At 59.1% G+C, this 57,671-nt stretch carries 53 protein-coding genes and 7 tRNA genes (1 of these 60 running past the window's edge); 47 read left to right on the plus strand and 13 right to left on the minus strand.

Annotation, left to right across the window (positions count from 1 at the left end; translation table 11 throughout):
• The first annotated feature begins 78 nt into the window (after positions 1–78).
• Positions 79–966, plus strand: coding sequence for an SLAC1 family transporter (locus tag HMPREF2785_RS08635; protein WP_070615174.1), 888 nt, complete (start codon positions 79–81; stop codon positions 964–966).
• A 50-nt stretch (positions 967–1,016) separates the two neighbouring features.
• Here the strand turns inward: HMPREF2785_RS08635 and HMPREF2785_RS08640 are convergent.
• The 6 genes from HMPREF2785_RS08640 to HMPREF2785_RS08665 form a co-directional block, all read right to left on the minus strand.
• Positions 1,017–1,092 (minus strand) — tRNA-Gly (locus HMPREF2785_RS08640).
• Positions 1,093–1,127: 35 nt separating this feature from the next.
• Positions 1,128–1,199: transfer RNA gene (locus HMPREF2785_RS08645), tRNA-Val, on the minus strand.
• A 16-nt stretch (positions 1,200–1,215) separates the two neighbouring features.
• Positions 1,216–1,289 (minus strand) — tRNA-Cys (locus HMPREF2785_RS08650).
• 40 nt (positions 1,290–1,329) lie between these two features.
• Positions 1,330–1,405: transfer RNA gene (locus HMPREF2785_RS08655), tRNA-Gly, on the minus strand.
• A 35-nt stretch (positions 1,406–1,440) separates the two neighbouring features.
• Positions 1,441–1,512, minus strand: a tRNA-Val gene (locus HMPREF2785_RS08660).
• A 19-nt stretch (positions 1,513–1,531) separates the two neighbouring features.
• Positions 1,532–1,607: transfer RNA gene (locus tag HMPREF2785_RS08665), tRNA-Gly, on the minus strand.
• Between the two features lie 247 nt (positions 1,608–1,854).
• Here HMPREF2785_RS08665 and HMPREF2785_RS08670 point away from each other — a divergent pair.
• From HMPREF2785_RS08670 to HMPREF2785_RS08770, 21 genes are all read left to right on the plus strand, one after another.
• Positions 1,855–1,926, plus strand: a tRNA-Val gene (locus HMPREF2785_RS08670).
• Between the two features lie 185 nt (positions 1,927–2,111).
• Entirely contained in the window at positions 2,112–2,711 is a 600-nt protein-coding gene (locus tag HMPREF2785_RS08675; protein ID WP_070614960.1) for a copper resistance CopC family protein, read from the plus strand.
• Between the two features lie 9 nt (positions 2,712–2,720).
• Positions 2,721–3,377 carry a copper chaperone PCu(A)C gene (locus tag HMPREF2785_RS08680; protein WP_070484859.1) on the plus strand — a complete coding sequence of 219 codons (657 nt, stop codon included), beginning with the start codon at positions 2,721–2,723 and terminating at the stop codon, positions 3,375–3,377.
• 98 nt (positions 3,378–3,475) lie between these two features.
• On the plus strand, positions 3,476–4,627 hold the full coding sequence (locus HMPREF2785_RS08685) for a Dyp-type peroxidase (protein WP_246821215.1): 1,152 nt from the start codon (positions 3,476–3,478) through the stop codon (positions 4,625–4,627).
• A gap of 110 nt (positions 4,628–4,737) precedes the next feature.
• Positions 4,738–6,795, plus strand: a complete 2,058-nt coding sequence (gene thrS, locus HMPREF2785_RS08690; RefSeq protein ID WP_070614965.1) for a threonine--tRNA ligase — start codon at positions 4,738–4,740, stop codon at positions 6,793–6,795.
• Positions 6,707–7,363, plus strand: coding sequence for an ATP adenylyltransferase (locus tag HMPREF2785_RS08695; protein ID WP_083308950.1), 657 nt, complete (start codon positions 6,707–6,709; stop codon positions 7,361–7,363). The genes thrS and HMPREF2785_RS08695 overlap by 89 nt, the downstream gene beginning before the upstream one ends.
• Positions 7,356–7,991 (plus strand): phosphatidylinositol phosphate synthase, encoded by a 636-nt coding sequence (pgsA, locus tag HMPREF2785_RS08700; protein ID WP_070570439.1) that lies wholly within the window; start codon positions 7,356–7,358, stop codon positions 7,989–7,991. Before HMPREF2785_RS08695 ends, pgsA begins: the two co-directional genes overlap by 8 nt.
• On the plus strand, positions 7,992–8,930 hold the full coding sequence (locus HMPREF2785_RS08705; protein WP_070614967.1) for a phosphatidylinositol mannoside acyltransferase: 939 nt from the start codon (positions 7,992–7,994) through the stop codon (positions 8,928–8,930). It abuts the gene before it with no gap.
• 3 nt (positions 8,931–8,933) lie between these two features.
• Entirely contained in the window at positions 8,934–10,013 is a 1,080-nt protein-coding gene (locus HMPREF2785_RS08710) for a glycosyltransferase family 4 protein (RefSeq protein ID WP_070614968.1), read from the plus strand.
• Positions 10,010–10,477 carry a LemA family protein gene (locus tag HMPREF2785_RS08715; RefSeq protein WP_070614970.1) on the plus strand — a complete coding sequence of 156 codons (468 nt, stop codon included), beginning with the start codon at positions 10,010–10,012 and terminating at the stop codon, positions 10,475–10,477. The genes HMPREF2785_RS08710 and HMPREF2785_RS08715 overlap by 4 nt, the downstream gene beginning before the upstream one ends.
• A 70-nt stretch (positions 10,478–10,547) precedes the next feature.
• On the plus strand, positions 10,548–11,300 hold the full coding sequence (locus HMPREF2785_RS08720; protein WP_070423069.1) for a YebC/PmpR family DNA-binding transcriptional regulator: 753 nt from the start codon (positions 10,548–10,550) through the stop codon (positions 11,298–11,300).
• 93 nt (positions 11,301–11,393) lie between these two features.
• Complete coding sequence (gene ruvC, locus HMPREF2785_RS08725; RefSeq protein ID WP_070820288.1) at positions 11,394–11,945, plus strand: crossover junction endodeoxyribonuclease RuvC; 552 nt, start codon at positions 11,394–11,396, stop codon at positions 11,943–11,945.
• Positions 11,942–12,556 (plus strand): Holliday junction branch migration protein RuvA, encoded by a 615-nt coding sequence (gene ruvA / locus HMPREF2785_RS08730; RefSeq protein ID WP_070614972.1) that lies wholly within the window; start codon positions 11,942–11,944, stop codon positions 12,554–12,556. Before ruvC ends, ruvA begins: the two co-directional genes overlap by 4 nt.
• Positions 12,557–12,567: 11 nt before the next feature.
• A complete protein-coding gene (gene ruvB, locus HMPREF2785_RS08735) occupies positions 12,568–13,644 on the plus strand; it encodes a Holliday junction branch migration DNA helicase RuvB (RefSeq protein WP_070423072.1) in 1,077 nt (358 codons plus the stop codon).
• A gap of 33 nt (positions 13,645–13,677) precedes the next feature.
• Positions 13,678–13,968: a preprotein translocase subunit YajC gene (gene yajC, locus HMPREF2785_RS08740; RefSeq protein ID WP_070451334.1), complete on the plus strand. Its 291-nt coding sequence runs from the start codon at positions 13,678–13,680 to the stop codon at positions 13,966–13,968.
• Between the two features lie 155 nt (positions 13,969–14,123).
• The gene (gene secD / locus HMPREF2785_RS08745; RefSeq protein WP_070570428.1) at positions 14,124–16,067 is read left to right on the plus strand and encodes a protein translocase subunit SecD; all 1,944 of its coding nucleotides are present in this window, start codon (positions 14,124–14,126) and stop codon (positions 16,065–16,067) included.
• Positions 16,067–17,230, plus strand: a complete 1,164-nt coding sequence (gene secF / locus HMPREF2785_RS08750) for a protein translocase subunit SecF (protein ID WP_371327150.1) — start codon at positions 16,067–16,069, stop codon at positions 17,228–17,230. The genes secD and secF overlap by 1 nt, the downstream gene beginning before the upstream one ends.
• A 33-nt stretch (positions 17,231–17,263) precedes the next feature.
• A complete protein-coding gene (locus HMPREF2785_RS08755) occupies positions 17,264–18,859 on the plus strand; it encodes an ABC transporter substrate-binding protein (protein ID WP_246821217.1) in 1,596 nt (531 codons plus the stop codon).
• Between the two features lie 60 nt (positions 18,860–18,919).
• Positions 18,920–19,498, plus strand: coding sequence for an adenine phosphoribosyltransferase (locus HMPREF2785_RS08760; RefSeq protein ID WP_070423077.1), 579 nt, complete (start codon positions 18,920–18,922; stop codon positions 19,496–19,498).
• Positions 19,499–19,548: 50 nt separating this feature from the next.
• Positions 19,549–21,825, plus strand: coding sequence for a RelA/SpoT family protein (locus HMPREF2785_RS08765; RefSeq protein WP_083279516.1), 2,277 nt, complete (start codon positions 19,549–19,551; stop codon positions 21,823–21,825).
• 128 nt (positions 21,826–21,953) lie between these two features.
• Complete coding sequence (locus HMPREF2785_RS08770; RefSeq protein ID WP_168164686.1) at positions 21,954–22,844, plus strand: serine hydrolase domain-containing protein; 891 nt, start codon at positions 21,954–21,956, stop codon at positions 22,842–22,844.
• Positions 22,845–22,904: 60 nt separating this feature from the next.
• Here the strand turns inward: HMPREF2785_RS08770 and HMPREF2785_RS08775 are convergent, their stop codons facing one another.
• Entirely contained in the window at positions 22,905–23,168 is a 264-nt protein-coding gene (locus tag HMPREF2785_RS08775; protein ID WP_070614977.1) for a hypothetical protein, read from the minus strand.
• A 113-nt stretch (positions 23,169–23,281) separates the two neighbouring features.
• Positions 23,282–24,232, minus strand: coding sequence for a peptidylprolyl isomerase (locus HMPREF2785_RS08780; RefSeq protein WP_070614980.1), 951 nt, complete (start codon positions 24,230–24,232; stop codon positions 23,282–23,284).
• 169 nt (positions 24,233–24,401) lie between these two features.
• Between HMPREF2785_RS08780 and hisS the strand changes: the two genes are divergently transcribed.
• Complete coding sequence (gene hisS / locus HMPREF2785_RS08785) at positions 24,402–25,688, plus strand: histidine--tRNA ligase (RefSeq protein WP_070423081.1); 1,287 nt, start codon at positions 24,402–24,404, stop codon at positions 25,686–25,688.
• On the opposite strand, the gene HMPREF2785_RS08790 is transcribed toward hisS, so the two are convergent.
• The 3 genes from HMPREF2785_RS08790 to HMPREF2785_RS08800 are packed head-to-tail and all read right to left on the minus strand — an operon-like array spanning position 25,675 to position 28,782.
• Positions 25,675–27,069: an L-serine ammonia-lyase gene (locus HMPREF2785_RS08790; protein ID WP_070614982.1), complete on the minus strand. Its 1,395-nt coding sequence runs from the start codon at positions 27,067–27,069 to the stop codon at positions 25,675–25,677. The two genes, hisS and HMPREF2785_RS08790, sit on opposite strands and share 14 nt — an antisense overlap.
• 53 nt (positions 27,070–27,122) lie before the next feature.
• The gene (locus tag HMPREF2785_RS08795) at positions 27,123–27,845 is read right to left on the minus strand and encodes a CBS domain-containing protein (RefSeq protein WP_070423083.1); all 723 of its coding nucleotides are present in this window, start codon (positions 27,843–27,845) and stop codon (positions 27,123–27,125) included.
• A gap of 16 nt (positions 27,846–27,861) precedes the next feature.
• Positions 27,862–28,782 (minus strand): KPN_02809 family neutral zinc metallopeptidase, encoded by a 921-nt coding sequence (locus HMPREF2785_RS08800; RefSeq protein ID WP_070614984.1) that lies wholly within the window; start codon positions 28,780–28,782, stop codon positions 27,862–27,864.
• 169 nt (positions 28,783–28,951) lie between these two features.
• Here HMPREF2785_RS08800 and aspS point away from each other — a divergent pair, with 169 nt between their 5' ends.
• The 16 genes from aspS to HMPREF2785_RS08880 all read left to right on the plus strand — a co-directional run bounded on the left by aspS (position 28,952) and on the right by HMPREF2785_RS08880 (position 48,502).
• Positions 28,952–30,763: an aspartate--tRNA ligase gene (gene aspS / locus HMPREF2785_RS08805; protein ID WP_070423235.1), complete on the plus strand. Its 1,812-nt coding sequence runs from the start codon at positions 28,952–28,954 to the stop codon at positions 30,761–30,763.
• 8 nt (positions 30,764–30,771) lie between these two features.
• On the plus strand, positions 30,772–32,112 hold the full coding sequence (locus HMPREF2785_RS08810) for a phosphotransferase (protein WP_070423085.1): 1,341 nt from the start codon (positions 30,772–30,774) through the stop codon (positions 32,110–32,112).
• Positions 32,113–32,116: 4 nt separating this feature from the next.
• Positions 32,117–33,481, plus strand: coding sequence for a replication-associated recombination protein A (locus tag HMPREF2785_RS08815; RefSeq protein WP_070484845.1), 1,365 nt, complete (start codon positions 32,117–32,119; stop codon positions 33,479–33,481).
• Positions 33,482–33,552: 71 nt separating this feature from the next.
• A complete protein-coding gene (gene alaS / locus HMPREF2785_RS08820; RefSeq protein ID WP_070614986.1) occupies positions 33,553–36,222 on the plus strand; it encodes an alanine--tRNA ligase in 2,670 nt (889 codons plus the stop codon).
• A gap of 111 nt (positions 36,223–36,333) precedes the next feature.
• On the plus strand, positions 36,334–36,822 hold the full coding sequence (gene ruvX, locus HMPREF2785_RS08825; RefSeq protein ID WP_070423088.1) for a Holliday junction resolvase RuvX: 489 nt from the start codon (positions 36,334–36,336) through the stop codon (positions 36,820–36,822).
• A 2-nt stretch (positions 36,823–36,824) separates the two neighbouring features.
• Positions 36,825–37,976, plus strand: coding sequence for an endolytic transglycosylase MltG (mltG, locus tag HMPREF2785_RS08830; RefSeq protein ID WP_070614987.1), 1,152 nt, complete (start codon positions 36,825–36,827; stop codon positions 37,974–37,976).
• 20 nt (positions 37,977–37,996) lie between these two features.
• Positions 37,997–38,836, plus strand: a complete 840-nt coding sequence (locus tag HMPREF2785_RS08835) for a shikimate dehydrogenase (protein WP_070484869.1) — start codon at positions 37,997–37,999, stop codon at positions 38,834–38,836.
• A gap of 56 nt (positions 38,837–38,892) precedes the next feature.
• Positions 38,893–39,312, plus strand: coding sequence for a prepilin peptidase (locus HMPREF2785_RS08840; protein ID WP_070451359.1), 420 nt, complete (start codon positions 38,893–38,895; stop codon positions 39,310–39,312).
• 37 nt (positions 39,313–39,349) lie between these two features.
• On the plus strand, positions 39,350–40,576 hold the full coding sequence (aroC, locus tag HMPREF2785_RS08845) for a chorismate synthase (protein ID WP_070614988.1): 1,227 nt from the start codon (positions 39,350–39,352) through the stop codon (positions 40,574–40,576).
• Complete coding sequence (locus HMPREF2785_RS08850; RefSeq protein WP_083308951.1) at positions 40,569–41,153, plus strand: shikimate kinase; 585 nt, start codon at positions 40,569–40,571, stop codon at positions 41,151–41,153. The genes aroC and HMPREF2785_RS08850 overlap by 8 nt, the downstream gene beginning before the upstream one ends.
• A 41-nt stretch (positions 41,154–41,194) precedes the next feature.
• Positions 41,195–42,247, plus strand: coding sequence for a 3-dehydroquinate synthase (aroB, locus tag HMPREF2785_RS08855; RefSeq protein ID WP_070614989.1), 1,053 nt, complete (start codon positions 41,195–41,197; stop codon positions 42,245–42,247).
• 3 nt (positions 42,248–42,250) lie between these two features.
• Positions 42,251–42,685, plus strand: a complete 435-nt coding sequence (gene aroQ, locus HMPREF2785_RS08860) for a type II 3-dehydroquinate dehydratase (RefSeq protein WP_070423092.1) — start codon at positions 42,251–42,253, stop codon at positions 42,683–42,685.
• Entirely contained in the window at positions 42,685–43,776 is a 1,092-nt protein-coding gene (locus tag HMPREF2785_RS08865; protein WP_070614990.1) for an aminopeptidase P family protein, read from the plus strand. Before aroQ ends, HMPREF2785_RS08865 begins: the two co-directional genes overlap by 1 nt.
• A 51-nt stretch (positions 43,777–43,827) precedes the next feature.
• Positions 43,828–44,391: an elongation factor P gene (efp, locus tag HMPREF2785_RS08870; RefSeq protein ID WP_070451369.1), complete on the plus strand. Its 564-nt coding sequence runs from the start codon at positions 43,828–43,830 to the stop codon at positions 44,389–44,391.
• Positions 44,391–44,948 carry a transcription antitermination factor NusB gene (gene nusB / locus HMPREF2785_RS08875; protein ID WP_070614991.1) on the plus strand — a complete coding sequence of 186 codons (558 nt, stop codon included), beginning with the start codon at positions 44,391–44,393 and terminating at the stop codon, positions 44,946–44,948. The genes efp and nusB overlap by 1 nt, the downstream gene beginning before the upstream one ends.
• Before the next feature lie 188 nt (positions 44,949–45,136).
• Positions 45,137–48,502: a choice-of-anchor M domain-containing protein gene (locus HMPREF2785_RS08880; RefSeq protein WP_168164687.1), complete on the plus strand. Its 3,366-nt coding sequence runs from the start codon at positions 45,137–45,139 to the stop codon at positions 48,500–48,502.
• A 34-nt stretch (positions 48,503–48,536) separates the two neighbouring features.
• Here HMPREF2785_RS08880 and HMPREF2785_RS08885 read toward each other — a convergent pair whose 3' ends face one another.
• Positions 48,537–49,004, minus strand: coding sequence for a YbjN domain-containing protein (locus tag HMPREF2785_RS08885; RefSeq protein WP_070614992.1), 468 nt, complete (start codon positions 49,002–49,004; stop codon positions 48,537–48,539).
• Complete coding sequence (locus tag HMPREF2785_RS08890; RefSeq protein ID WP_224212667.1) at positions 49,001–49,483, minus strand: YbjN domain-containing protein; 483 nt, start codon at positions 49,481–49,483, stop codon at positions 49,001–49,003. The genes HMPREF2785_RS08885 and HMPREF2785_RS08890 overlap by 4 nt, the downstream gene beginning before the upstream one ends.
• A gap of 157 nt (positions 49,484–49,640) precedes the next feature.
• Between HMPREF2785_RS08890 and pyrR the strand changes: the two genes are divergently transcribed.
• The 8 genes from pyrR to gmk all read left to right on the plus strand — a co-directional run.
• Positions 49,641–50,201 carry a bifunctional pyr operon transcriptional regulator/uracil phosphoribosyltransferase PyrR gene (gene pyrR / locus HMPREF2785_RS08895; protein WP_070423098.1) on the plus strand — a complete coding sequence of 187 codons (561 nt, stop codon included), beginning with the start codon at positions 49,641–49,643 and terminating at the stop codon, positions 50,199–50,201.
• Positions 50,202–51,140, plus strand: a complete 939-nt coding sequence (locus tag HMPREF2785_RS08900) for an aspartate carbamoyltransferase catalytic subunit (RefSeq protein WP_070423099.1) — start codon at positions 50,202–50,204, stop codon at positions 51,138–51,140.
• Positions 51,137–52,420: a dihydroorotase gene (locus HMPREF2785_RS08905; protein ID WP_070451380.1), complete on the plus strand. Its 1,284-nt coding sequence runs from the start codon at positions 51,137–51,139 to the stop codon at positions 52,418–52,420. Before HMPREF2785_RS08900 ends, HMPREF2785_RS08905 begins: the two co-directional genes overlap by 4 nt.
• A 4-nt stretch (positions 52,421–52,424) precedes the next feature.
• A complete protein-coding gene (locus tag HMPREF2785_RS08910) occupies positions 52,425–52,886 on the plus strand; it encodes a carbamoyl-phosphate synthase domain-containing protein (RefSeq protein WP_070451382.1) in 462 nt (153 codons plus the stop codon).
• Positions 52,887–52,908: 22 nt separating this feature from the next.
• Positions 52,909–56,283, plus strand: coding sequence for a carbamoyl-phosphate synthase large subunit (gene carB / locus HMPREF2785_RS08915; RefSeq protein WP_246815432.1), 3,375 nt, complete (start codon positions 52,909–52,911; stop codon positions 56,281–56,283).
• Complete coding sequence (gene pyrF / locus HMPREF2785_RS08920) at positions 56,283–57,101, plus strand: orotidine-5'-phosphate decarboxylase (RefSeq protein WP_070451385.1); 819 nt, start codon at positions 56,283–56,285, stop codon at positions 57,099–57,101. The genes carB and pyrF overlap by 1 nt, the downstream gene beginning before the upstream one ends.
• 231 nt (positions 57,102–57,332) lie before the next feature.
• Positions 57,333–57,656, plus strand: a complete 324-nt coding sequence (gene mihF / locus HMPREF2785_RS08925; RefSeq protein WP_070423240.1) for an integration host factor, actinobacterial type — start codon at positions 57,333–57,335, stop codon at positions 57,654–57,656.
• Between the two features lie 2 nt (positions 57,657–57,658).
• Positions 57,659–57,671: the start of a guanylate kinase gene (gmk, locus tag HMPREF2785_RS08930; protein WP_070423104.1), read on the plus strand. 575 nt of this gene lie beyond the right edge of the window; the window shows 13 of its 588 coding nt (coding positions 1–13); it begins with the start codon at positions 57,659–57,661; the stop codon falls past the right edge of the window.

Here is a 57,671-nt window from a genome sequence, read left to right on the forward strand (position 1 = left end):
ACGGGTTTACCCGTCCACAAAATTTGACACAGGCCACAGATTCGCTAATAGGTTGGGAACAGGCATAGCGTGGCTATCATGCAGTTGCCAAAGTACGGTCCGGCGTGGGCCGGTGCCTTGATGGGCACTTCAATTGCCTCCACCTTGTCTGGTTTGCATGGCTTTCGTCTCTGCCAGATCGCGTTCGCCCTGTGTGCCGCTGTGTTGCTTGCGGTTTTTACGGTGGGCGCTCGACATGAGCCTCCTCGCCACCAAAATATGGCGGCGTGGGGCATGTACACGATGGGGCTACTGTCTTGCGGCTCAGCGTGGACCGCGCTGACCGGTAACGATGGATTCCAGTTGGCCAGTTGGTGGATCGGTGCACCGCTTTCCGCACTAGTGTGTTTGTGGCAGCTTTGGGCGTTTTGGAAGCGACCGAGCCTCTATGGAAAACCTGCGTTTCCCTGGGGCCTTGCGTTGGTCACGCCAATGGTGGCCGCAACGTCTGGAGGGCAGCTATCCGATGAGCATGGAGCGCTCTACCACTATGTCGGTGTGGTGTGTTTCTGGCTCACGTTGACAACGGCAATTCCGCTGTTTGCCTATTGCTTTTGGTCATTCATGCGCCACCGTTACCACCCAAGTGGCGCAGCCGCAGGTACAGCCTGGATCCCACTAGGCGTCGTCGGGCAATCGACGGCCGCATCTACAGTGCTTTTCGACGCCCACCTCTACGGCATTGTCATGTTCGTGATCGGAGTGCCGTGTTCCTTGTTCGCAATGTATTGCTTCTACCAGGCGGTAGTGACAATTGCGCCCTACGGTCCGGGGTGGTGGGGTGCCACATTCCCGGTGGGAACGCTGTGCTTAGGGGCTTGGTACCAGGGGTGGTCCCAATTATCCTTTGTGCTGTTGATTCTGCTTCTTGTGCACTGGAGCATTTGCGCGGTACGTTTCGGGGCTTGGCAATTGCAGCGCCTATAGAAAAGGGGATAAAAGAAAGACTGCCTACCGAAACGATAGACAGTCTTTTGTGGAGCGGATGACGAGACTCGAACTCGCGACCCTCACCTTGGCAAGGTGATGCGCTACCAACTGCGCTACATCCGCATCTTGTATTCAGTTGACGAGGGGGAAACCCTCTGTGCGCGATACTGGGATCGAACCAGTGACCCCTACCGTGTCGAGGTAGTGCTCTACCGCTGAGCTAATCGCGCTTGGCTGGTGACAGCTTGGAGGTGGATACGGGAATCGAACCCGTGTACACGGTTTTGCAGACCGTTGCCTAACCACTCGACCAATCCACCGTGGAGTTACCTCCAAAGTATTCGGGAACTCCGAAGTACTTGGAGCGGATGACGAGACTCGAACTCGCGACCCTCACCTTGGCAAGGTGATGCGCTACCAACTGCGCTACATCCGCATCTTGTATTCAGTTGACGAGGGGGAAACCCTCTGTGCGCGATACTGGGATCGAACCAGTGACCCCTACCGTGTCGAGGTAGTGCTCTACCGCTGAGCTAATCGCGCCCACGTTCCTTGATGGAACTGGAGCGGATGACGAGACTCGAACTCGCGACCCTCACCTTGGCAAGGTGATGCGCTACCAACTGCGCTACATCCGCATGCTCTCCGCGCTTACCGCGCTGATTGCGAGAACAAACCTTATCCTCATTCACCGCTTGTATCCAAATCGGCAGTTCACGGCACTTGGTGCGGGTTGGTTAATGAGGTTTCAGCGATGTAATTCTCGGGAGCCGCACGCGATTCAAGGTGTCAAACTAGGCAGGGGAAGGCTCTCTTGGGGGGAAAGTGGCTGTGGCCTGCGGATTCGTCCGTGGCGCTCCATCCGTGTAATCTAGCAACTCGTTCGGTCCTATGGCTCAGTGGAAGAGCGTTCCGTTCACACCGGAAAGGTCGCTGGTTCGATCCCAGCTAGGACCACAACGCAAACCGTCAGGAAACTGACGGTTTTTCTTTTTCTTCAGGCAGTCAGGGCGGGGGCCTGCGATTCCTAGCTGCCAATATTGGGGGTTTTGTGCCAGTGTGGGAACTATTCGGCCGTTTTAGGCGACTACTCATTTCGAGTGCGAAAATTACGCACTCAATAGTTTGAACAAGGAGACGAAATGCCCAAACCTGCACATTGCAGGCAAGTTGCACGAGTGGGCGGTATTGCTGCCGCGGCGTTGGCAACTGCTCTGGTTACCTCGGCTCCCGCGGTTGCGCATGACGTTGTTATCGGATCCAACCCCGAAAACAAGTCTGTGGTGCAGGACTTTCCTGAGCGGATCGAGCTGGAGTTTTCTGGCGAGCCCAAGGAAGGTTTCAATACCGTCGCCATCTCACGTACGGAGAATGGAAGCACGGATGTGCTGTTCACCGGCGAACCGGTAATTGAGGGCCGAAACGTCGCACTCGATCTTCCGCCAGATCTGCAGCCGGAGGCCGGAGACTACAAAGTTGGCTTCCAAATCGTCTCGTCCGACGGACACGCAACTAAGGGCATGACCTCGTTTAGCTATCAGCCAGATGGCGCTGGCTCGCAATCGCAACAGGATTCGACCGCTACTAACGCTGCAGAAACGAATGAAAACTCAAGCGTTTCTGCTCTCTGGCTGCTTGCTCTTGGCACCATCGTGCTTGCGGTCATCGCGGTGTTGGCCGTGACGAATCGTTCGAAGAAGAGCAAGACCATAACTGATGACGTGCGCAAAGGCGCGCAGTAAGGAAACATGATGAAGAATCGTTTGATGGCCACGGCAGTTGTCGCTGCTTTCGCTTTGACCCCGGCGCTGACCGCCTGCTCCAGCGACTCCAATGAGGCGGCAACCGACACAGCTACCTCGTCCGCTGCAACGTCGGCAAGTGAGACTGCCACGGATGCTGCCGCCACCTCGGACGTTGAACTCGTCGATGGCACTGTGCGTGCAAAGGCTGCCAAGGACGCAGAAAATGGCAGTGATATGACGGCGATCTTTGGCACCTTGAAAAATGGCACGGATGAAGACATCCACGTGATTGGCTTCACTACCTCGCTGGGTGAAGCCATGTACGAAATCCACGAGGTTGTGGATGGCGTCATGCAGGAGAAGGAGGGGGGCATCGTCATTCCGGCCGGTGGCACTTACGAGCTGAAGCCGGGCGGTGACCACTTCATGGTGATGGGCTACCCGGACGAGATTCCTGCTGGAGACACCGTTGATGTCACGCTGCTGACTGAGGGTGGCACCACCATTGATATTCCGGAAGTAGCCGTCCGTACCATGCTGCCGGGCGATGAGGACTACGGCGAGGATGGCCAGGTCATGGACCACAGCCAGCACAAGCACGGCGACGATGCAGCGCATGGCGAACACGCCGAGCACAGCGAAACCGCTGAGCACAAGCACTAGGAGGAGCGAATTCAATGGTTAAGCCACAGCGTGGCGGAGTTTCCCGCCGGGTGTTTCTGGCCGGTGCGGCTGGGGTGGCGGGGGTTGCGTCATCAAGCATGGCGCTCGTTGCGTGTAGCGGTGAGGATGATCGCGAAACTGCATCACGGGCACTTACCGAATCAACTATCGCATTCGATGGCGCTCATCAGGCAGGCATCCAAACGACTACACAAGCGAATCTCAACCTCGTTGGGTTCAACCTCAAAGACGGCGTGGAGGCCGATGGAATCCGCCGTCTAATGCGGTTGTGGACGGAAGATGCGCGAGAGCTCGTCTCCGGCCGCAACCCTTTGTCAAGCCTTGAGCCAGAAATGGTAGACAGGCCAGCAAACCTCACAATCACATGCGGCTTGGGCGAGCGAATCTTTGACGTCGCCGCCCCCAAAAGTAAGCCGGCGTGGCTGCACGACATTGAGCCGATGCCACGGGAGAAACTCGTTCCAGAGTGGGGACAAACCGATATCGTTCTCCAGATCTGCTCGGATGACCCGATGGTGTGTGCATGGGTAATGCGCCACATGACCCGCGCAGGGATGGACTACGTAAAAACTGCGTGGGTGCAGCAAGGGTTCATGAACGCCTACGGCAATATTCCGAAAGGCCAAACCCCGCGCAACCTCTTCGGTCAAGTCGATGGAACCGTCAACCCACATTCGGACGATGAATTCGCGGAGCAGGTGTTTCACGAGGATGGCTCTTCCTCACTGGTAGTGCGCCGGATCGCGATGGATCTCGACGATTGGGAGCGGCTCGACCGGGCTTCACGCGAGGAGTCTGTCGGCCGCAGGTTGAGCGACGGTGCCCCGCTCACTGGCGACAGCGAATTCGACAAACCAGATCTCGATGCAATTGATGAATACGGTCTGCCCGTCATTGACAGGAACTCGCACATGGCGCGAGCAATGCCGCCGAAGGACCATCCGGAGCAGCGTTTCTTACGCAGACCGTACAACTACAACCTTCCGCCGGACCCGAACTCGAAAGGTCTCTCAAATGCAGGCTTGGTCTTTCTGACTTTCCACAAGGACCCGGATATCCAGTTCACGCCGGTGCTTCGCCGTCTGCTGGAGATGGATCGCCTTAACGAATGGACGACTCACATTGGTTCCGCGGTGTACTGGGTGCCACCGGGCACTGTGGAGCCGGGTAGTGGTAACTCCGGTGATACGTACTGGGGCGAAGCCGTACTTTCCGGCACTCGGGGGTAGAATCCCTATCGACCGGCGTGCGTCTGCGCCGTCGGGACAGTGAACAGCACGATGGGGTTGCGTCCAGGTATGACGCAGCCCAATGACGCGCAAAGGAGCGCACGACACCTATGTCAAACGAAGCAGTAGTCGAGTTTGCAACGTTCGAGGTCCCCGCAGGCACCGCCGTGGGTGCAGCGATGCGGGAGTTGAACTTGCCAAACAAGGGCGACGACGCCGTCGTTTGCGTCTTGGATGCAGAGGGCGAACTCAAAGATCTTTCCCACGTGCCGGAGCAAACCGCCACGTTCACTCCTGTCCCGGCAAACACTGAGCTTGGTCGCTCGGTTATCCGCCACTCCTGTGCGCACGTACTTGCACAGGCTGTTCAGGCGGAGTTCCCGGGAACCAAGCTGGGCATTGGCCCTGCGATTGAAGACGGCTTTTACTACGACTTTGATGTCGCCGAGCCGTTTACGCCTGAAGATCTGAAAACGCTTGAACGGCGTATGAAGAAGATCATCAAGCAAGGCCAGAAGTTTGTCCGCGGTGTCTACGCATCCGTGGAGGAAGCAGCCGAGGATCTCAAGGATGAGCCGTACAAGCTCGAACTGATCAACGACAAGGGCAACGTCGACCCAGATTCTGACGAAGCTACTGAAATCGGTGCAGGCGAGCTGACCCACTACGACAACGTCAATCCCCGCACGGGCGAGGTGGAGTGGCATGACCTGTGCCGTGGCCCGCACGTGCCAACGACGAAGTACATCCCGGCATTCGCACTGACCCGTTCGTCCGCTGCCTACTGGCGAGGCGACCAGGACAATGCTGGTCTGCAGCGTGTCTACGGCACTGCGTGGGAGTCGAAGGAAAAGCTCGACGAGTACATGACCATGCTCGAGGAGGCTGAGAAGCGCGATCACCGCCGTCTTGGCAATGAGCTGGATTTGTTCTCCTTCCCAGACGAGGTCGGTTCTGGTCTTCCGGTATTCCACCCGAACGGTGGCATCGTGCGTATGACCATGGAGCAGCACTCGCGTGAGCGTCACGTGGCAGCCGGCTACTCCTTCGTCAACACTCCGCACGTGACCAAGGGTGACCTTTTCACGAAGTCTGGTCACCTGGATTGGTACGCGGACGGCATGTTCCCGCCGATGAAGCTCGACGGTGAGGTTGACGCCGACGGCAACGTGACTAAGCAGCCGGTGGACTACTACGCCAAGCCGATGAACTGCCCGATGCACAACCTGATCTTCGACTCTCGTGGTCGTTCCTACCGCGAACTTCCGCTGCGTTTGTTCGAGTTCGGCACGGTGTACCGCTACGAAAAGTCTGGTGTGGTGCACGGTCTGACTCGTGCTCGTGGCTTTACCCAGGATGATGCTCACATCTACTGCACTGAGGAGCAGCTGGAAGAAGAGCTCACCAGCGTTCTGGAGTTCATCATCTCGCTACTGCAGGACTACGGTCTGGATGACTTCTACCTCGAACTGTCCACGAAGGACCCGAAGAAGTACATCGGCGACGACGACATCTGGGAGCGTTCCACGAGCATTCTCGAGTCGGTGGCGAAGAAGTCTGGCCTTGAGCTAGTTCCGGACCCTGCCGGCGCCGCTTTCTATGGCCCGAAGATTTCGGTGCAGGCACGCGACGCCATCGGTCGCACCTGGCAGATGTCGACCGTCCAGTTGGACTTCAACCTTCCTGAGCGCTTTGACCTGACCTACACCGCCTCTGACGGTTCGAAGAAGCGTCCGGTGATGATCCACCGTGCACTCTTCGGCTCGATCGAGCGTTTCTTCGGCGTGCTGCTCGAGCACTACGCGGGTGCGTTCCCGGCATGGCTGGCGCCACACCAGGTTGTGGGTATTCCGGTTGCTGATGCGTTTGCCGACCACCTTGATGGGGTCGTCGCAAAGCTGCGCGAGCGCGGTATTCGTGCAGAGGTTGACCACTCGGACGACCGCATGCAGAAGAAGATCCGTACGCACACCACGAACAAGATCCCGTTCATGCTGCTTGCGGGTGAGCGTGACGTTGATGCCAACGCTGTGAGCTTCCGCTTCCTTGATGGCACGCAGATCAACGGCGTGAATGTCGATGAGGCAGTGGAGATCATCGCGGACTGGATCGCGGCGAAACGTAACGATCAGCCGAGTGAGGCAAACGTTGCAGCCCAGCGGCAGTAATCATGGCGAGGACCCCTACATCGATACCGGTGTAGGGGCTCCTGACCGTCTTGTACGTCTGTGGGCGCCCTACCGGTCGAGTTACATTGCGTCGGCGCCGAGATCGTCGAAAAGCAATGACCCGTTTCTAGAGATACCGAAACTCAGCGACGAAGACGGATTGATTATTGCCCGTGGCACGCGTGTATACGCGGTGTTGAACCTGTATCCGTACAACGCCGGACATCTCATGGTTGTGCCGTATCGCAAGGTCGCGGAGCTTGAGGCGCTTGACGACGAAGAAACAACCGAACTGATGGCGTTTGCCAAGCATGCGGTAAAGACGCTGAAGCAGGTGTCGAGCCCAGAGGCGATTAACGTCGGTTTGAACCTGGGCAAAGCGTCCGGAGGGTCGGTTGGAGATCACCTGCATCTGCATGTGGTTCCGCGTTGGTCCGGCGACTCGAATTTTATGACTGTGCTTTCCGGAACCAAGGTTCTGCCGCAGCTCCTGCGAGAGACTCGCGAGCTGCTGGCGCAGGGGTGGCGCGAGGTCGAACAGGGCGAGGGGAGAAGCCACGATGCTTAGTGTGCATGGGCGTAAACCGGCAGCTGTTGTCGTGGAACCGGTGGCGAAGGGCTTGTTGAAAGCCGGCGTCACGCCGAACATGATCACTCTTGCCGGCACGATTGCCACGATGCTGGCGATGATGGTTCTCATCCCGACGGATCATCTCGTGTGGGCAGCGGTGTTGAGCACGATTTTTGCAGCGTGTGACATGGTGGACGGCACCATGGCGCGATTACGTGGTGGTGGGACGGCTTTCGGCGCAACACTAGACGCCAGTTGTGACCGTCTCACGGACGGCGCCCTGTTTGGGTCGATTGCGATGTGGATGGTCTACGTTGCGGACTTGTCTGCGGCCCATGTTGCAGCCTGCCTAGCTGTGTTGGTCCTCTCGCAGGCGATCAGCTACATCAAGGCGCGCGCTGAAGCCGGCGGCATCAGCGTCGTCGGCGGCCTCATTGAACGGCCAGAGCGTTTGATCCTTGCTTTGGGCGGGCTAGCGCTCGAGGGGTTTGGGGTGCCGAACGCTGTCGTGGTGTCAATTTGGATTCTGTTAGCAGGGTCGTTGTTTACCGTGGTGCAGCGGCTGGTCTTCGCCGCGCGAGACGATCAGGCGAACGCGAAGATGGCGCCACCAGCAGGGGCGTAGATGAGCGGCATTGGAATGCGTGTGTCTTCGGCGGGTTACATCGCCGGGTGGAAGATCGTCGGGGCGCTTCCGGAGTGCCTCACGCGTCCGTTAGCTGCTGCTGGTGCGGATTGGGTATCAAACGACGGCGCCGGAATGGACATGCTGCGCCGCAATCTCACACGCGTCGTCGGTGCAGAAAACGTCACCAAGGAGCTGGTGCGTGACAGCGTGCGTTCCTACGCAAGATATTGGCTCGAAGCTTTCCAACTGCCTCGCATTGCGGATGATCCAAACTTGGATGAGCGACTCACTGCAGGTCTGGTTGGTAGGGAGTATTTGCAGGAGTCGATCGATGCTGGCAACGGGGTCGTACTGACTCTGCCGCATTCCGGGAATTGGGATATGGCGGGAATGTGGCTTGCAAAGCACTATGGAACGTTTACAACGGTTGCTGAGCGGCTCAGGCCTGAGAAGCTGTTTGATTCGTTCGTGGAGTATCGCGAAAGTCTGGGTTTCGAAGTACTTGCCCTCACCGGGGAGAAAACTCCTCCCTATGCAAGGCTCAAAGAGGTCCTCCAAGGCGGGGGCATCGTGTGTTTGATGGGAGAGCGCGACCTTGGGCGTCGAGGTGTGCCAGTGACATTTTTCGGCGAGGATACGACTTTTCCTGCAGGGCCAGCAAAGTTGGCATTGGAGACAGGCGCGGGCCTTCACACGGTGCATACGTGGTTTGCAGGTTCGCAGACGGATCCTGGCTGGGGGATGAGCGTTGCACCTGCGCTGAAAGTGACCACGCTTGAGCGAACGGTGCAGGCAATTGCAGACGAGTTCGCTGCCGCGATTGCCCACCACCCGCAGGATTGGCACATGCTGCAGCCGTTGTGGCCTGTCGATGTCCCGGTTCGCGGGAGGCGCTGGGCGCTCGACAACCGTTCAGACATCTCAAGGGAGACCTAGCCGATGCGGGTTGGGCTAGTCTGCTCCTATTCTTTTGATGAACCTGGTGGAGTTCAAGTGCATGTCCTTGACTTGGCGGAGCGGTTGCGGGAAATGGGACATCACAGTGAAGTCCTTGGCCCTGCATCTGCCGATACGCCGTTGCCCGAATGGGTAACTCGAGGCGGGCCAGCGGTTCCGATTCCTTACAACGGTTCTGTTGCGCGCTTGTCGTTTGGCCCGCGAGTAGTGAGGACGACCAAGCGATTCATCGAACTCGGCGATTTCGATGTGCTGCATATCCACGAGCCAAATTCGCCGGGCTACGCCATGGTTGCGAACCGAATAGCTGCGGGTCCGATCGTGGCTACCTATCACACCTCTGCGGAGAGCTCCTACGCGCTGAAAGTAGCGCTGCCTGCGTTGCGTGCGAACTTGGAGAAGATTCGTGCCGGAATCGCAGTGAGCGAGTTGGCATGGCAGTGGCAGGCAGAGCAGATTGGCACTGACCCTGTGATCATTCCGAACGGAGTTGACACGCGACGCTTCGCGCGGGCTCGTGGTGTGCGCAATGACTCTACAGACGTGGAGGTTGTGTTCCTTGGGCGACTCGACGAGCCACGTAAAGGCCTCGATGTGTTCTTGACTGCACTGGAGCGTCTTCCGCGCCTTCCTCAGGTGACGGTGATGGGCGGAGGTGCTGCACGCGAAATGGACGGGGTGCGTTTCGCTGGGAAGGTTACGGAGGATGAAAAGGTCGAGATTCTCGGCCGCGCCGACATTTTTGTTGCCCCGAACCTCGGTGGCGAGTCGTTTGGTATCATTCTGGTCGAAGCAATGGCGGCGGGGTGTGCCGTGGTAGCCAGCGATATCCCTGCTTTTGCCGCCGTTGGCTCTGACGCTGCGGCCTTCTTTCCGCCGGGGGATCCCGATGCTTTGGCGCAGCAGTTGCAGCTGCTTATCGACGACGCCACCTACCGCAACGACTTGATTAACCGAGGCGTACGTCGCGCCACGGAATTCGATTGGTCAGTGGTGGCGAACCGTGTTTGCGCTGTGTATGAGGCTGTTTCCTACAACGAGAAGGTGAGGATTGAGCGATGACATTTGGTATCGTGCTTCTCGTCGTCGCGCTGATCTTCGTTGTCATCGTGGCTGTCTGGGCGTTTCACACTGCGCAGCGACTTCACCGATTGCATATTCGTTTGGATAGGTCCCGTGATGCGCTGCAGGCTGCTCTTGATCGCCGCTGCGCTGTAGTTGCGGCGCTGTTTCCCGAGCTCGCGCAGCAGGCTCACGAAACGGAGGCGCTTCGGTTCAGCTCGAAGGATCTTCGGCTGCGTCTTGGCGCTGAGGGGGATCTGATGCAGGCGGTCAGGGAGTCGTCGCAAAGCAGTGGCGACGTACCGGCTGAACTCCGTGATGCACATACCCGAGTAGAACTCGCCCGGCGGTTCTATAACGATGCGGTTGCGGATACGTTGGCGCTGCAGTTGCGACCTCTGGTGCGGTTTTTCCGTCTTGGCGGTACGGCGGTAGTGCCGCAGTTTGCCACCGACGGCCAGTAACAGCGTATTTGTGCAGCTGGCGTATACTTGCGCTCTGTTAACCGTCAACAGAGGAATGAAGGGGTGCTCGATGGCAGGCCACTCAAAGTGGGCAACGACCAAGCACAAAAAAGCGGCGAACGATGCAAAGCGTTCCAAGCTCTGGGCGAAGATGATCAAGGATATCGAGGTCGCCGCCCGCACAGGCGGCGGTGACCCCGCTGCTAACCCGACCCTCGATGACATGATCCGCAAGGCGAAGAAGGCCTCGGTCCCCAACGACAATATCGAGCGCGCTCGCAAGCGTGGCTCCGGCGAGGAAGCCGGCGGATCCGACTGGGAAACTGTCATGTACGAGGGCTACGGCAACAACGGTGTTGCTGTGTTGATTGAGTGCTTGACCGACAACCGCAACCGTGCCGCAACCGAGGTACGTACCGCCATGACCAAGAATGGTGGCAACCTGGGCGAGTCCGGTTCTGTCGGTTACATGTTTGAGCGCACCGGTGTGGTCACGATCAAGAAGGGTGATCTCTCCGAAGATGACGTGCTGATGGCAGTGCTCGACGCCGGCGCTGAGGAAGTCAACGACCTCGGTGAGGAGTTCGAAATTACCTGCAAGCCGACTGACCTGCCTGCAGTGCGTGAGGCCCTGATCGGTGAAAGCATCGAGATTGAAGACGCTGGCCAGGAATTCCGTGCTGACGTTCAGGTCGATCTTGATCTCGAAGGCGCACAGAAGATGATGCGCCTGATCGACGCGTTGGAAGATTCCGACGACGTCCAGAATGTCTACACCAATATGACGATCTCTGACGAGGTTGCAGCGCAGCTCGACGCATAACACTTCGTCGTGAACCGGCGCGCCCTCTTCGGGGGCGCGCCTTTTTCGCACGTTGTGGTAGAACATATGTGTCATGAGCGAAGGAGTGATTGCGTGAACCTCGAAGGACTACGGGTGATGGGAATTGATCCCGGTCTGACGCGTTGTGGCTTGTCTGTTGTGCAGGCAGGTCGTGGCCGCCAGATCATTCCCGTAGCAGTTGGCGTCGTGCGAACTCCCTCAACCGCGGAGCTTGCGGAGCGCCTGCTCAGAATCTCTCGGGCGGTGGGCGAGTGGATGGATGATTACCAGCCCGATGTTGTTGCTATGGAACGTATCTTTGAACGTGGCAACGTCTCCACGGTGATGCACACAGCGCACGCTGTCGGTGTCATGGTCTTAGCCGCTGCGGAGCGTGACATCCCGGTGCACATGTACACCCCTTCAGAGGTAAAGAAAGCAATATCTGGCAATGGACGTGCGGACAAGAAGCAAATGACCACTATGGTCACGCGCATTCTTGGTTTGAGTGAGGCGCCGAAACCAGCAGATGCTGCTGATGCGCTGGCCATTGCAGTCTGTCACTGCTGGCGCGCGCCACTTATCGCTCGAACGCAACATCTCCAACAACTTCAATACTCCAATACGAAGGCGGCAGTGCAATGATTGATTCTCTCAACGGTGAGGTGCTCGCTATTGGTCTCGACCATGCGGTCATTGAGTGTTCTGGGGTGGGCTATAGGTTTCTTGCTACACCGCAAACGCTTGGCGGTCTTGTGCGTGGTGAAACGCATCGAGTGATGACCTCGATGGTGGTCAAAGATGACGGCGTCACCTTGTATGGCTTTGGCGACAATGAATCGCGCGAGATGTTCCATAAGTTGCAGACCGTGACTGGCTTGGGGCCGAAGTTGGCTATTGCCGCGTTGTCTGTTTTTGAGCCTGGCGAGCTTTCGACGCATATTGCAAACGGTGACGCGAAGAAGGTTCAAACGATCCCCGGCGTGGGCAAGAAAATGGCCGAGCGCATGATCCTCGAGCTCAAGGACAAAGTTGAAGCGATGTTGCCGGCGCAGTCACCAAACGGTGTGGGGGCTGATACAGCAGCAAAGCCAGCCACCACTTACGCCTCGGAACAGGTTGTGGAAGCGCTGGTCGGACTCGGATTCCCAGAGCGTACGGCACAGTCGGTCGTAGATCAGCTGACAACAGACCAGCCGGATCTCGACGCTTCTGCGTTGTTGCGTCAAGCGCTGACGCATTTAGGCAAGAAGTAGGCTAAAGCGCAATGTCTGATGTGGAAAAGACCGAGTTCCAGCTCCCTGAAGGTTTTTCAGCGAAAGCACCGTCGCCTGTCGACGCCAACGTGCAGGCCGACGAACACGATATTGAGCGTTCGTTGCGTCCGAAGTCCATTCAGGAATTCATCGGCCAACCCAAGGTACGAGAACAACTCAGTCTTGTGCTTACGGGCGCCCGAAATCGTGGTGTGACGCCGGATCATATCTTGCTGTCTGGTCCGCCTGGACTGGGCAAGACCACCATGGCAATGATCGTCGCACAGGAATTAGGCACGTCGTTGCGCATGACCTCCGGGCCTGCTCTTGAACGGGCAGGCGACTTGGCGGCGATGTTGTCTAACTTGATGGAGGGCGATGTGCTCTTCATCGATGAGATTCACCGCATCGCACGGCCGGCTGAGGAAATGCTCTATATGGCCATGGAGGATTTCCGTATCGACGTCATTGTTGGCAAGGGCCCGGGCGCGACATCGATTCCGCTAGAGATTCCTCCGTTTACCCTTGTCGGGGCAACCACGAGGGCAGGTATGCTCACCGGCCCGTTGCGTGACCGCTTTGGGTTTACAGCTCAAATGGAGTTTTACGATGTCGACGACCTCACCAAGGTTGTCAGCCGTGCAGCGAACATCCTTGGGGTGCAGATTGATACTGACGCTGCGGTTGAGATCGCCTCGCGTTCACGTGGAACCCCGCGAATTGCGAACCGACTCCTGCGTCGAGTGCGCGACTGGGCTGAGGTCCATGGCGACGGCAGGGTAAACCTGGATGCCGCACGAAGTGCGCTCGAAGTGTTCGATGTCGACGAGCTAGGGCTAGATCGCCTCGACCGTGCTGTGCTTGGCGCCCTGATCAGGGGACATGGCGGTGGCCCGGTAGGTGTAGGGACCCTTGCGATCGCGGTTGGCGAGGAATCCGGCACCATCGAAGAGGTCTGTGAGCCTTATCTGGTGCGCGCGGGACTGATGTCGCGAACAGGCCGGGGGAGGGTTGCTACCGCCGCCGCGTGGGAGCACTTGGGTTTGCAGGCACCTCCCGAAGCGCCTGGGCAGATGCCGCTCTACTAAGCCCACGATTGTGTTGTGCAATGATGGTTTCTCATGGAACCAATTTTGCTCATTGTCATTCTGGCCTTGTTCTTGCTGCCTTCCATCCTCATGATGCGTGGCCAGAAGAAGCGTCAGGCTCAGATTGAACAACTGCGTCAGTCGATTCAGCCTGGCGATCAGATTGTCAACGTTGCAGGCTTCCACGCCACGGTTGTGGAGCACAATGGCGAGACCATGCTTGTGGAGCTTGCCCCGGGTGTAGCCGTGACGATGGATACGGCTGGTGTGATGCGCAAGATTGAGCCTGTGGCACCTGTCGACACAAATGAGGTACCCAACTAAGTTTTTCTGGCCTGATGGCGTAGCATATTTGCGTTGTGCCATCACCGGCTCGCGCGATTGTTTGTGTCCACCGCACCTTGAAAGATGCTGCTGGATCGGCGTGTGCGCCGGTGTAAGGCGGAAAACCCGAGCCTGAACAAAGAGGAGTCTGCTCAGTGTCTACACGCACTCGGCGATCCGGCGAGGCGAAGTCGAAGCGGCAGTGGCCCGCGAAGGCGCTTGCCCTATTCGCTCTCATCGTCATCGGCGTCTACGCCCTTGTATTTTTTACCGGCACGAAGAGTGCTACCCCGAAGCTAGGTATTGACTTGCAGGGCGGTACTCGTGTGACACTGGTGCCGCAGGGTGAAGAGCCTACGTCAGAACAGCTCCAGGATGCTCGTCGGATTCTGGAGAACCGTGTCAACGGCATGGGCGTCTCGGGCGCATCGGTCGTCGTCGATGGCAACACCATCGTGATCGAAGCAGCTGGTGACGATACCTCGGAGATCCGTAACATCGGACAGACCTCCCAGCTGTTCTTCCGACCTGTGCTTGACCCTCCGGCTGCAAACCCAGCTGAAGCAGATAAAGCCATCTTGGATATGGCGAACGAGTGGGTAAAGTACGGCATCTTCACGCCCGAAGAGGGCCAGTCACTGCTGAAACAGTTCGCGGCTCGCAAGGAGCAGGCTGAGAAACAAGCCGAGGAGCAGGCCAAAGCTGCTGAGTCAGGCGATGCAAACAACCCAGAGGTTGGCAAGGACGTCGCGCCAAGCGAGGAAGAAGCGCCAGCAGAGCCGAAGAACGTCCCACAGATTTCCGCTGAACCACTGCCGGAACCGAACGGTCCGGTTGAGGCCGCTGAGCGCCGCCAGGAAACAACCGAAATGCTGCGGAAGACCCGCCAGTCGACTGACCCGACTCAGCAGTACGCTGCGTTGACGTTGATGTCCGCACGCTGCTTCGGCCAGGCAACCGACCCGCTCGCTGGCTCGGATAAGCAAGATCTTCCGCTAGTCGCTTGTGACCCGTCGACCGGTCAGGCGATGTTGCTTGACGAGGTCCCGCTGCTCAGCGGTGTAACAGATCCGGAAGGCCCGCGCCTGACCGGCGAGCAGATTGATACCAGCCGCGCGATTACCGGCGGATACAACCCGCAGTCGGGACAGATGGAGATCAGCTTCGCCTTCAGCCAGGCTGGTGATGTCAACGGTTCCGCTACCTGGGCGAAACTCACCAGTGAGATGCTGCAGAAGCAGATCGCAATCACACTTGACTCCCAGGTGATCTCCGCGCCAGTTATCCAGGGCGCAACCCCAGTCGGCTCCGCAACCTCGATCACGGGTCAGTTCACTCAAGAGGAAGCTGAGGGGCTCGCAAACAACCTGCGCTACGGAGCACTGCCGCTGTCGTTCGCCGGTGAAAACGGTGAGCCAGGCGGAACTGCGATGACGGTTCCCCCTTCACTCGGTCAGGCCTCCTTGAAGGCTGGCCTGTATGCGGGGCTGGTGGGTCTTGCCATGGTGGCGATCTTCGTTTTCGCCTACTACCGCCTCTTCGGCTTCATCTCGTTGGTCACCCTGGCAGCAGCGGGTTTGCTTGTCTACGGCATGCTCGTGTTGCTCGGTCGCTGGATTGGATACTCGCTCGACCTGTCGGGCATCGCTGGTCTGGTCATCGGTATCGGTACGACTGCAGACTCGTTCATCGTGATTTATGAGCGCATCAAGGACCAGGTACGCCACGGCAAGACATTCCGTTCGGCGACCGCGTCCGGTTGGGAACGGGCCAAGGAGACGGTCATCACAGGCAACATGGTGACTCTGATTGGTGCGGTCATCATCTACTTCCTGGCAGTTGGCGATGTCAAGGGCTTCGCCTTCACCATGGGTCTGACAACCATCTTCGACCTGTTGGTCACCTTCCTGGTCACTGCGCCGCTTCTGGTGCTCGCATCTCGCAGCAATTTCTGGTCGAAGCCGTCTGTCAACGGTATGGGTGCCGCGTTCCGCACCGCAGAAGAACGCCGCGCTGCAGGTGATCTTGAGGAGGGCGACGGCGTCGTCGTCAAGCAACAAGCTTCCGTGGAAGCATCCGCCGCGAATGAGGAGGCCTAATCATGTCGAGCACTGTAGCTACGACCGAAACCCCCACGACGAAGCGCGGCTTTGCACGTCGCGACCGTGAATCGCTGTATGACGGCTCCGGCGGCCTCGACTTCGTTGGGCACCGCAAGACCTGGTACAGCATCACCCTCGGACTTATGGTGGTCGCGATCCTGGCGATGTTCATTCGTGGCTTCAACATGGGTATCGACTTCGAGGGCGGCACCAAGCTGACGATGCCTGCCGGCGATTTGGTCGCGACCGAGGTCGAGGAAACCTTCGTCGAGGCCACCGGTGTGACACCTGAGCTCACCCAGATCGTTGGCGCTGGCGACGCCCGCACGCTGGAGATCAACTCTGCCCACCTCTCGCAGGAGCAGATCGATGCCGCGCGTCAGGCTATTTTCGATACCTACCACCCACAGGATCACAACGGTGAGCCGAGCGCTGACGCTATCGGTGACTCCACCGTGTCGGAGTCGTGGGGTTCCACGATTACGAACCGCATGCTCCTGGCTATGGTCGTGTTCCTTTTGGCAGCGTCCGTGTATGTCGCGGTGCGTTTGCAGCGCGCGATGGCGCTGGCTGCCATGGGGGCGCTGTTGGTTGATGCCATCCTCATCATGGGTATCTACGCATTGTTCGCCCTTGAGATCACCCCAGCGATGATCATCGGTTTCCTGACTGTGTTGACGTTCTCGCTTTACGACACGGTGATTGTGTTTGACAAGGTCAAGGAGAACACGTCGGGAGTGCTTGATTCTCGACGATCCACCTACGCGGAAGAGGCCAACCTCGCGGTCAACCAGACCGTAATGCGTTCGATTTCCACCTCGGTTATTTCTGCGCTGCCGATCATCGCTCTGATGATTGTCGCGGTATGGATGCTGGGTGTGGGTACTTTGAAGGACCTTGCGCTCATCCAGCTCATTGGCGTCATTCAAGGCGTGATCTCCTCGTTGTTCTTGGCCACCCCGATGTTGGTCAGCCTGGTAAACCGCCGTCAGGAGCACAAGGACCACAATGCTGCGGTTGAGGCATTCCGTAGCCGTGGCCAGGTCGAAGAAGTTGAAGAGGAACCGGTCGAAGAGAAGAAGCGCCACGTGGCTACTCCGATTCGACCTGTGGAAGACACGGGTGCATCTTCGACAAGCACCTGGCGTCCGAACGCGTAAGAAAGCGGCTGAAACCTAGTGGTGCGTGGACTCATGAGACCGAAAATGGTGATTGGCAGCAAGGTTGCGGCTGTGTTGGCCGCAACGGCGCTGGTGCTTTCCGGGTGCGCATCTTCAGACAACGACGATGATGAGTCCACGAAACTTTTCGGTTACCAGGTAACAAGCAATCTGCGCACCACAAACGCTGGATCCCTCGAAGGATCGACAGACTTAGCGCAATCGTTGTCCGGTCGCCTGTACCCCGGGGTGTATGTTCCCGGTCCAAGCGGACAGTTGATCCCCAACACTGACCTTGTAAAAACCCAGGTGCTGCCGGGGGATCAGCGCAAGGTGATTTACACCTTGTCGGAAGCGGCAGTGTTTTCGGACGGCACTCCCGTCACCTGCGCTGACTATCTTTTGACGTTTGCTGCCGGACAATACCCGGCGACGTTCGGTTCGAATATGCCTTTGTTCGGCGACACGGATTCGCTGTCGTGCACACCCGGATCGAAAGAGTTCACTGTGACCTTCAAGGAAGGCCGTGGTGCACGCTGGCGTGGCCTTTTTGAACCAGGCACGGTCCTTCCCGCACATGCTGTTGCTGCAAAGACCAATCGATCTGTCGAGGACCTCGTCGCTGATCTACTCTCGGATGATCTGGAGCGACTCAAACCAATCGCGCAGGTGTGGCGCCACGGGTTTGACCTCAAAGAGTTCGATCCTGAACTCCAAGTCTCGTTTGGCCCGTTCAAGGTTGCGGAGGTAGGAGAGAAGGGCCAGGTTCGGCTCGTCGCTAATGAGCATTACTACGGGGACGCTCCGCAGACAGCAGCAATGGTGGTGTGGCCTGGTTCCGTAGATTCTGCGGAGCTAGCAGCATCCAAGGCGATGAAGATCGGCGACCTGCGGCAGTTGCAACCACAGTGGTACGACGAGGACGCAGAAGGCAATCGATTGGATGTGAAAACGGCCATCGGTGAGCTCACCGAGATGTTGACCCTGCCGGAGGTTGGTTTTTGGGCGGATCCGGATCACCGGAAGGCACTTGCACGTTGCATCGATCCTCGCGCTGTTGCCGCCGCTTCAAGTGAGAAGGCGGGGGTTGAAGTGCCAGTTGCACCGTTGCATGTCATTCAGCACACCGACCCGTTGGCTCAGCGTATGGCAGATATCGCTGCCCCGTTTTTGGACGTGAATATCCAGGAAGCTTCCGCACTTCGGGGTTCCACGTTGCGTATCGGTTACGTGTATCCGGACGAGCGTTGGGCCGCGATGGTGGAATCGATGCGCCGCACCTGCGAGCCAGCAGGAATTACGATCGTCGACGTCACAGGCGAGGGGAAGACGCTCGCTGACCTGCCTCACGTGGAGTACGACGAGTGGCGCAACGAATCCGTGCATGACGGCGAAGCCGACGCTATCTTGCGAGTCGTTGACCCGATGAGCGAGTACCCAGCGGCCAACAATCGCGCCCAGGATCTGGGGGCGTTGCGTGCCCAGGAGGGGCATCTGTGGAAGACGCTGCCATCGATTCCGCTGGCCGCACAACCCCGAACCTTCGTCGTCGATAATGCAGTGCGCAACGTGGTGCCGTATACAGGACTTTCCGGCATTGGCTGGAACATGGACCGATGGTTCAACTGACCAAATGTAATTCCCGACCCTAAAAACCCGATAAACCTGACCAGGAGACGATCCGAAATCATGTCGCCCACCCCGTCGATCAGCCCGCATGGCGGTCAGCCTTACGCTTCCGCTCTTGAGGCACTGCAGGACAAGATTCGCCGCGTTCCGGATTTTCCGGAGCCGGGAGTGCTGTTCGAGGACCTGACTCCGGTGCTTGCCGACCCAGCTGCGCTCAACGTGGTCATTGCAGAGATGGCCGAGGCGAGCAAGGAGCTCGGCGCCGATCTCGTCGGCGGCCTTGATGCCCGAGGGTTTTTGCTCGGCTCCGCTGTGGCGTACGAGATGGGCACCGGCATTCTTGCGATTCGCAAGAAGGGCAAGTTGCCGCCACCGGTGATTACCCAGGAGTACACCACGGAGTACAGCTCCGCTGCGCTGGAGATCCCCGCGAATGGGGTGGATATCTCTGGCAAGAGCATTGTGCTTGTCGACGACGTCCTGGCTACCGGCGGGACCTTGATCGCGGCGCGCGACTTGATTGAGCGCGCCGGCGGTCGAGTTGCCGGCTACGTCGTCGTCTTGGAAGTCCCGGGACTTGGAGGGCGCGAGCGACTCGACGGCGCTCCGCTTGTGGTTTTGGGGAAAGAAGAAAACTAGCCGGGTAGTATCACAGACTTAGTACCTGCTGACAGTGGAGGAGTCCTGACATGACAGATAAACCAGTCAAACGGTCGGGCCCGACCGTGCGCAGTGTCTCCGCCAGGTTGGCCCGCTCTCTTACGGGAGGTGGGCGTCCGCGAACGAACCCAGTGCTCGATCCGCTGTTGTCGATTCACCACAAGTATCACCCGAAGGCTGACGTGGAACAGCTCGGATTTGCTTACGAAACGGCAGAGCGGTTGCACGAGGGTGTATTCCGCAAGTCAGGTGATCCCTACATCACCCACCCGCTCGCCGTCGCAACGATTTGTGCCGAGATTGGTATGGATACCACCACGCTGGTGGCGGCTCTGCTCCATGACACGGTAGAGGACACCGACTACTCACTTGATGAGCTCACCCGCGATTTTGGCCCTGAAGTGGCCAAACTTGTCAATGGCGTGACCAAACTGGACAAGGTCGCGCTCGGCGCCGCCGCAGAAGCGGAAACGATCCGCAAAATGATCGTTGCTATGTCCGAGGATCCTCGCGTACTGGTGATTAAGGTCGCGGACCGCTTGCACAACATGCGCACGATGCGTTTCTTGCCGCCGGAGAAGCAGGCGAAGAAGGCGCAGGAGACGCTCGATGTCATCGCACCGTTGGCGCACCGCTTGGGTATGGCGACGGTGAAGTGGGAGCTAGAAGATCTCGCGTTCGCTATTTTGCAGCCGAAGAAGTACGAGGAAATCGTACGTCTTGTGGCGGATCACGCTCCGTCACGCGACCGTGCCCTGCGCGAGATCACTACCGATCTGCAGCGCGAGTTGAGCACGAATGGCATCCAGGCTGAGGTCATGGGCCGTCCGAAGCACTACTGGTCGATCTATCAGAAGATGGCTGTGCGCGGTCACGACTTCGCGGAGATCTTTGATCTGGTCGGTATCCGTGTTCTGGTGGATACGGTGTATGACTGCTACGCCGCTGTTGGTGTGGTCCACTCGCTGTATTCGCCGATGCCGGGCAGGTTCAAGGACTACATTTCCAACCCGCGTTTCGGTGTCTACCAGTCGCTGCATACGACGGTGATGACGACGACCGGTCGCCCCCTTGAAGTGCAGGTGCGTACACACGAGATGCACTACAACGCCGAATACGGTGTGGCTGCCCACTGGCGTTACAAAGAGACGAAGGGCTCCCACAAGGGCGATCAGGCCGAGGTCGACCAGATGGCGTGGATGCGTCAGTTGCTTGACTGGCAGAAGGAAGCCGCGGACCCGAATGAGTTTTTGGACTCGTTGCGTTACGACCTGACAAGCCAGCAGATTTTCGCGTTCACTCCGAAGGGCGATGTAGTGGATTTGCCGGCAGGCTCTACTCCGGTCGATTTCGCCTACGCCGTGCACACTGAAGTTGGCCACCGCTGCATTGGTGCGAAGGTTAACGGCAAGTTGGTCACCCTAGAAACCGAGCTGAAGTCCGGCGACAGGGTAGAGATTTTCACTTCAAAGGATCAAAACGCTGGGCCAACGCGCGATTGGCAGGACTTTGTTGTCTCCCCGCGCGCGAAGGCGAAGATTCGACAGTGGTTTGCCAAGGAACGTCGCGAGGAGCAGCTCGACGCGGGTCGCGATGCCCTGGCTGCTGAGGTGCAGCGTGGCGGGCTGCCGTTGCACAGGCTGTTTACCAACGAGTCGATGCGCCAGGTAGCAACGCGTTTGCACTACCAGGACGTTGATGCGCTGTATACGGCTATCGGCGCGGGAACAGTGTCTGCAGCGCACGTCGCGCACTTGCTCATGGACATGTTCGGCGGCGACGATGACGCCGTAGACGCCCTCACAGCGCGTACCCCTGTTTCTGCACTTGTTCGCCCGCAAACAACCGGCGACGGCCCTGCGATCCTGGTTGAGGGCAGCCCGGATGTGATGGCGAAGTTGGCGAAATGCTGCCAACCCGTCCCCGGCGATGCCATCTTCGGGTTTGTCACCCGTGGTGGGGGAGTTTCCGTGCACCGGACTGACTGCACGAACGCGACCAAACTTAACGACGAGCCAGAGCGTCTCGTCGAAGTGTCATGGTCCGCCCCCGGTGGCACCAAGAGTGCGTCACGCGCGACAATTCAGCTGGAAGCACTCGACCGCAATGGTCTGCTTACCGAGACCACCGGGGTGCTCTCCGAGGCGAAACTCCCAATCCTCGCGATGTCGTCTCAAGCAGGGGAGGACCGAGTGGCGACGATCCGACTGACCATTGAGGTGTCAGACATCAAACAACTCGGCTCGATCATGAACCAGATTCGCAACATTGAAGGTGTGTTCGACGTCTACAGAGTGACTGCGTAACCTAAGCTCGTTCGAGACCTGTTCAACGTTGCGTTGATAGGAAGGTTGCGATGCGGTTCAAACGGGTCACTCTTGCACAAAAGTTGACAGGGGATGCGTCTCTTGTGCGACTGCTTTCCTCATTGGCAATGCGAGCGAGTGCGGATACGTATCCGCTTCGTAATGTTGCAGCTTGCGTTGTTGAAGACGGAAAGGCCAACTTTGCTGGGCTCGGGGCGGATGAGCACGCTGAGTTCGAGATTGCCTCAATAACCAAGACGTTCAATGCCGAGCTGCTCGAGCAAGCCATTACCAAGGGGTTGGTTGACACCGATACAACGGTCGGAGATGTGCTTGGGCAGCGTGTGCGAGGTAACGCATTAGCAGATGTGACGCTGGCTGAATTGGCGAACCACACCTCGGGCTTGCCACGAACCGGCAAGCAACGACCGCGAAACATTGCACGAGCACTTCTCGGCTTGAATCCTGACGTAGGAGTCACATCCGAGGATGTCATCGAGCAGGCACTGTCAGCGACACTGCGAGAGCGTGGCGTGGAGGAATATTCTAACCTCGGCCACGACTTGCTCGGGTTTCTACTGGCCAGGGTTTCCACCACGACCTACCCGACGTTGATCAAAGAGTGGGTGCTCGACCCGTTGGGGATGACGGAGACTTACGTCGCTTTGCCTGGAACAGTCGGACCGGATAGACCCAGGGGAGTCTCCGCACTCGGTCTACCTGTTCAAGCTTGGGAGATGGACGGCACAGCTCCATCCGGCGGCCTGCGTTCGACCACCTCGGACATGGCGAAGTACGCCATGCATATCCTTGAGCGTCGCAGTACGCGATTTACGTGGGCGAACATTAAAGGCACCGAACTGTACTGGCATAACGGTGCAACGCGGGGATTCTCCTCGATGCTGCTGCTGGACTTAAGCACTCAGCGTGCATCGTTTGTCACGACGGATTCGTATGCAGACATTGAATGGATTGCGTTTGAACTCATAGGCCTGCATGACCCAGCGCGAGAGAAATGACCACGAAACAGAAAAGCGTCTCCGGCGAGAAACCGGAGACGCTTTTCGCAGTGACGCGTTTTAGCGCATGAACTTCATGGCAACCGTAGCCACCTGGCTCAGGATGCCAATGATCGCGGTGACAACGGCGAGCCAATCCTGGATCTCGGACGGACTCATGTCGCGCGTGGACGAGCCCTCTTCGTTGGACGAAGATCCATTGTCGTTAGTGGTGTTCGTGGTGTTATCGCCGACGACAGTCGGCGCAGCCTGAGCAACACCTGCACCGGTGAAGGCGACTGCGGTGACGGTAGCGGCGGCGATAAGGCTGGTGCGGGTCTTCATGAGGGTCCTCACTGAAAAGGTTTGAAACGGAATCTCTGCAGGATGCTATCGCCTGCGAGGGTTGCGTGCAATAGCGATACCGGTGTGGAAGAGCGGAGTGCTACTGCACAGTGCTACTTCACAGTGGCCTTGGTGATGCGTACTTCATCTGCCGGTGCGCCGTCAGTCCCGCCGCCTTCAACTCCCTTTTCGGCGATCTTGTCCAGGGTGGCAAGGCCCTCGTCGTCAATCGTGCCGAAGTAGGTGTACAGCGGCGGCAGGACCGAGTCGCCGTAGTTAAGGAAGAACTGGGAGCCGTTGGTGTCCGCGCCAGCGTTAGCCATGGCGATCGTGCCACGGTCATAGCGCTTAGGCTCGTTTTGCAGCATCATCTGCAGGGTTTGGTTCTTGGTAGCCTCATCCATATCGGCTGGTAGGTCGAGACCTTCGGTGTCAATGCCGTCGAGTGCCTCGTCAGTGGGAAGCTCGTTGGCGAACTGGAAGCCAGGGCCACCCGCACCGGTGCCATCCGGGTCGCCACACTGCAGCACCTTCAGCCCGTCGGCAGTGGTCAGACGGTGGCAGACCGTGTCGTTGAAGTATCCCTCGGAGGTCAGGTACTCGATGGCGTTGACCGTGCACGGGGAAGCTGCGCGATCGAGCGTCATACCGATCGGACCCTGGTTGGTCTCGAGCTCGACGGTGACGGTGCCTTCGGTGGACACGTTCTCGGTCGGCGGGGTGCCAGCGCGCAGCTCAGCGCCGTCCTCGTTTTCATAGGTGCACGAGACGGTAGCCGGCAAGGCCTTCTCGCGCTTCGTAGCAATCGGCGCGAAGGTGGAAGCGTCGAATTCTTCCTGTTCCGCGTTGTCAGTCTCCGAAGCGGCGGAGGTATCGTCAGTTGCTAGATTGTCCTCGTCGCCCTGGTTGGCTGCGACGTAGATGCCGCCACCAATCAGCGCGATGGCAACGGCGGAAAGCGCTGCGACAGACCACGGGCGGGACTTTTCCTTGCGGTCGCGGGAATCGAGTTCCCGTTCCAGATTGGACAGGGCCTCTTTGCCACGCTGTTCGTTGCTAGCCACTGGCGATGCACCTCTTCGAGTATCGGGGAAAGCGCGTGCGTGATGTCGTCGAAAAGCACGCGCGCATTGAACGGTGCAAAAGCCTAGCAGGGCTAATCGCAACAGCGGTGGAAAGACCACAGCGACAAGTGCGCCCGCACAGGGGAGAGGTTGGTTAGACTAAGGCCTCGTGAGTGAGAATCAAGCCGAGCAGTTCCAAAAACTTTCCGCACCGAAAGGCGTGCCCGATTATGTGCCGCCCGCCTCGAGTGCGTTCATCCATGTCCGCGACGAGTTCGCGCGCCAGGCACGGATCGCTGGCTACCAACACATTGAGCTGCCGGTGTTCGAAGACACCACCTTGTTTGCCCGCGGCGTCGGTGAATCTACTGACGTAGTGAGCAAGGAGATGTACACCTTCGAGGACCGCGGTGGCCGTTCGGTAACGCTGCGTCCCGAGGGCACCGCCGGCGTCATGCGCTCCTTCATCGAGCACAACATGGACCGCGGTTACCTGCCCGTGAAGCTCAACTACTACGGACCGTTCTTCCGCTATGAGCGCCCGCAGGCCGGACGCTACCGTCAGCTGCAGCAGGTGGGCGTGGAAGCCATTGGTGTCGACGATCCGCTGCTCGACGCCGAGGTGATCGCCTTGGCAGACCGCAGCTACCGTGCGATCGGCCTGAGCGGTTTCCGTCTGGAGATCACCAGCCTCGGCGACAAGAATTGCCGCCCGGCCTACCGCGAGAAGCTGCAGAAGTTCCTGTTTGATCTCCCACTCGACGAGGAAACTCGCCACCGTGCTGAGATCAACCCACTTCGAGTGCTCGACGACAAGCGTGAGGCGGTCCGAGAGATGACCGCCGATGCGCCGTTGATGCTGGATCACCTTTGCGACGAATGCCGTGCCCACTTCGAGGCCGTCACCGCAGCGCTGGATGACTTCGGCGTGCCGTACGTCATTAACCCACGCATGGTTCGTGGTTTGGACTACTACACCAAGACCACCTTCGAGTTCGTCCACGATGGCCTCGGCGCACAGTCCGGCATCGGTGGCGGTGGACGATACGACGGCCTGATGGCCCAGATTGGCGGCCCGGACCTCTCCGGCATCGGCTACGGTCTCGGCGTTGATCGCGCGGTACTCGCCCTCGAAGCTGAACGCGTCGAGCTTGAAGCAGCAGCCCACCGTGTCGATGTGTTCGGTATCGCGATTGGCGACGAAGCACGAGTGAAGATGAGCAAGCTTGTCGACGAACTCCGCGCGGCCGGTATCAGCGCCGACATGGCATACGGCCACCGCGGGCTCAAGGGCTCAATGAAGGGTGCTGACCGCGCGGGCGCACGCTTCGCGCTGGTGCTCGGCGAGCGTGAGCTGGAGGCAGGCGAGGTTGCAGTCAAGAACCTCGCCGAGCACTCACAGGAGGCCGTTGCGCTTTCCGCTGAAGCGGTCGCGCAGGCAATCAGCACTCAGTAATGTTCACGGGCAGGCCGAGCTGGACTGCGAGGCCACCCATGGACGTTTCCTTGTACTGAGTCATCATGTCGCGGCCGGTGGCTGCCATGGTCTCCACCACGTCGTCGAGGGTGACGATGTTGGTGCCATCTCCAAGCTTCGCCAACCGTGCCGCGTTGATGGCCTTTACGCCACCAATTGCGTTGCGCTCGATGCACGGAACCTGGACCAGACCGCCCACAGGATCGCAGGTCAGGCCAAGGTTGTGCTCGAGCGCGATCTCAGCTGCGTTTTCAACCTGCTCAGGGGTGCCGCCCAGGATTGCGCACATGCCAGCAGCGGCCATCGAAGAAGCCGAACCGACCTCGCCCTGACAGCCGACTTCTGCGCCTGAAATCGAGGCGTTGGTCTTGATGATCGACCCGATCGCACCAGCCGTAAGCAGAAATTCGCGGGCGCGCTCAGCAGTGAAGTCGTCGGTGAAGTCGCGGCAGTAATGCATAACTGCAGGGATAATGCCGGCTGCGCCGTTCGTTGGCGCGGTAACCACCTGGCCGTGAGCAGCGTTTTCTTCGTTCACGGCAAGCGCGTACAGGTTCACCCATTCCATAGCGTCAAGCCCACGGGCAGTGGATGCTTCGTACTCTGCAGTCAGTAGACGGTGAAGACGGTTCGCGCGACGCCTTACGTTCAAGCCGCCTGGAAGGATTCCCTCTGTCTTCAGGCCATGCGCAACGCATTCCTGCATGACGTCCCACACCGCATCCAAATGGGAGTTGAGTCGCTGCGCCTCGTGGATCGACTCCTCGTTCGCACGCATGATCTCTGCGATTGTCATCCCATGTGTTCGGCATTGCTCCATGAGTTCTGCGCCATTGTTAAACGGGTAGGGGACCGTCGCAATTTCACGAGCGGATGCAACACCGGATTCTTGTCGGTGCGCTTCCATCTCCCAGCGATCCAGAATGAATCCGCCGCCGACAGAGTAATAGTCCTCGCGTTCGGCGATCATGGTGCCGTCTGTGTCCCACGCATCGAAGATGAGACAGTTCGGGTGCTCGGCCACCGGTGCCGGGTCGAAGCGAAGCTCGTACTCCACGCGCCCTGTCGGGCCTTCGATCACGCCTGTGGAAGGGATCGGCTCGCCAGGTTTTGGAGCAATGTCTGCAGAAGTGGTGGTGGGGGTGTACCCAACCAGCCCGAGCAACGCAGCACGGTCGGTGCCGTGGCCGACTCCCGTGGCGGCGAGGGAACCACGCAACTCTACGACAACCTTCGCCGGTACCTTCCCGAGTTTCTCCACAAACGTCATTGCGGCCCGCATCGGGCCAACGGTGTGAGATGAGGATGGACCGATGCCGATACTGAACAGGTCGACAACACTGACAAAGTTTGCTGACATGCGGCGAATCCTACCGCAGAAACCGGTTGTGGCTCGTCGATAAGCGGGATGCGCTACTGCGCTTGAGATAGTGCAGGGATGTCGGTTGCCCCCAAAACCGAGATCGGCCGCTGGTTTGCCTTGCCGTGCTCGGTAATGATGGCCAGGCGAGGCACCGCGCCGGTTTCCAATGGAGTACTCAACGCATCAACAGCACGTGCGGCGGTTACGGTCCGTGGAAGAAACACCGGGTGGTCGAGTTTGCCACTGTGGGTGAGCACATCGCGAACAGTGGTAGCGGGAATGCGGTCATCATCTGTCAGTTCCGCCGCCACCCAGCGCGCGATTGCATTCGTGGTGAGCAGCCCGACGCACTTGCCTTCGTCGTAGATCGGGAATTGCGTTAGTCCCTGTGTCGCGATTGTCTTCAATGGCTCATGAATGTCCGTCTCCGGCGTAAACGTCACCACCTTCTGGTGTGGGACCACCTCAAGGGCCAACGGTGGGGAGAGTATCGCGTCGCGCAAATGCTCGATTGTTTGAACCGTCTCGGGGAGCGGCTCTGCAATCGGGCGGAGATTGTCGTACTCCCCATGGCTAATCGCGTTGCGCAGATCCGCAAACTCACGCAAGGTCTCGGCCTGGTCGCGAGCAAGAATCCCTTTCTTTGCGGCGAGGCCCACCATCCACGTAAACGAATCGGATCGTTTGGCATCCAATTCGCTGCGCAAATGCGACTCGATCGAATTGAAGGCGGCAAGGAACGGGATAGCGCGGTTTGGTGCGGACTTGGTCATAAGCGAACGGTGCCTTTTAGTTGTAGACACCGCGGTTGAGCGTGTCGCAGGCGGCCATCTGTCCAGAGTTGTATCCGGAATTAAACGCTTCCATACGCTGCTCAGAGGAGCCATGCGTCCACGCATCCGGGTCGACGTCGCCGCCGGAGCGTCGTTGAATGTTGTCGTCGCCAATCGAACGGGCGGTCTGCAGTGCCTGCTCGAGCTGTTCGTCGGTAATCGGCTCCAAAACACCCTGTTCAGCAGCGTGTTTTGCCCAGATACCGGCGTAGCAGTCCGCCTGCAACTCAATTGCGACAGCCGCAGAATCCTGGCCTGGGTTCTTATAGTCGCTCAGCCCCAACGTTCCTTCCAGATGCTGGATGTGGTGGCCGTACTCGTGGGCAGTCACGTACTCCTGAGTAAGCGGACCGTTCGCGCCGCCGAGTTGGCCCAGCTGCTCAAAGAAGCTCACGTCGAGGTAAGCAGTGGTATCGCGAGGGCAGTAGAACGGGCCGGTAGCGGAGGTAGCGTAGCCGCAGCCGGTGGTGACATCGTTGCGGAAAAGCACCATGTCTGCCGGCTCAAACTCGACATTCGCCTGCGCGGGGAGTATTTCGCTCCAAATCTGTTGGGCAGATCCGAAGGTTGCCGCCGCGCGGCAATCGTCGTAGTTGTTTGAGGATCCTTGTTCGTTGCAATGCTCGAGTGAGTAGTCACCTTGCGATTGAGACTCGGACTGGGAATTGTTCCCGCCGCCAAGGAGTCCATCTAACGCACCACTGAAGTACAGCACCGCGAGCAATACCAAGATGACAGTCCCTCCGCCACCGCCGCGAAGCAGCATCGGAAGAATTGCCATTGCGCCGGGGCTGACCCCGCCGCCTCCGCGACCGGAGCCGGAGCTTGTCCTGACGTTGCCGCCCTGACCCTGCGCGTAATCACCACGAAATGTCATGGCTGAATTGTGCCAAAGATCCCTACCGAGTGTCGCGGTTGGGCCAAAACATCGTGTCTCGAGCGACTGGGGTGGTGTGGGGCGGACCTCGCCGAGGCACCACTCAGCCGGGGTAGGTAGACTTTGTCAGGTTAGATTCGCCATCACGTGGAAGGACGTGGAAGAAACCGTGCTGCGCACTCACCTTGCGGGGAACTTGAACAAAGAACTCGACGGTCAGACCGTCACGCTCACAGGTTGGGTGGCCCGCCGCCGTGACCATGGCGGGGTCATCTTTATCGATCTGCGCGACCGCTCTGGTCTCGCTCAGGTTGTATTCCGTGAGTCCGAAGTAGCGGAGGCTGCACACGACCTGCGCAGCGAGTTCGTCATCCAGGTCACCGGTGTGGTTGAGCCACGCCCGGAAGGCTCTGCGAACCCGAACCTTGCATCCGGTGAAATCGAGGTCAACGTCACTGACCTGAAGGTGCTGAACAAGGCTGCAGCCCTGCCATTCCAGATCGAGGATGCATCCTCCAATGAAGTTGGCGAGGAAGCACGTCTGAAGTACCGCTACCTGGACCTGCGCCGCGAGCGTCAGGCTAAGGCAATTCGCCTCCGCGCTAAGGCCAATCAAGCAGCCCGTCGCGTCTTGGACAACCACGACTTCACCGAGATCGAAACGCCTACGCTGACGCGTTCGACCCCGGAAGGTGCACGTGACTTCCTTGTTCCTGCTCGTTTGAAGCCAGGTTCTTGGTATGCGCTGCCGCAGTCGCCGCAGCTCTTTAAGCAGCTGCTGATGGTCGCGGGTATGGAACGCTACTACCAGTTGGCACGCTGCTACCGCGATGAAGACTTCCGCGCAGACCGTCAGCCTGAGTTCACCCAGCTCGATGTCGAGGCATCCTTCGTTGATCAGGACGACATCATCGAGCTGGCCGAGGAAATCCTCGTCGAGCTTTGGAAGCTGATCGGCTACGACATTCAGACGCCGATTCCGCGCATGACCTACAAGGAAGCGATGGAGAAGTACGGCTCCGACAAGCCGGACCTGCGCTTCGACATTCCATTGGTCGAGTGCACCGACTTCTTCAAGGACACCACCTTCCGCGTATTCAAGGCCGAGTACGTGGGTGCTGTTGTGATGGAAGGTGGCGCATCCCAGCCTCGTCGTCAGCTTGACGCATGGCAGGAGTGGGCAAAGCAGCGCGGTGCGAAGGGCCTGGCCTACATTCTCATTCAGGAAGACGGCGAGCTCACCGGTCCGGTGGCGAAGAACATCACTGACGAGGAAAAGGCTGGCATCGCTGCGCACGTCGGTGCGAAGCCGGGTGACTGCATCTTCTTCGCAGCAGGCGAAACCAAGGCGTCTCGTGCACTGCTTGGCGCAGCCCGCGGTGAGATTGCGCGCAAGCTTGACCTGATCAAGGAAGGCGATTGGGCGTTCACGTGGGTTGTGGATGCACCGCTGTTCGAGCCTGCTGCAGACGCAACCGCATCCGGTGATGTCGCGTTGGGCCACTCTAAGTGGACCGCAGTCCACCACGCGTTTACCTCTCCGAAGCCGGAGTTCCTGGACAACTTCGAGCAGAACCCGGGCGAGGCTCTCGCCTACGCATACGACATTGTGTGCAACGGTAACGAGATCGGTGGCGGCTCCATCCGTATTCATGAGCACGATGTCCAAAAGCGCGTGTTCGAGGTCATGGGCATCACCGATGAGGAGGCCGAAGAGAAGTTCGGCTTCCTGCTCGAAGCGTTCAAGTTCGGTGCTCCTCCGCACGGTGGTATTGCCTTTGGCTGGGACCGCATCGTGTCGTTGCTCGGCGGGTTCGAATCGATCCGCGATGTGATCGCTTTCCCGAAGTCCGGCGGCGGTGTCGACCCGCTTACCGACGCGCCTGCTCCAATTCCGGCTGAGCAGCGCAAGGAAACTGGAGTGGACTTCAAGCCGAAGAAGGTTGAAGACAAGGCAGACGGCGAAACGGACACGAAGTAGCCGATTGAATGCAGCCACCGCAGGAACCTGCTCCTGCGGTGGCGCACGACAAAGGGGACCGGATGCAGCCCGAGCAAGTAAGTGACGAGCAAGTCGTTGCAAGCGCTACAGACATTCTCACTCGCCGTTACGGCGGTGAGCAGTCGTTGTTTGAGGTTGAACGCCTTAATGGCTCCGGTCCCTCGATCGTGTTGAGGGCCCGTGTTAAAACGAACCCGTTTTTCCAGCAGCGCTCAGTCATCATTAAGCAGGCGCCGCCAACGGAGTCTGTCTTCGAAGAGGCGGCGTACCTTCGAGAGGTTGTCGCGTACCAATTCGCCACTTCCTTAAGTGAAAAGACCAGGCCTGGCCCTGCGTTGTTGGGCTACGACACGCAGCAACGCATCATTATCATCACCGACTCCGGTGATGGGGAAACTCTCGCAGAAGCGCTTGAGACTGCAAGCGAAGAGGACCACATCGCACTGTTGCGCAGCCTGGGCACTGCACTTGGCCGAATGCATGCAGGTACTGCCGATGAAGAGGAAGCGTTTAACGTCTTACTGCATCGGATGACGCGTTCACGGCCCAACGCTGCACCGCTGCAACGTTTGAGGGACCGGTTGCTGTCCCATCGGATCAGAGTTGGGTTGCGGATCATGCGTGAGGCCGGAATTGAGATTCCTCAAGAGGTCGTTCTCACGGCTCGTAACATCGAGCGCCGGCTGCTGCGTGGTGGTATGCGTGCTTTTACGCCGTTTGACCTGGCACCAGATAACGTCATTCGGTCTGGGAACTCGTTTCACTTTCTTGATTATGAATCAGCGGGCTTTCGGGATGTTTCATTCGATGTTGCCTACGTAGTTGCGCGGTTCCCGGTGTATTTGGCTTCGCAGCCGTTTAACGAGGAAGCGACCAAGGCGTTCGTCGATGCGTGGCGGATACAGGTCTCTGACCTTTGGCCAGGAGTGCAGCATCCGGATACGTTGCAGGCGCGCATCACGGGTGCACTGGTGGGGTGGGCGCTTAGTAGCGTCGCCATGTTGGAACCGAAGCCTATGGCCGCGTTGTTGCAGGATGATCCGACATTTGAGAAAGAGCTTGAAGCTGCTGGTCTTTCGGCAGGTGATATTCAGGATTTTGATCTTGTAGATGGGGTAGCCGAAGCCATTGGCGACGACGCCGAAGAGAATGCTGGCGTTGTGCTTCGACCGCGAGGTGGAGAACCATTGACCGAAGATGAGCTTCTCGTGCGACGTGATTTGCGCGAGACGTTCGAGTCGTTGGCAGCTTATGCGGGTAGCGGTAAAGACCCCGCATACGTTGTCGTTGCTGAGTTCGCGTCCGAGGTCGCAAGGCGGTTGCGTTAAGGCAATGGGCCAAGAAGAACTTTTCGCGGCTGCTTCTAGCAACGACGTTCCCGGTGCAGCATCGGGGAATAGGGGTACCTCATTTTTTGAAGCTGGCTCGACAGCACCGCTGGCCGCACGGATGCGCCCCCAGTCCCTAGATGAGGTAGCGGGGCAGAAGCATTTGCTCAGCGAGGGAAAGCCGCTGCGTCGGCTCATCGAAGGCTCTGGTGCAGCATCGGTGATTTTGTATGGTCCGCCTGGGACAGGTAAGACCACGATTGCATCGTTAATCGCAAAAACGATGGGGCAGAACTTTGTGGCGTTGTCCGCGCTGTCTTCCGGCGTGAAAGAAGTCCGCGCGGTTATCGACGAGGCGCGGCGTGACCTCATCCGCGGTGAGAAAACCGTGCTCTTTATCGACGAGGTCCACAGGTTTTCTAAAACGCAGCAGGATGCGCTGCTTGCGGCCGTCGAAAATCGCACAGTGTTGCTGGTTGCCGCCACGACGGAGAACCCGAGTTTTAGCGTTGTTGCTCCGTTGTTGTCGCGCTCGCTGCTGCTCAAGCTCGAGTCGCTTAGCGACGAAGACCTTGGCGGAGTCATCGACCGCGCATTGGCAGATGAGCGGGGGTTGCAGGGGCAGGTTTTGCTTGACGACGAAGCCCGCGCACAACTCATTCTGCTCGCTGGAGGCGATGCGCGTCGGGCGCTGACGTACCTCGAAGCTGCCGCTGAAGCTGTTTCTGGCGGTGGCACGATCACGCTGGAGATTGTGCGTGAAAACGTCAATCGTGCGATTGTTCGCTACGACCGCGATGGCGATCAGCATTACGACGTGGTCAGCGCCTTTATCAAGTCGATCCGCGGGTCTGATGTCGATGCAGCGCTGCATTATCTGGCGCGAATGATCGAGGCCGGGGAGGACCCCAGGTTTATCGCACGACGTCTGGTCATTCACGCTTCGGAAGATATTGGTATGGCAGATCCGACTGCGTTGCAGACTGCTACCGCTGCGGCGAATGCAGTGCAGTTTGTCGGCCTGCCAGAAGGGCGTCTTGCGCTAGCACAGGCGACAATTCACCTGGCTACGGCGCCGAAGTCGCCTACCGTCATTAAGGCCATCGATCGTGCTTTAGCGGACGTGCGTGAGGGGCATGTGCCTCCAGTGCCGGCCCATTTGCGCGATGGCCACTATGAGGGCGCAAAACAGATGGGCAATGCGGTTGGATATGTCTACCCGCATGACGACCCGCGGGGAGTGGTCGAGCAGCAATATATCCCGGATGGGCTGGAAGAAGCGGTGTATTACGAGCCGACGGAACACGGCGCGGAGCGCCGAATTAGCGAGTTTATTGGTCGGTTACGCCGACTTGTTCGCGGGCGGTAGCCCAACTGTAGAGGAGTCGCGGGTAAAGTAAGCGCGGAAAAACTCCGGAGCAGTTGAAAGGACACCGAAGCGTGCAAACCCATGAGATCCGAGAGCGGTTTACCAACCATTTCGTTGAGGCCGGGCACACCCCGGTACCGAGCGCCTCGCTGATTCTCGACGATCCGACGCTGCTGTTCGTCAACGCAGGAATGGTGCCGTTCAAGCCGTACTTCTTGGGCGATCAGACCCCAGACTTTGCCAACGGCACGGCGACATCGATTCAGAAGTGCGTGCGTACCCTCGATATCGAGGAAGTGGGTATCACCACCCGCCACAACACGTTCTTCCAGATGGCTGGCAACTTTTCGTTTGGTCAGTACTTCAAGGAAGGCGCCATTACTCACGCGTGGAACCTGTTGACGGGTGCTGTTGCTGACGGTGGCTATGGCCTTGATCCGGAGCGTCTCTGGGTTACGGTCTTCCTTGACGACGACGAGGCGGCCGCAATCTGGCGCGACAAGATTGGCGTTCCGGAAGAGCGTATTCAGCGCATGGGCATGGAGGATAACTTCTGGTCCATGGGTATCCCCGGTCCGTGCGGCCCTTGCTCTGAGATCTACTACGACCGGGGCCCGGAGTACGGCAAGGAAGGCGGCCCAATCGCCGACGACAACCGTTACATGGAGATCTGGAACCTCGTGTTCATGGAGTCCATTCGCGGCGAAGGTGATAAGAAGGGCAACTTCGAGATTGTCGGCGAGCTGCCACAGAAGAACATCGATACCGGTCTTGGCATTGAGCGTGTGGCCTGCATCCTGCAGGAAGTAGACAACGTCTACGAGACGGACCTTCTGCGCCCAGTCATCGATGCAGCGGTAGAACTGACCGGTTCGAAGTACGACGACGGCAACAAGGAAGACGACGTCCGTTTCCGCGTGATCGCTGACCATGCCCGTACCGGCATGATGATCATCCTCGACGGTGTTACCCCGTCGAATGAGGGACGCGGCTACATCCTGCGCCGTCTGCTGCGTCGCATCATCCGCTCCGCGCGTCTGTTGGGTGCGACGAAGCCGGTTATGGAGACGTTCATGAACACCATCATGGACACCATGACGCCGTCCTTCCCCGAGATCGCGGACAACCGCGAGCGCATTTTGCGTGTTGCTGTGGCGGAGGAGAAAGCGTTTTCCAAGACACTGGAATCCGGCACGTCGCGTTTCGACGAAGCCGCAACCGCAGTCAAGGCTTCGGGTGCTGCTGTCCTGCCGGGTGATCAGGCCTTTGAGCTGCATGACACCTACGGCTTCCCGATCGACCTGACGGTCGAGATGGCGCGCGAGGCCGGCCTGGACGTCGATATGGATGCCTTTAACGCTGCGATGCAGGAACAGCGAGAGCGCGCGAAGGCCGACAACAAGGCGAAGAAGCACCGCAACGTTGACGAGTCGCTGTACCGCGAATGGGTTGACAACAACCCGACGGAATTCGTCGGCTACGAGCAATTGGTCCACGACGGCACGGTCATTGGCCTCGTGCGCGACGGTGAGAAAGTTGGCGAGGTTTCCCAGGGCGACGAGGTCGAGGTCATCCTCGACGTCACCCCGATGTATGCCGAATCTGGTGGTCAGATGGCCGACCGTGGCCGCTTGATCATGGGGGACACGATCCTCAACGTCAACGACGTGCAGCGCGTGGGCAAGAAACTGTGGCTGCACAAGGCGACGGTCCAAAACGGTGGACTGGATCTCGGCTCGACGGTCACGGCTGAGGTTGACGGTGCGTGGCGCCACGGTGCCCGCCAGGCGCACTCCGCAACGCACCTCATTCACGCTGCGCTGCGTGAGGTGCTCGGCCCCACAGCAGTCCAGGCTGGTTCCTTGAACAAGCCGGGTTACCTGCGCTTCGACTTCAACTACACCGAGGCGCTGACCGAGGCGCAACTGCAGGAGATTGCGACGATCACGAATCAGGCTGTCGACGCAGACTTTGCTGTCAACACCATTGAGACCACGCTGGACAAGGCGAAGGCCATGGGTGCGATGGCGCTGTTCGGCGAAAGCTACGGCGACGTTGTCCGCGTCGTCGAGATCGGCGGACCGTTCTCCGTCGAGCTTTGTGGCGGTACCCACGTGGAGCACGCCTCCCAGATCGGCCCGGTCGCCGTGCTTGGCGAGTCCTCGGTCGGTTCCGGAGCCCGCCGTATCGAGGCGTACTCCGGTATGGATTCCTTCAAGTACCTGTCGAAGGAGGCAGCGCTGGCTTCTGGCCTGGCTGCGGAGCTCAAGACGCCGACGGAAGATCTTCCGGACCGTATTGCCCAGCTTGCTGAGCGACTGCGTGCGGCTGAAAAGGAAATCGAGAACCTGCACCGTCAGCAGCTGTTGGCTTCCACTGCAAGCCTTGCGGAGGAAGCAGAGACCATCGGCGCGCGTCGCCTCGTCGCAAAGCAGCTGCCCGACGGGATCAACACGGGTGATCTGCGCACGATTGTTTCTGACCTGCGTGGCAAGTTGCAGTCCGAGGATGCGCTGATCGTGCTGACCTCGAAGGTTGGCGACAAGGTTTCTCTGGCGGTTGCAGCAACAAAGGCTGCAGTGGAAGACGGCATCAAGTCGGGCGATGTGGTCAAGGTGCTTGGCGAGTACGTCGATGGCAAGGGTGGCGGAAAGCCTGACCTTGCGCAGGGCTCTGGTGCGAAGCCCGAAGGCATTCCTGCTGCTTTGTCCGCTGTGCGTGACTGGCTTCGCCGGGACTAAGCCTCGCGTTCGCGGACAAACTCGACGCTGACACGCCGAATGCGCGTCCGACGAGACGCACAGCTAACGGCTAGGTTGAGACCAGGCCAGCAGACACGGAAAGGAGCAGCGATGAAGGTGGAGCCAGATCGCCCTGGGGTCGACGACCCCGGTGCGGGACGCCGACTTGGCATTGATGTCGGCACTGTGCGCATTGGCGTTGCCCGCTCCGACCGGGATGCCCGCCTGGCAACACCGGTCGAAACGATTGACAGAGTGACCGGCTTCAAGGACCGCGATGGGCAAGATATCGAGCGGATATTGGAACTCATCGCTGAGAATGAAGCAGTCGAAGTCATTGTGGGGCTTCCTCGTGATCTGCAAGGCAATGGATCAAAAAGCGTGAAACATGCGAAGGAAATCGCATTCCGTATTCGCCGGCGTAGCGATGTGCCGGTGCGGATGGCGGATGAGCGTCTCACCACAGTTGCTGCGACGCATTCATTGCGGATGTCTGGTGTGAATGAGAAAGCAGGCCGTGCGGTCATTGATCAAGCAGCTGCTGTAGAGATTTTGCAATCGTGGCTTGACGGCCGACTGAACTACCTCAAGGAGAACTAACCGTGTCTACCCGTGAAGCCGCACGCCGGCGTACCCGAGGCACCGCGGTGCTAGTCGCATCCATTTTGCTCATCATTGGCCTTGTCGCTTGGATTGCCGTCTTGCGCAACCTTTCGGGTTCGGCAGACTTTGAGGGTGCAGGCAACGGTGAGGAACAGGTCGTTCAAATCAAGGAGGGATCGAGCCTGTCAGCGCTCGGCCCCGAGCTTGAAGAGCGCGGCATTGTTGCCAGCGACGGTGCTTTCCAAACAGCGGCAGCGAATAACCCTGATGCGGGAAACATTCAGCCCGGCTTCTACAGATTGCAGGGCAAAATGAGCGCGAAGTCAGCGGTTGAGGCACTCCTTGATCCCGCGCAGCGCATCACCCCTCTGCAGGTTTACGGAGGTGCGACGTTGATGGATATCAACGTCGTTGGCGGCCAGACTCGGCTCGGTATTTTCTCCATGATCCAGTCGGCTACCTGTGGCGAGGAGGTAACACCGGATTGTGTCAACGTGGAGAAGCTGAACAACGCTGCGGCGAACAGTGATCCTGAGAAGCTCGGTGTGCCGGAGTGGGCTCGTGAAACGGTTGCTGCCCGTGCTGGCGACGCGAAGCGTTTGGAGGGCCTCATTGCCCCTGGTGAGTACATCATCGACCCGCACGCGAGCGCCGAGGATATTCTTTCGGATCTGGTGACGCGCTCTGCGAAGCAGTATGACGCAACTGACATTGTCAACCGCGCGCAAGCGATTGGCTTGAGCCCGTACGAGTTGCTTGTCACTGCGTCCTTGGTTGAGCGTGAGGCGCCGGCCGGAGAGTTTGACAAGGTCGCTCGCGTCATCTTGAACCGTCTCGATGAGCCGATGCGACTGGAATTCGACTCCACGGTGAACTACGGGCTGCCGAGCGTTGAGGTTGCAACCACAGATGAAGACCGCAAGCGGGTTACTCCGTGGAACACGTACGCAATGGATGGCCTGCCGCAAACGCCGATTGCATCTCCGTCCATTGAGGCGATCGATGCAGTAGAGCACCCAGCTGACGGCAACTGGCTGTTCTTTGTCACCGTGGACAAGGACGGCACAACCATCTTCAACGACACGTTCGAGCAGCACCTCAATGACACGCAGCGCGCGATCGAGTCAGGCATCCTGGACTCGCAGCGTTAGTTATGGAGTCGTCGCGCAGCATGAACTCAGCCAAACCTGTGTCGGGGACTGTGACGAATCGGGCAGCGGTCCTCGGTTCACCGATCGAGCACTCCTTATCGCCGGTTCTTCACAATGCGGGTTACGAGGCGGCGGGCCTCACTGGGTGGCATTACTCGCGCCAACAGTGTGTTGCAGATGATTTGGCTGATCTCGTCCGCAACGCCGATCCGAGTTTCCGGGGCTTTTCTGTAACCATGCCGTGCAAGTTTGCCGCTCTCGCGGTGGCGGATGAAGTCACTGACAGGGCACGTGAGATCGGCTCCGCAAACACACTGACGCGTATCGACGACAACCGTTGGCGCGCCGACAACACTGACTGCGAGGGCGTGATTGCTGCCATTGGGGAGCTACTTGGTCCCGATTCCCCGGTTCACGCCGTTATCGTTGGCGCGGGCGGTACAGCGCGCGCAGTCATGTGGGCCTTGCGGCATATTGGAGTCCGTGAGGTAACCGTGGTCAACCGCACTGACCGCAGCGGGGAGTACACAGACCTTGCTGCGGGGATGGTGCTTAACTTCGTGGATTTCGAGGCACCTCTAGCGGACATTACGTCCGCATCGGACCTCGTCATTTCGACTGTCCCCGCCGGGGCAGCTGACTACGTGGCATCCGATCTTGCACACGCCCCGGTGTTTGACGTGATCTACGACCCGTGGCCCACGCGGCTCGCCGTAGAGGCTGCAGCGAACGGCTACCGCACCGTTGGTGGACTGTCGATGCTTGCCGGACAGGCGTACGCTCAGTTCGAGCAATTCACCGGTGTGGACGCACCGCGACAGGCGATGCGCGACGCGCTGATGCGGCACGCGAACTCGTAAGAAGCAGCTCGCTTGCCAGAGCGGTTCGAAGTACTCAACTTCGGTACGCTGTCCATATGGAATTCGGGGGAGTTTTGGGGGCCACTGTTGCTGCCTGCTGGACAGCGGCCCTGATGGTGTTTGATGTTGCGTTTCGGCGTCTGCCGAATGCGCTGACAGTGCCGCCGGCCATTGTGGCGCTGATTGCTTGCCTTCTCGCGCCATTTCTTGGCGAGGCGACGTTGCTGTGGGCACTGCTGTGGCCGGGGCTGTATCTGTTTTCGCCTCAGGGGGTCGGTGGTGGGGACGTTAAGTTGGCGCTGCCGCTGGCGATGGTGTGTGTGATCTCCGGAAAACTGCCGGCGGTACTCGTTGCGATTGGTGTGTCCGGCCTGCTCACAGTCTTAATGGCGTGGTTAAGTCGCAGCCGAACCGTCGCACATGGTCCATCGATGCTTGCCACAACGTGGCTCGTCGTAATGTATTTCGGGGTATAAGCACATCTATCGCAGCTGCTTGTGCGAGAATGTCGCCATGCTTCGTTGGACTACAGCCGGTGAATCGCACGGCCAGGCCCTCGTAGCCCTCGTTGAGGGCATGCCTTCTGGGGTGCCGGTATTGAAAGAAGAAATTGCTCATCAGCTCGCTCGTCGCCGTCTCGGTTATGGCCGTGGCGCGCGAATGAAGTTTGAGGCAGATGAGCTCACTTTGCTGACGGGCGTCGTGCACGGCTCATCTATCGGTAGCCCGGTGGCTATCCAGATTAGCAACACCGAGTGGCCGAAGTGGACCACGATCATGTCTGCTGAGCCGGTTGATGCCTCTGACCCTGAGGTGGCAAAAGAGTTGAGCTCTGGTCGCGGTGCGTCGTTGACCCGTCCGCGTCCGGGGCACGCCGATTTCGCCGGCATGATCAAATACGGTTTCGGTTCTGCACGTCCTGTGCTTGAGCGTTCCTCTGCACGAGAGACTGCTGCCCGCGTAGCAGCCGGTACGGTTGCCCGTAGCTACCTGCGTGAGGTTCTCGGGGTTGAGGTGTTTTCCCATGTGGTGTCGATTGGGGAGTCGGTGCCGTACGCAGGAGAATCGCCAAGCTTCGCCGATATTGAGGCAATTGATGCTTCCCCTGTTCGTGCGTTTAACAAGGACGCCGAGGCGGACATGGTCGCGTGCATTGAGGCTGCGAAGAAATCGGGCGACACGCTCGGCGGGATCGTTGAGGTCATTGTGGATGGGCTGCCGATCGGCCTTGGCTCCCACATTTCTGGCGAACGACGCTTGGATGCGCAGTTGGCAGGCGCGCTGATGGGTATCCAGTCGGTGAAAGGCGTCGAAATCGGCGACGGTTTCGAGGAGGCGCGTCGCCGTGGATCGCAGGCACACGACGAAATCGAGCGCACCGAAGATGGTGTGCGGAGGCTGACCAACCGTGCAGGCGGTATCGAAGGTGGCATGACGAATGGGGAGCAGTTGCGCGTTCGCGCGGCGATGAAGCCCATCTCGACTGTCCCTCGTGCCTTGAAGACGGTTGATATGAGCACCGGCGACGCTGCCACGGGGATTCACCAACGCTCCGATGTCTGTGCCGTGCCCGCTGGTGGTGTCGTTGCAGAGGCAATGGTTGCGCTTGTTCTGGCACAGGCTGTCTCTGAGAAGTTCGGCGGTGACACGATCGACGAGGTGAAGCGCAACGTAGAGTCGTACAAGGAGTACGTCGCGCAACGTCTTGCGTTTGATCAAGGTGGGGGTGCCGATGACTGAGCTCACTGATTTGCAGGCAGTAGAGGCATGCAACGAGGAGACAACGGGTACAACTCCGGCGACGGTTCATACGGCTCCTCGCGTGGTGCTCGTCGGTATGCCGGGGTCGGGTAAGTCAACGATTGGTCGTCGAATAGCTAGCGCGCTGAACCTGCCGATCATGGATTCGGATCTGCTCATCGAGCAGGCTGAAGGCAAAGCGTGTGGCGAGGTGTACGCCGAGTTGGGTGAGGATGCCTTCCGTGAGCTCGAAGTCGGGTTTGTGGCACGTGCTCTGGCCACCGGTGGGGTAGTCAGCCTCGGGGGCGGTGCGATCGTGACCGAGGAAGTGCGACAGCTGCTGCAGCGCCACACTGTTGTTTGGATCGATGTCAGCGCGGAAGAGGGTATTCGCCGCACAGCACAGGATTCCACTCGACCAGTGCTTGACAGTGATGATCGCGAGCAGCGTTACCGCGACCTCATGGATCAACGTGAACCGCTGTACCGCGAAGTGGCCACGTTCCGCGTCCGCACGGACGCGCGGCCACCGCAGCGTGTTGTCGCAGAGATTTTGGGTTTCATCGACGGCGAGTAGTTTCCGTCAGGCTTCAGTTCTGTCAAGCGAAGGAGCAAACAATGGCAGTGGTATCCGTCACGGGCCCAAGTCCGTACGACATTCATATTGGCAGCAATAACCTTGACGCCGTAGCAGGTCACCTTGCGGATTCCGGCGCACGCCGTGTGCTGGTGGTCCACCAGGAACCGTTGCGTGCCGTTGCTGAGGACCTTGAGCACATGCTTGAGCAAGCGGGCCTGGCGCCGGTCTTGGCATGTGTTCCCGATGCGGAGGCTGGAAAGGATCTTCCGGTGCTTTCCCACTTGTGGGACGTGTTGGGGGAGCACGGGTTCTCGCGCCAGGACGCCGTTGTCGGTTTGGGCGGCGGCGCTGTGACAGATCTTGCCGGTTTCGCCGCGGCCACGTGGATGCGCGGCATCAAGGTTGTGCATGTGCCGACGACATTGCTCGCCATGGTTGATGCGGCAGTCGGCGGCAAGACTGGCATCAACACGACCGCAGGCAAAAATCTCGTCGGTGCGTTCCACGAGCCGAATGCGGTGTTTATTGATCTCGCTCGTATTGCAACGCTGCCTGAGCAAGAGGTTGTTTCAGGTTCTGCTGAGTTGGTAAAGACGGGCTTTATTGCGGACCCGCGGATTTTGGAGCTCTATCAGGAGGGCCCGAAGCATCACTGGGCGGAGCTTGTCGAGCGCTCTGTCAGCGTAAAAGCCAAGGTCGTGGGGGAGGACCTCAAGGAAGCTGGGCTGCGCGAGATTCTTAACTATGGCCACACTCTGGGCCATGCGATCGAACGTCGCGAGCATTACACGTGGCGCCACGGCAATGCCGTCGGAGTGGGCATGATGTTTGTGGCACACCTTGCTCATGCGCGCGGGCTTATCGACGATGACCTGGTCGCCCTCCACGAGACCGTCATCAGTGGTGCGGGACTTCCCACGCGCTACGAGGCCGGTGCGTTTGAAGAGTTGCATGAGGCGATGCTTCTGGACAAGAAGAACCGCGACGGCAAGATCCGATTTGTCGTCCTGGACGGCCTTGGGTCCTGCACTCGCCTGGAGGACGCAACTGTGGAAGAGATGCGCGCGGCGTACGCAAAGATTTCGGAGTAGAACATGAAAATCTTGGTACTCAATGGTCCGAACCTCAATCGACTCGGCAAACGCCAACCGGAGGTGTATGGGACGGTCACGCTGGCGGACGTCGAAAAGCAATTGCACGATCACGCAGCCGATCTTGGGGTTGAAGTGGAGTGCCGCCAGTCCAACTACGAGGGCCAACTCATTGACTGGGTGCATGAAGCAGCCGATAACACTTGGCCGGTGATCATTAACCCGGGTGGTTTTACCCATACCTCGGTTGCGCTTCGTGATGCACTGGTAGAACTAAATGATCACCAAGGTTTTATTGAGGTGCATATTTCGAACGTGCACGCGCGCGAGTCGTTCAGGCACCATTCGTACCTCTCGCCAATCGCCGTAGGCGTGATCGCGGGGTTGGGTACGGAAGGCTACCGGCTCGCGTTGGACTACTTCGCAAGGAGGAAATGATGGCATTGGCCGATACTCGTTTTGAAACTCGTCGGAGGAAACTCTCGTCGCAACTTGCGGCACAGCGTATCGACGACATGCTGGTCACCCATTTGACCCACGTGCGTTACCTGTCTGGTTTCTCCGGCTCGAACGGCGCGCTTCTGGTGTCGAAAGACCGTACTGCGAAGATCGCAACCGACGGTCGTTACACCACCCAGATTGCTGAAGAGGTCCCGGATATCAAGGCGACGATTGCTCGCGCGACAGCAACCGAGTTGTTGTCGCAGGTTACCGAAGGCCACCGTGTGGGCTATGAGGCCGATTTCGTTTCCGTTGCGGAGCTCAAGCGCCTCGAGGATGCATGCCCGGAGGGCGTAACCCTTGTGCCGGTTTCTGGCGTGATTGAAGGGATCCGCTTGTTTAAGGACAACCTTGAACTCACCCGTCTGACTGAGGCTGCCGAGCTGGCCACACAGGCGTTGGAGGAACTCGTCGCCGCAGGAGAATTGCGAGCAGGCCGTTCTGAGCGTGACATTGCCGCTGACCTTGAGTACCGCATGCGTCGACTTGGTGCAGAACGCCCAAGTTTTGACACGATTGTCGCCTCCGGCCCGAACGCCTCGAAGCCACACCATCAGGCCGGCGACCGTCTTATCGCCGAAGGCGATTTGGTGACCATTGATTACGGTATGCACCGCCTCGGGTTCAACTCCGATATGACCCGTGCGTTTGCTATCGGGGAAATCGGTCAGTTGGAGCGCGAGATTTACGAAGTGACGCTTGCATCCCAGCTTGCTGGCGTGAAGGCAGCCACGGCGGGAACGGCACTTGTGGATGTAGACAAGGCCTGCCGCGACGTTATTGAAGAGGCAGGCTTCGGCGAGTACTTCGTTCACTCCACTGGCCACGGTGTCGGCCTGGACGTGCATGAAGCCCCGTCTGCCGCACAGACCGGCAAGGGAGACCTAAAGGAAGGTATGACCCTGACCATTGAGCCGGGGATCTACATTCCGGGCAAGACCGGTGTGCGTATCGAGGACACGTTGATCATCACATCAGGGAAGCCACGGATTATCACCAAGTACCCGAAGGAATTGACGGTGCTGTAGCATTGCTGTGTTTGTACACGTTCCGAAACAATTACGAGGAAGGTACCACCCATGGCAACTACCGCCGATTTTAAGAACGGTCTTGTGCTGAAGGTCGATGGCAAACTGCAGCAGATCGTTGAGTTCCAGCATGTCAAGCCCGGTAAGGGACCGGCATTCGTGCGCACCAAGCTTAAGGATGTCGTCTCCGGAAAGACCGTTGAGAAGACGTGGAACGCAGGTGTGAAGGTGGAGACCGCGACGGTTGATCGTCGCGATATGACCTACCTGTACAACGACGGCACGAGCTACGTTGTCATGGACGACAAGACCTTCGAGCAGTTCGAGCTGCCGGCCGACAAGTTCGGCGATGCAGCACGCTTCCTGCTGGAGAACATGCATGTTCAGGTTTCTTTCCACGAGGGTGAAGCACTTTTCGCTGAGCTTCCGATCTCTGTGGACCTCAAGATCGAGCACACCGAGCCGGGTCTGCAGGGCGACCGTTCCACCGGTGGTACCAAGCCGGCAACGCTGGAGACTGGTGCTGAGATCCAGGTTCCGCTGTTCCTGGAAACCGGCAACGTGGTCAAGGTTGACACGCGTACTGGCGAGTACCTCTCTCGCGTGAACAACTAATGCTCGACTACAAACGTCATGGCGCCCGTTACCGGGCGCGCCGTCGTGCGGTAGACATGCTGTTCGAGGCGGAGACACGGGACATCGATCCGGTGGCAATCGTTGAAGATCGTACCGAGCTTTCACGGAATCCGTTGAACGCGGTCGCACCGGTCGCTGATTACACCCGCGAGATCGTCGCAGGTGCTGCGGAGAAACTCGACGACTTGGACGACGCGATTGAGCGTTCACTCAGCGAGGACTGGGAGCTGTTTCGCTTGCCAGCCGTCGACCGTCAGATCCTACGTGTGGCCGCCTGGGAGATTTTGTTTAACGACGAAGTCGATGCGCCAATTTCGATCAAGGAAGCTGTCGAGATGGCGTCTGAGTACTCGGGCGCCAAGGCTGCGCCTTACATCAACGCTGTGTTGGATCGGATTGCATCGTCCGTTGATCCGAGTTCGCCGTTTTTCGTGTCGCCTGATAGCGAAGAAGACGTCGAAGATACCGACCAGTCCGCAGACCAGGACGGTGGCGTAGGCGTGGCGGGAACGTCGGAGGATGACGTCTCCGAGTAATCCAACTCGCTCAAACCCAGATAGGCCGTTGCCAGCAGGTTTTCCTCATTAGGGAATGAACCTGCTGGCAACGGTTTTGTTTTTCTTCGGTTCTTCCTCGGCTGTGCCCAGACACCTGTAAGGTTACTAACGACAATGATTTTCAGTAACCTTAAGGAGCGGCCATGCCCCGCCGTACTACTTCCGCTATGGGCGATCTAAAAGACGTGCATCCTCGGAAGAGCTTTGTGGCGCTGTTATCCGCGGTAGCGCTCACGGTGCTGTGTGCACCGTTGTCGTGGAGTGAAGCCTCACAGCCGGTTGTGCGAACCCAAACACACGTCGACTCACCCCACGCTGTGTGGGAGGATGGAAGGTTTCGCCTCATGTCCAATAGTGCGGGCTACCTGCCCATTGAGGACACCGTGAACTGGGTGAGTAGGGGACGCGTGGACGGCGGCCTAGGTGCCTACGCCTGGCGTGTTCCCGACGATCCCCGATTCGATTTCCTCGACCCGTACGACGAGCAACTGATGTACTTTGGTGGGCCCGCGCACGGTTTCCCTAAGAACACCATGCCGATTTGGGCAGGTTTCGGAGCGGCCGCTGACTTGCCGACAGAGGATTTCCGTGCGGCTTCCTTCAATATGGAGATCGTCGATTTCCACGGTCCCGGAAAGATGGAGTTGTTTAACTACAGCGACGAGGTCTATCCGCTTAACCGGCTCTGGTCGTCCCACGATCCAGGTTTCCGTGCAACGTGGGTCAACGCCGGTACCCACACTCACAACTCGACGACCTTCACTCGACCGGGGCGCTATGAGGTGACGTATCGGGCGACAGCCCGTCTCAAAGACGGTTCCTTTATCCATTCGGAACCCCAGACACTCGTGTGGCAGGTCGGCGGTACGAACCCGGCTGACCGCACAATCAACGATTTGCCCCGAGCCTATAGTCAGGCAAACACGTCGGGGACAGGTTCCCCAACGTTCCAGATGCGCCCTGCACAAGGAGAGACCAAGGGCGCACAGGAGGGGATCCTGACCAATTTGGCGTTTGATACCGGTAACCCGAAAGATGCTGGGCATGTCGTGTTCCTCATCAACGGTTTCTACCTTGCGGAACGGGAAGTAATCGGCGGCAAGGCCTCGTGGGATGAGATGATCGGCGAAGAATTCTCTGACTTCCAGGCTGTCTACATTCCTGCATCTGGATCGCCGTCGCCACATTGGATTTCTACGCCGTTGACGTTTAGGACTGGGGCGGTGGCGTCGTCGACAAGCGAGCGCGCTGAGGAGCTTCCAACCCCGCAGATGGATGACATCGCGCCTTTTGAAACCGAGCCGTTCAACATCACCAGTCCAGATGTCGTGGTGTCTACTGGAGAGGTCTACGGCGAGGACGACCGCAACATCGACATCACGGTGCGCCCAGCTGATGATCGCACCACGCTTCGTGTCTCCGGTGGTTTCTACCGCATCGACGGTGACCCGTTGACTGAATTGCCAGAACACGCTATCGCCGATTGCGAAATTGAATTCACCTCAGCTCCTGGCGGCCGAACCAGCAAACAACTCGTTGACGGTTGCCGCCGTCCTGGGCATCAATTGATCCTCAAGATTGTGCCCGAAGCGCGATCGAACGCCACTGACGCAGCTTTGTTTAACCACCTGCAGGAGGCTGGTTACTCGCCGATTCCCGAGACCACAGTGACGTTGGGTGAAGCACCTGCAACGCCACCTGCAGCACCGACTGCAACCTCTGAAGCGCCGTCGCCGCAGCCGTCTTCACCGGCGCCTTCACCGGCGCCTTCGGCGGAACCCTCACCATCGTCGACGCCCACTCCAGCGCAGGAGAAAGTGCTCAACCTGCACTCCGGGCACGTCGATATTGCACCGCTCTACGAGTCAGGCACACTTCACCTGCGCGTGAAAGACGAGACGAATCTTTACGACAAGGGTGCGGTGTGGCGCTCGCCATCCAGCGTTGCTTTCACCGTGCCGAAACAGGTCGGGACAGTGCTGGATGACGATATCGAAGGCTTCGCAAAAGCAGGGGAGGTCGCATATATTCTCCCAGAAACACAGCGCCGTGGAGTTGTCTGGCCTGGCTTAAGCACAGAGCATGCTTTCGGTGAGACAGGGAAGAACTACACCTTCACGCTGACACCTGTATCTGCACCACGGGGCGGTAACTGGATCGCGTTTCGCGGTGATCAGACAGATCCGAGCATGCGTCTTGCAGGCAACGACGCAACCCGTGCGTACACCACCGACGGTCCAGAACACATGCATGTTTCCTGGGCCTTTAATAAGCCAGGCAGCTATGAAATCGGAGTGTCCGTCGCCGAGGTAGGAGGATCCACATCAAAGCAGGAAATTCTGCGGTTCGAGGTAGCAGCCGACGGGGAGTTCGTTCCGCCGACGGCACCAACGCCGGCACCGACAACGGCACCAACGGCAGCACAGACAACGGCACCAACGGCAGCACCGACTACGTCTGCCCAGGCGACGACCCTGCCGTCCTCAGAACCTCCAGCTGAGACTACGCCGGTCGAGATCACCACAGGCCATGTTGATTTTGGTCCAAAGGTTATCGACGGCAAGACTGGCTTCTTCGTCCACGAAGGAAGTACCCATCACATCCCCGAATCAGTTGCACTGCGTGTATTCGACGCTCGGAAAACTACGATCGATCAGCGCACTGCACAGGCTGCAACGAATGTCGGATTCCTCCAGGAAGGTGACACGGTGTATCACCTTCCGCTCGGGCAGCTTCACGACGCCGTCTGGCCCGGGTGGGACACGATGAAAGTAGCGGAGGCTTACCCAGATGGTGTCAACGTTGAAGTGCGCCCGAAAACTGCGCCAACAGGTGGACGTTGGTGGGCGGGGCACCTGCCAACTATCGGCGTGCCGCCTGCGACGTTGGCCGATGATTCCCAAACGCACACCATCACGGGAGTCACACCGGGCAATTTCCACGTGCACGCAGACTGGATCTTTACGCAGCCCGGCGTCTATGACATTGAGATGCGTACCGTTTCGCTTAGCGGCGAACCTGTGACGGAATGGTCAACGGTGACGTATCTCGTTGGCGATGACACGCAGATTTCCAGCAGGAACGACGTGCCTCAGGCGTCGCCATCGGCCAGTGGCTCGCCAACGCCTACCAGCGCAGCGAACACTACACCCACAAGTAGTAACTCAGCCGCGAGCACGCCAACGAGCACCACGAGAGAAAGCCAGCGGACATTCACTCGGCCGGCTGCGACTGCTTCTGCATCACGGATTTCGGTGTCGTCGACAGCATCGAAACGGACAACCCCCACGAGCCTCACGACCCCCACGACGCAGCGGTCGCGTGCAAGCTCGGCGGTTGCGCAAGGCGCAGCCGTCGGCAGCACACAGAAGGTGGCGCGGGGGACCGGAGAAGGTACCGCGCAAAGCCCTCGTGTCTCTGATGAACAACGAGGAGGTTCGCTGGCCTCGACGGGAGCTGAAGTCCGCAATGCTCTCGGCTTGGCAATCGCGTGCCTCATCGTTGGAGGCGTTTTGATGAGCAGGCGTAAATAGGGGAGAAGGGCGACCTAAGCGGTGAGAAAACCGCTTAGCTCTCCTCGGTATCGTTCTGCGCTGCGCTTGCTTCCTCAGCGGTGCGCTTGATCTCGCCCACCAGCACCTGCATGGCATTTTGGGTTTCCAACACACCAGCAACAGCGGCCTTGAGCGAGGACGCGAGTTGCTCGTCGCTTAGCCCTGCGCCGATCGCGATTTCCGATTCGGTGCGCACAACGATCGTCTCGGTGCGGTTGACCACGAGCGCACGCGCGTCGAGGTACGAGCTGTTGACCTGGTTTGCGGCCAGGTACAAGGTGGCATCGGGCGTGTCGGACGGGGTGTCGGTAACCGAGTCCGCACGCAGGATCAACACTGAGTCCAACAGGACAAACAGCAGGTTGAATCCCTTGTAATGGGCGTGGCCTGCGCGGCCAGACGGGTCGTCGGAAACTTCGATGCCCTGCTTCGCCATCGTTTCGATGACGCGGTCGATGGTTACTTGAGTTGCGGTGCTCACTGCTGCGGTTCCTCCCAGTTCACGACGGTCGGGAAAGTGGTTTTGAGGTAGTCGAATGCCTGAAGCGTGGCGTCGATAGACGTCACAATGAAAGAGCCGAGCTGGTTGAATGAGGCTCCATCGGCGATGTTCATCGAGCGAATGGCGCTCACAGCCAGGTTGTCCTCACCGCGTTCGAAGAAACGCAGGGTCGGTGCAAAATGCGTCTGGTTGTGCTCGTTGCAGGCAAACAGCACCTGCGATGCGCTATCGCGGGGAAACTCGCCACGCCACAGGGCCTCGAAGATGAGGTGATCGCCGTCGAGGGCAATGACGATTGCTGCGTTGATAAAACCAGAGCGCACGGCTTGATCTTCGACGCGGTATTCAAGGTTTTCTTCCTCAAAAATCGCGGCGATTGCTTCGGTAGTCACCGGTTCCGGAACGTTGCGTTCTGGGTGCTCGTTGGGCTGGATGGCTTCAGTCTCTTCTGTAGTCACACTTGCGAGAATACCCATCTGGGTGAAACTCCTCGCGATGGCGCGGTGCTGGTGCTAATGTGAAGCGCAGTCTCCGAGACTTCACACGGCCCCGATAGGCGGGACCGCGTCGATATTTCCTTTAAATGCCGCACAGAGAGGCGGGGAAGGAGGTTCGATGAGTGGAAACGAACGGTCGACGGTTGAGCTGCTGAACGCTCAGGACGTCGGTCGCACTGTTGCACGCATCGCGCACCAGATCATCGAGAAGACAACGCTGGACGACAGCGACGGACCGCAGGTCATTCTGCTGGGGATCCCGTCCGGTGGTGTTCCGTTAGCGCAGCGTATTGCGGAAGCGGTTGAAGAATTTTCAGGCGTGAGCGTGCCAGTAGGCAGTCTCGACGTCACTTTGTACCGCGACGATCTCCGCGACAAGCCACATCGGGCACTGCGCCCAACCCACATTCCGGTCGACATCGACGGGGCAATTGTCGTGCTTGTCGACGATGTCTTGTACTCCGGCCGAACCATTCGCGCCGCCCTTGATTCGCTGCGCGACATCGGTAGGCCAGCCGCGATCCAGCTCGCAGTGCTGGTCGATCGTGGCCACCGGGAGCTGCCAATCCGCGCGGATTACGTAGGCAAGAACATCCCCACATCGAAGGACGAAGATGTCACTGTCGCGATCGCCCAGCTCGACGGTGAAGATCGCGTGACCCTGGAACGGGAGGCGTAAATGAGGCACCTCATCGATATTGCAGATCTCAGCCGCGAAGAGATCATCGAGCTGATGGATGAAGCGGACCGCTTCCGGGAAGCTCTGGATGGTCGTGAGATCAAGAAGCTTCCGACCCTGCGTGGCCGCACTGTGATGACGTTGTTCTACGAGAACTCGACGCGTACCCGCTCGTCGTTTGAGACAGCGGGCAAGTGGATGAGCGCAGACGTGATCAATCTGTCTGCGTCTTCATCTTCGGTGAAGAAGGGTGAATCGCTCAAAGACACCGCTGCAACTTTGGAGGCAATCGGTGCAGACGCGATCATCATGCGCCACCCTGCTTCGGGTGCTGCACAGCTTCTGGCCAAGTGGTTGCCGAATACAAGCATCGTGAACGCAGGTGACGGCCAGCACCAGCACCCGACACAGGCTTTGCTGGATGCGGTGACCATGCGCCAGCACATTGGCGATGTCGCTGGAAAGCGCGTCCTGATCGTCGGCGATATTTTGCACTCCCGTGTTGCTCGCTCGAACGTGGACCTGCTGCACATCTTGGGCGCAGAGGTTGTGTTGGTTGCGCCGCCGACGCTGCTGCCTACCGGTGTGGAGTTCTGGCCGGCACGTGTCTCGTATGACTTCGATGCCGAGATTGAGCACGCAGATGTCGTGATGATGCTGCGCGTGCAGGCCGAGCGCATGAACGGCGGGTTCTTCCCGTCGCACCGCGAGTACGCCACCTTGTACGGCTTGAGCGTTGATCGAGCCGACCGCATGAAGGATTCGGCGTTGATCATGCACCCGGGTCCGATGCTGCGTGGCATGGAAATTAACTACGACGTGGCTGATCGCGACAATGCTGTCGTCCTTGGCCAGGTCTCTAACGGCGTGTACACCCGCATGGCCGTGTTGTTCACACTGCTCGCCGGCACTGGCGGCGAAGAAGGAGCGATCAAGTGACCAAGCTTGCACTCAACAACGTTCGTCCATATGGCGAGGACGTGACCAGCATTCTCATTGACGTGGAAGACGGTGTCATCGACTCCATTGGGGACAACCCGTTTGACGATGCTGATGAAACCATCGACTGTGGTGGCAACGTGTTGCTTCCTGGTCTCGTCGATATGCACGTGCACCTGCGTGAGCCGGGCCGCGAGGACACCGAAACCATCGCTACCGGCTCGGATGCTGCCGCCAAGGGAGGCTTCACCGCTGTATTCACCATGGCGAATACCAACCCGGTGATCGACCAGCCGTTCCTCGCCGAGGCGGTCTGGGAGAAGGGCCAGACGTACGGTAAATGCGATGTCTACCCGGTGGGCTCGATTACCAAGGGACTCGAGGGCAAGACGCTCACCGAGATCGGTCTGATGGCCCGCAGCGGTGTGCGCATGTTTTCCGACGATGGCAAGTGCGTCAACGACCCGCAGCTCATGCGCCGCGCTATCGAATACGCCAAGGCACACGACGTGATTCTTGCCCAGCATGCGGAAGACCACCGCATGACCGAGGGCGCTGTAGCCCACGAAGGCGAGCAGGCAGCGCGCCTGGGGCTTCGAGGTTGGCCGCGTGTCGCGGAGGAATCCATCGTCGCACGCGACGCGATCATGACTCGTGACTACGGTGGTCGTTACCACCTCTGCCACGCGTCGACCGAAGGCACGGTCGAGCTGCTTCGGTTCGCCAAAGCGCAGGGCATCAACGTTACGGCAGAGGTCACCCCGCACCACCTGCTGCTTACCGACGAAATGCTGTCCACCTACGACGGCCTGTTCCGCGTCAACCCGCCGCTGCGCGAAAAGCGCGACGCTGAAGCGCTCAAGCAAGCGCTTCTCGACGGCACCGTGGACGTCATCGCCACCGACCACGCTCCTCACGGATCTGAAGACAAGTGCGTGGAGTTCGAGCACGCCAAGCCAGGCATGCTCGGCCTAGAAACGTCCATGGCGATCGTGCACCGAGTCTTCGTCGAATCGGGTCTTGCTGACTGGCGCTTCGTGGCCAAGGTCATGAGCGAGCGCCCTGCCGAAATTCTGCGGCTTGAGGACCAGGGCCGTCCGATCGCGGTTGGCGAGCCAGCAAACCTCACCTTGATTGATCCACAGGACACCTGGACCGCAAAGGGCAAGGATATGGCGTCGAAGGCGTCGAACACTCCCTACGAAGGCATCGAATTTAACGCACGCGTAGTTGGCACCTGGCTGCGCGGCACCCAAACCTACTCTGCAAAGAAGGCCTAAACCCATGACACAAACACAGCAGCAGCGCACCCGCGCACAACTCGTCCTCGACACAGGCGAGAAATTCACCGGCTTCGTCTTCGGCGCAGCACCGGAAGGTGACATTGAAGGCGATCTCAAGAGCATCATCGATATGTTCGGTTACGAGCGCGAAATGTGCTCTGCCGATAACGACGGCAAGATCCTGGTGTTCGCTACACCGCACATCGGCAATGTTGGCTGGACAGGTGAAGGAGCAGGGGAGGGACGTACGGCAATCACGGCAAAAGCCGTGGTGATCCGCGATCTCGCTCGCATCGCATCGAACCAGGAAGCAAAGCACAGCCTGGAAGAAGAAATGAAGGCGCAGGGCATTACCGGCATCTGGGGTGTAGACACCCGCAGGCTGGTCCGCCACGTCTCTCAGGCGCAGCACGAGGGTAAGTCGGTGCGCGTGCAGGTAATCGTCGAAAAGCAAGAAGCTTAAAAGAAAGACCAGGAGAAACATTATGAAGCGAGAAGATCTCAACCACGTCCTGGTCATCGGCTCCGGGCCGATCGTCATCGGACAGGCGTGCGAGTTTGACTATTCCGGCACCCAGGCGTGCCGCGTGCTCAAAGAAGAAGGCCTGCGCGTCACCCTGGTGAACTCGAACCCGGCAACGATCATGACCGACCCTGAGTTCGCCGACCACACGTACGTAGAGCCGATCCAGCCGGAGTACATCGACCGCATCCTCGCCCGCGAGGCTGAGCAAGGCCACCCGGTTGATGCGATTCTGCCGACGCTCGGTGGTCAGACTGCACTCAACACGGCCATCAAGCTGGACCGGCTTGGCATTCTGGAAAAGCACGGCGTTGAACTCATCGGCGCAGACATCGACGCGATTGAGCGCGGCGAAGACCGCCAAAAGTTCAAGGACATTGTTGAAAAGATCGGCGGCGAGTCCGCCCGTTCCCGTGTCTGCTACACCATGGAAGAAGTGGAAGAAACCGTCGCGGAGCTCGGCTTCCCAGTCGTCGTGCGCCCGTCGTTCACCATGGGTGGTCTCGGTTCCGGCCTTGCCTACGACATGGACGACTTGCACCGCATCGCCGGCGACGGCTTGACCGCATCGCCAGAAGCGAACGTGCTCATTGAAGAATCCATCCTCGGTTGGAAAGAAATCGAGCTCGAGCTCATTCGTGACTCGGATGACAACTGCATTACGGTTGCGACGATTGAGAACGTGGATGCCATGGGTGTCCACACGGGCGACTCTGTCACGGTGGCGCCGGTGTTGACGATGACCGAGCCCGAGGTCACCAAGATGATCGAACAAGGCAAGGCCATCATCCGTGAAGTCGGTGTCAGGACCGGTGGCTGCAATATCCAGTTCGCCATCAACCCCAAAGACGGCCGCATGATCACGATCGAGATGAACCCGCGCGTGTCGCGTTCGTCTGCACTTGCGTCGAAGGCGACCGGCTACCCGATTGCAAAGGTGGCAACCCGACTAGCTATTGGCTACACGCTCGACGAGATTGCCAACGACATGACCGGTGGCGCGACCACTGCGCTTGAGGAGCCGTCCCTCGACTACGTCATCGTCAAGATGCCACGCTTTACCTTTGAGAAGTTCCCGGGCTCGGACGAGACTCTGGGCACCTCCATGAAGGCGGTTGGCGAGGCCATGGGTATTGGCCGCAACTACATCCAGGGCCTGAACAAGGTCATGCGCTCGATGGAAGACAAGCCAAACGGCTTCTGGACTCGTTCCGACGAGTACGTCGCAGGAGAGCGTGCAAATGACGTCGCAGCGGTGCTCGAAGACCTTAAGGTGCCGACCGACAAGCGTCTCTACGATGTCGAGCTTGCGCTTCGCCTCGGCGCGAGCGTTGATGAGGTCTACGCAGCCTCCGGTATCGATCCGTGGTTCCTCGAGGAAGTCGCTGGGCTGGTCGAGTTCCGCCAGGTGCTTATCGACGCCCCTGTGCTTGACGCAGGTCTCCTGTGTGAGGCAAAGGCTCAAGGCTTGTCCGACGCCCAGATTGCTACGCTGCGCCCAGAACTCGCGGGCGAAGACGGCGTGCGTCAACTGCGATGGACGCTGGGTATCCACCCGACCTTCAAGACCGTGGACACCTGCTCGGGCCAGTACGAGGCGAAGGTTCCGTACCTGTACTCGGCGTACGAACTCGACCCGGCTGCCGAGTCTGAGGTTGACCAGTTCACCGGTGCAAAGGAAAACAGCAAGGGCAAGGTCGTCATCCTGGGCTCTGGTCCGAACCGCATTGGTCAGGGCATCGAGTTCGACTACTCCTGTGTCCACGCCGCCCTGGAACTGTCCCGCGTTGGCTACGAGACCGTGATGGTCAACTGCAACCCGGAGACCGTTTCTACCGACTACGACACCGCGGACCGTCTCTACTTCGAACCGTTGACGTTCGAAGACGTGATGGAGATCTACCGTGCGGAAGCCGCTACCGGTGAGGTCGCTGGCGTTATTGTGCAGCTCGGCGGTCAGACCCCGCTGGGCCTCGCGCAGCGTCTCGCGGATGCGGGCGTGCCGGTCGTCGGTACGAGCCCCGAGGCAATCGATCTGGCGGAGGACCGCGGCGAGTTTGGCAAGGTGCTCGAAGCAGCCAAGCTTCCAGCTCCCGCATTTGGCACCGCAACCTCCTTCGAAGAGGCTCGCGAAGTGGCCAACAAGGTTGGTTACCCCGTCCTCGTGCGCCCGTCTTACGTGCTCGGAGGCCGTGGCATGGAGATCGTTTATGACGAAGACTCCCTGCGCAACTACATCGAGCGCGCAACCGAGCTCAGCCCGGACCACCCAGTGCTTGTGGACCGCTTCCTTGACAACGCCATCGAAATTGACGTCGATGTGTTGTCTGACGGCAACGAGGTCTACCTCGGTGGTCTGATGGAACACATCGAGGAAGCCGGCATTCACTCTGGCGACTCCGCCTGTGCGCTTCCGCCGATGACGCTCGGCCCCGACGACATTGAAAAGGTCCGTCGCTCCGCTGAGGCACTCGCTCACGGTATCGGGGTGAAGGGTCTGATGAACGTCCAGTTCGCATTGAAGGACGACATCCTCTACGTCATCGAGGCAAACCCGCGCGCATCGCGTACGGTGCCGTTCGTCTCCAAGGCGACCGGCGTCCACCTTGCGAAGGCTGCAGCACGCGTCATGCTCGGCGCGACGATCGCTGAACTTCGCGACGAGGGCCTTATCCCGTCCGACTACGATGGCGGATCCTTGCCGCTGAACCACCCGATCGCTGTGAAGGAAGCGGTACTGCCGTTTAGCCGCTTCCGCCGCCCAGACGGGTCGATTCTGGACACCATCCTCGGCCCGGAAATGAAGTCCACCGGTGAGGTCATGGGGCTTGCCCCGTCGTTCGGTGTGGCATTTGCTAAGACCCAGGCCGCTGCTTACGGCGAACTGCCAACGGAGGGCACGGTCTTTGTCTCCCTGGCTAACCACGACAAGCGCACCCTGATCTTCCCGATCCAGCGTTTGTCCACCATGGGGTTCAAGGTGATCGCGACGGCAGGTACAGCGCAAATGCTGCGCCGCAACGGCATCGAATGCGAAGTAGCACTCAAGGGCTCCGAGGTCCGCGAAGGTGCGAAGGGCCGTTCCATCGTGGAGCGGATCTTGGACGGCGAGATTGATCTCATCCTGAACACTCCGGCGGGCTCGACAACCGCGCGCCACGATGGCTACGACATCCGTGCCGCAGCCGTGATCGCGGATGTACCGATCATGACCGATGTGCAGGGTGTTACCGCCACAGTCCAAGGCATCGAAGCAGTGCGCAGCAACTCTATTGATGTGACCAGCCTCCAGGAGCTCGAGCACAGCGTCTCCAAGAACGCAGAGGGTGGCCAGTAGTGGTACAGCCCCATGCCTCCTTCGGGGAGCGTCTCGTTGCCGCTGGTAATGAATATGGCCGACTGTGTGTAGGCATCGACCCGCACGCGGCGCTGCTAGACAAGTGGGGTCTTCCGGACACCATTGATGGTCTGCAACGGTTTTCCTCGGCGTGTGTCGAGGCCTTTGCAGGATCAGTTGCGTTGGTCAAGCCACAGGTTGCCTTCTACGAGCGGTTCGGCTCTGCGGGTTTCGCGGTACTCGAGGAGACCCTCGCCGCACTCCGTGAGAGCGGGACGCTCGTCGTCGCGGACGCCAAGCGCGGCGATATCGGCTCCACGATGGCCGGATACGCCGCCGCGTGGCTGCAGCCAGGCTCACCGTTGGAAGCGGACGCGCTCACGCTGACACCGTATCTGGGTGTCGGGTCGCTGGAGCCTGCCATCTCACTTGCTGCAGCGCACGGTAAGGGCGTGTTCGTGATGTCTGCGAACTCCAACCCTGAAGCTGAAGCGTTTCAGACGAGTGAAGTCGATGGACGCATGGTGTCGCAGTGGATGGTCGATGAATGCGCCACGTACAACCAGGGCGCTGCAGTAGGCCACGTTGGTGTCGTTGTCGGTGCAACTGTGGCGAAGCCGCCGGTGCTCGACGCGCTCAATGCTCCAGTGCTTATGCCTGGGGTCGGAGCGCAGGGAGCGACGATGGAAGACGCGGCGCAGATTGCAGGTGCAAACGCACACCTGGTGTTCCCGAATGTTTCCCGTTCCGTCTTGTCTGCTGGACCGGACGTTACTGAACTGCGGAAACGTGTCGCTGAACTGGTAAAACAGCCATAACTAGCGGGTCCATTTCATCGGCTGAGAAAAACCCTGGTAGTTTAGGTGCGTCGCAACGGTGACATGGAGAAATGCAGCAAGAATGCGCTCCATTTTCCCGGTGCCAACCAGATGCAGTGTTAGACTGTGTCGGATGCGGTGCGCCTTCTGAAACGCAGAGTGTGGAGGAGGCCCCGCGCCGGCACGAGTCGGCCTGAACATATTGAATGAACTACCTACATGGAGGAACCCGTGGCACTTCCACAGTTGACCGATGAACAGCGCAAGGCAGCCCTCGAGAAGGCGGCTGAGGCTCGCAAGAAGCGCGCTGAGCTGAAGGCCTCCCTGAAGCGCGGCGAAACCACGCTCAAGGACGTGCTGGAGAAGGCTGACACCGACGAGATCATCGGCAAGACCAAGGTTTCCGCTTTGCTCGAGGCCATGCCGAAGGTTGGCAAGGTCAAGGCTCGCGAGATCATGGAGGAGCTGGAGATCGCTCAGACCCGTCGCCTGCGTGGCCTGGGTGAGCGTCAGCGTCGTGCTCTGCTCGAGCGCTTCGGCTTCGAAGAGAACTAAACATGGCTGAGGTGG

The sequence above is a fragment of the Corynebacterium sp. HMSC067D03 genome (genome assembly GCF_001811185.1).
In the GTDB taxonomy this organism is placed as follows: Bacteria; Actinomycetota; Actinomycetes; order Mycobacteriales; family Mycobacteriaceae; genus Corynebacterium; species Corynebacterium coyleae.

What these genes read in the sequence shown, in the direction of transcription:
- HMPREF2785_RS08635 (WP_070615174.1), top strand. Translation starts at nt 79, where the DNA reads ATGCAGTTGCCAAAGTACGGTCCGGCGTGGGCCGGTGCCTTGATGGGC.
- HMPREF2785_RS08675 (WP_070614960.1), top strand. Translation starts at nt 2,112, where the DNA reads ATGCCCAAACCTGCACATTGCAGGCAAGTTGCACGAGTGGGCGGTATT.
- HMPREF2785_RS08680 (WP_070484859.1), top strand. Translation starts at nt 2,721, where the DNA reads ATGAAGAATCGTTTGATGGCCACGGCAGTTGTCGCTGCTTTCGCTTTG.
- HMPREF2785_RS08685 (WP_246821215.1), top strand. Translation starts at nt 3,476, where the DNA reads ATGGCGCTCGTTGCGTGTAGCGGTGAGGATGATCGCGAAACTGCATCA.
- thrS (WP_070614965.1), top strand. Translation starts at nt 4,738, where the DNA reads ATGTCAAACGAAGCAGTAGTCGAGTTTGCAACGTTCGAGGTCCCCGCA.
- HMPREF2785_RS08695 (WP_083308950.1), top strand. Translation starts at nt 6,707, where the DNA reads ATGAGGCAGTGGAGATCATCGCGGACTGGATCGCGGCGAAACGTAACG.
- pgsA (WP_070570439.1), top strand. Translation starts at nt 7,356, where the DNA reads ATGCTTAGTGTGCATGGGCGTAAACCGGCAGCTGTTGTCGTGGAACCG.
- HMPREF2785_RS08705 (WP_070614967.1), top strand. Translation starts at nt 7,992, where the DNA reads ATGAGCGGCATTGGAATGCGTGTGTCTTCGGCGGGTTACATCGCCGGG.
- HMPREF2785_RS08710 (WP_070614968.1), top strand. Translation starts at nt 8,934, where the DNA reads ATGCGGGTTGGGCTAGTCTGCTCCTATTCTTTTGATGAACCTGGTGGA.
- HMPREF2785_RS08715 (WP_070614970.1), top strand. Translation starts at nt 10,010, where the DNA reads ATGACATTTGGTATCGTGCTTCTCGTCGTCGCGCTGATCTTCGTTGTC.
- HMPREF2785_RS08720 (WP_070423069.1), top strand. Translation starts at nt 10,548, where the DNA reads ATGGCAGGCCACTCAAAGTGGGCAACGACCAAGCACAAAAAAGCGGCG.
- ruvA (WP_070614972.1), top strand. Translation starts at nt 11,942, where the DNA reads ATGATTGATTCTCTCAACGGTGAGGTGCTCGCTATTGGTCTCGACCAT.
- ruvB (WP_070423072.1), top strand. Translation starts at nt 12,568, where the DNA reads ATGTCTGATGTGGAAAAGACCGAGTTCCAGCTCCCTGAAGGTTTTTCA.
- yajC (WP_070451334.1), top strand. Translation starts at nt 13,678, where the DNA reads ATGGAACCAATTTTGCTCATTGTCATTCTGGCCTTGTTCTTGCTGCCT.
- HMPREF2785_RS08755 (WP_246821217.1), top strand. Translation starts at nt 17,264, where the DNA reads ATGAGACCGAAAATGGTGATTGGCAGCAAGGTTGCGGCTGTGTTGGCC.
- HMPREF2785_RS08760 (WP_070423077.1), top strand. Translation starts at nt 18,920, where the DNA reads ATGTCGCCCACCCCGTCGATCAGCCCGCATGGCGGTCAGCCTTACGCT.
- HMPREF2785_RS08765 (WP_083279516.1), top strand. Translation starts at nt 19,549, where the DNA reads ATGACAGATAAACCAGTCAAACGGTCGGGCCCGACCGTGCGCAGTGTC.
- HMPREF2785_RS08770 (WP_168164686.1), top strand. Translation starts at nt 21,954, where the DNA reads ATGCGAGCGAGTGCGGATACGTATCCGCTTCGTAATGTTGCAGCTTGC.
- HMPREF2785_RS08775 (WP_070614977.1), bottom strand. Translation starts at nt 23,168, where the DNA reads ATGAAGACCCGCACCAGCCTTATCGCCGCCGCTACCGTCACCGCAGTC.
- HMPREF2785_RS08790 (WP_070614982.1), bottom strand. Translation starts at nt 27,069, where the DNA reads ATGTCAGCAAACTTTGTCAGTGTTGTCGACCTGTTCAGTATCGGCATC.
- HMPREF2785_RS08795 (WP_070423083.1), bottom strand. Translation starts at nt 27,845, where the DNA reads ATGACCAAGTCCGCACCAAACCGCGCTATCCCGTTCCTTGCCGCCTTC.
- HMPREF2785_RS08800 (WP_070614984.1), bottom strand. Translation starts at nt 28,782, where the DNA reads ATGACATTTCGTGGTGATTACGCGCAGGGTCAGGGCGGCAACGTCAGG.
- HMPREF2785_RS08810 (WP_070423085.1), top strand. Translation starts at nt 30,772, where the DNA reads ATGCAGCCACCGCAGGAACCTGCTCCTGCGGTGGCGCACGACAAAGGG.
- HMPREF2785_RS08815 (WP_070484845.1), top strand. Translation starts at nt 32,117, where the DNA reads ATGGGCCAAGAAGAACTTTTCGCGGCTGCTTCTAGCAACGACGTTCCC.
- ruvX (WP_070423088.1), top strand. Translation starts at nt 36,334, where the DNA reads ATGAAGGTGGAGCCAGATCGCCCTGGGGTCGACGACCCCGGTGCGGGA.
- HMPREF2785_RS08835 (WP_070484869.1), top strand. Translation starts at nt 37,997, where the DNA reads ATGAACTCAGCCAAACCTGTGTCGGGGACTGTGACGAATCGGGCAGCG.
- HMPREF2785_RS08840 (WP_070451359.1), top strand. Translation starts at nt 38,893, where the DNA reads ATGGAATTCGGGGGAGTTTTGGGGGCCACTGTTGCTGCCTGCTGGACA.
- aroC (WP_070614988.1), top strand. Translation starts at nt 39,350, where the DNA reads ATGCTTCGTTGGACTACAGCCGGTGAATCGCACGGCCAGGCCCTCGTA.
- HMPREF2785_RS08850 (WP_083308951.1), top strand. Translation starts at nt 40,569, where the DNA reads ATGACTGAGCTCACTGATTTGCAGGCAGTAGAGGCATGCAACGAGGAG.
- aroB (WP_070614989.1), top strand. Translation starts at nt 41,195, where the DNA reads ATGGCAGTGGTATCCGTCACGGGCCCAAGTCCGTACGACATTCATATT.
- aroQ (WP_070423092.1), top strand. Translation starts at nt 42,251, where the DNA reads ATGAAAATCTTGGTACTCAATGGTCCGAACCTCAATCGACTCGGCAAA.
- HMPREF2785_RS08865 (WP_070614990.1), top strand. Translation starts at nt 42,685, where the DNA reads ATGGCATTGGCCGATACTCGTTTTGAAACTCGTCGGAGGAAACTCTCG.
- efp (WP_070451369.1), top strand. Translation starts at nt 43,828, where the DNA reads ATGGCAACTACCGCCGATTTTAAGAACGGTCTTGTGCTGAAGGTCGAT.
- nusB (WP_070614991.1), top strand. Translation starts at nt 44,391, where the DNA reads ATGCTCGACTACAAACGTCATGGCGCCCGTTACCGGGCGCGCCGTCGT.
- HMPREF2785_RS08880 (WP_168164687.1), top strand. Translation starts at nt 45,137, where the DNA reads ATGGGCGATCTAAAAGACGTGCATCCTCGGAAGAGCTTTGTGGCGCTG.
- pyrR (WP_070423098.1), top strand. Translation starts at nt 49,641, where the DNA reads ATGAGTGGAAACGAACGGTCGACGGTTGAGCTGCTGAACGCTCAGGAC.
- HMPREF2785_RS08900 (WP_070423099.1), top strand. Translation starts at nt 50,202, where the DNA reads ATGAGGCACCTCATCGATATTGCAGATCTCAGCCGCGAAGAGATCATC.
- HMPREF2785_RS08910 (WP_070451382.1), top strand. Translation starts at nt 52,425, where the DNA reads ATGACACAAACACAGCAGCAGCGCACCCGCGCACAACTCGTCCTCGAC.
- carB (WP_246815432.1), top strand. Translation starts at nt 52,909, where the DNA reads ATGAAGCGAGAAGATCTCAACCACGTCCTGGTCATCGGCTCCGGGCCG.